Raw genomic sequence first — 57,671 nt, forward strand, 5'->3', positions numbered from 1 at the left:
AAACGGTTGTTGACCCTTTTAAAAAACCGGATGCAGTAAAGCAGCCGCTGAAAGAGACCCGTAAAGAACCGGAGAGTAAAGCAACCGTAAAAACAGATCCGGTTGAAAAGGATGAAAAACCAGCGGTCACAAAAAATAAAAAGCCCGTAAAGCAACCGGTCTCTAAAACCAAAGGAAAGAACAAGCAGGTAAGCAAAAGCAACCGGGAGGATGAAACAGCAACCCTGCCTGTAAAAGAGGAGCCAGTTACCTATCCCAGCCGCCGCATTTACACAGGCAGGGACAATAATATAGTGATAAACCTGCCCAATCCCGATTCAAGGAGGTACGCAGTGAAGTTCTTTGATGAAGAGGACAAATTCATGTTTGAACTGAACCGCATAAAAGAGAATTTCCTCATCATTGAAAAAGTGAACTTCCTGCATGCCGGATGGTTCTACTTTGAGTTGTTCGAGAACGGGAAACTGATCGAGAAGAATAAATTCTTCATACCCCGGGATGGGAAAAGCCAGTAAACAGGCAACGTTTAGTGCAGCACAGAATGAAACACGCTCTCAAAATTCCTTTTTACTTTTTCTTTCGCCTCCTCATAATCAACCGCATGCCCTAACTCTTTTTCTATGGAGGTAACCTGTTTGTTCTGAATGCCACAGGGTATGATATTGCTGAAATACCCAAGATCCGTATTCACATTCAGCGCAAAGCCGTGCATCGTTATCCACCGGCTGCAGCGCACACCGATGGCGCATATCTTTCTTTCCCTGCCGGCAATACCTGCATCTATCCAGACGCCCGTTTCTCCCTTGCTCCGTTCGCCCTTTATGCCATATTCAGCAATGGTTAAAATGACCAGTTCTTCCAGGTCCCGTAAATACCGGCCGATATCGGTAGTATATTTCTCCAGGTCCAGTATGGGATAGCCAACGATCTGTTGCAGGCCGTGAAAAGTAATATCCCCTCCCCGGTTGGTATTGAAGAAAGCAATGTTATTTTCTGCAAGTTCATCATCACTCATGAGTACATTTTCCTTTTTACCGCTTTTTCCAAGGGTATATACCGGTGGATGTTCACAAAGAAGGAAGAAGTTTGTGGTTTGGAGTTTGTGGTTTATGGTCAAAGGCTCACTGCCCGCTGCCAATTGCCCATTGCCTGCTGACACCTGCCCGCTGCGTAACGCCGCCTTGATCCTTACATTCTCCTGCAGCAATTCTTCCTGCAGATCCCAGGCTGTTTTATATTCAATAATGCCCAGGTCTTTAAATATCACTGTCTGCTTATCCACTGCAATGTTTTAATTTGCAAAGATAAATGATAAAACAAGTCAATAGTCATTGGTCATCCCGGGCATCACACTGTTCGATGACTCAATGACTCAATGACTCAATGACTAATGACCAATGACCAATGACTTTATGCAAGAAGAAGAAATAGAAATAAGCGACTCGGAAGAAATGTACGAGAAACTGGCATTGACCATCGACAAGGGCCAGGAACCGCTCCGTATTGATAAATTCCTGATGAGCCGGATCGAAGGCGCCACCCGAAATAAGATCCAGCAGGCCATTGACAATGAGATGGTACTGGTGAATGAGAAGCCGGTTAAAAATAATTACAAGGTAAAGCCGGGGGATAAGATCGCTGTTTTCGCCAGTCAAGCCCCCGAAGGCACAGACATTGTTCCCGAAAATATCCCGTTGAACATTGTGTATGAAGATGATTCGATACTCATCATCAACAAACCGGCTGGCATGGTAGTGCATCCCGGCAGTGGAAACCCAAACGGTACCCTGGTGAATGCGGTTGCCTATCATTTAAAACTCCAGGATCCCGGACTGGATGAGAATTCATTGTCCCGTTTCGGGCTGGTTCACCGCATTGATAAGAACACCAGCGGGTTGCTGGTAATGGCCAAAGACCAGAAGTCAATGACCGACCTGGCAAAACAGTTCTTTAACCATACCGTTCACCGCAGGTACATTGCCCTGGTATGGGGCGATATGGAAAAAGATGAGGGCACCATCATTGCCCATGTAGGACGGCACCAGCGCTTCCGGAAACTCTTTACAGCCTACCCGGATGGTGAACATGGCAAGGAAGCCATCACCCATTATAAGGTACTGGAGCGTTATAATTATGTAACACTGGTTGAATGCAGGCTGGAGACCGGCCGTACGCACCAGATACGGGTTCACATGCAACTGATCGGCCACCCCCTCTTCAATGATGATTTTTACGGTGGCGACCGCATTGTAAAAGGAACGGTGTTCACCAAATACAAACAATTCGTTGATAATTGTTTTGCCCTTTGTCCCCGCCATGCCCTGCATGCAAAGGAACTGGGTTTTATACACCCCGTTTCAAGAAAACCGATGCATTTTGAATCGGATCTGCCGGATGACATGAATGCAGTGATCGGGAAATGGAAGAAGTATACCGGGCATAAGGAGAACGGTTAACAGAACCTGAACGATAACAGGGATCAATATAAAGATGCCGCAATAAAATAATTGCGGCATCTTTCATTCAGTTTGTTTTTCTGTCAATTCACTCCTCCTTTCCGGGTTGGCGACCGTTGTTCAGGCCATTTGCCGGGTTCACCGGTGCGTGGGTTTGCAGGCAATACAATTTTATCACGGGATGTTCTGGCCGGGTCTTCGCAGGCCATGTAAACCAATATAGCAGCAAGGATGGCATTGTTGCGCACATCATCAAAAACGATCTTATCATAGGTATCACGGTTGGTATGCCAGGTATAGCTTCCATACAACCAGCTGTTGGAACTGAGGCTGAATGCGGGCACGCCTGCGGCAACAAAGGAAGCATTATCTGAACCGCCCCCTGCCGGTGATCCCGGGAACCTGGTTTCCAATGCCTGCTTATAATTGGCCGGTACCCTTGCCAGCCAGCGGCCAATGTATTCATACGAATGTAAAAATCCGGCGCCGCCAATGGTCACCACCCTGCCCGTTCCGTTATCCTGGTTAAACAATGCCTGCATGTTCTTAACAACATCCGGATGGTCTTCTACAAATGCACGGGATCCGTTCAGCCCCTGTTCTTCACTTCCCCAATGGCCTACCAGGATGGTACGTTTTGGATTGGGATATAATTTTTTAAGTATCCGCATGGCTTCCATCATCACCAGGGTTCCGGTACCATTATCGGTGGCACCAGTACCTCCATCCCAGGAATCAAAATGTGCCGACATCATCACGTATTCATCCGGCTTTTCTGTTCCCTTCATTTCAGCAATGGTATTGTATGCAGGCATCATGCCCAGTTCCTTCGAATCGGCACGAACGCTTATCTTCGGGTTCTTACCCGATTCCACCAAACGATATAACAAACCATAATCTTCCAAAGCAATATCCACCGTCGGTATCTTTTTGTTTTGGCATCAAATATCTTATTTACACCAAACCCCGATGACCAGTTGGACGCAACAATACCCGAAGCGCCCGCATTTTCCAATGCCAGTGCAAGATTTGTATTGTTCAGCCCGGTCTTGCTGATGCGCTTACGCCATGCTTCCTGCTGGGCAGCCCGGTCCTTCTTCATTTTTTCAAATGATTCCTTTGTACCAAACTCTTCCCAGTTATAATCGGGCCTGCCGGTTGGCTGCTTCATGGATATCATTACAAATTTGCCCTTTACACTGGGCAGCCATTGCTGAAAAGCCATTGAATCTGCCAGATCGGGTAAAATAATGAGCGCTGCCGTAATCGTTTTTCCCCCGGTACCTGGGCACCATGCAAGTTGGGTCCCTTCCAGCGTTTTCACCCAGGGCTGTACCATATCGATGTGGGTGATGCCCCGTTCCCATCCCCGCCATTCTCCCCATTTTTCATTACGGGCACCGATACCCCAGGCCGTATAGTTTGCCAGGGCCCAGTCATGTGCCTGCTGCATTTTGGGCGTTCCCACCAGTCTTGGCCCGATGCCGTTCAATAGTTCATTGGCCAGGTTCTCCAATTGAGAATTTTCCGTGGCCTCTTTTATGATGGTTGCCACCATCAGGGAGTCTTTGCTTTGAGAGAATCCAATATTGGACTGCAACAGGCAAACAACCAGCATCCATTTTATCATACGTTTCATATAACAGTTTTTAGCGTGAATATTTTCTTACTAACAAAGAAGCTGTCTAACAATGTAAAATTCGTTTACCATTTCGCGGTTGGTGTCCCCACCAACCGCGGCAGACCGCCGTGGCCGGTGTCCTCACCGGCCACGTTCGCAATCATAAGAAACCCATGGTTAACTTTAAACAACTTCTAAGGTAAGCAAACCATCCAATATCTGCCTTACTGTTGTTATTCGACTGGTATTTAAGGTTTTACTTTGCAGTCTGCTTTAAAATTTGTTTCTTTAAAGATAGTTCCAACCCCGGTTGATAACTGGTCCCACACCCCATGCAATTCTGCCGGCCTTGCTTCCTTCTTACATCACAGGCTGATCCCGTTAATCAACCTTAACCAAACTACTGTTATGCCCGCATTGACTCCCGTTCAGACCAATGAAAGAGAGATTTTTATGGATGTACTCAGGGGATTTGCCATCCTGGGTATTTTTATTGCTAACCTCAACGGCCTTAGCTGGTATAACCCGGAAGGTAAAATTACCAGCCCTTATTTATTACCCGGTTGGGATCACAAAATGAGTTTTCTGCATCACATGCTCATTGAAGGAAAATTCTATTCCATTTTCAGTTTACTGTTTGGCTGGGGCATTGCGCTGCAGATTAAAAGAGGCATTGCCAATGGCATAGACCCGATGCCGACGGTAAAAAGAAGGCTGCTTTTTATGTTGTTGCTGGGCTTTATGCACCTGCTGATCTGGAACGGGGATATTGTTTTCTTTTATGCACTGCTGAGTTTCATACTCTTACCCCTTCGGAAATTTTCAAATAAAATATTACTCATTACCGGCACCATTCTTATTCTGTCGCCCATATTATTGTATTGGTTAAAAATGACCTGGCCGGTAATTAACAGGCCGGCTGAGCTATTGATCCAGGCTGGAATAAATGCAGAAGGGGTGCTGGTAAATATAAAGAGCGAAGAAGAGTTTATGAACATGATGCATCACGGCAGCTGGTGGGACCAGTTAAAAGGCAATATCGGCGGCATTTTTTTCCGGTACCAGTACCTGGTCTTTGTAAGCCGTGTACCCAAAGTACTGGGTATGTTCTTAATTGGTTATGTACTGGGACGATCTGATTTTTATAAAAATATAGGTCAGCACAAAAAAACAGTTTATTGGATCATCGGCATTGGTCTGGCACTTGGCCTGCCTGCCAATTATTTCCTTGCCGATTATATGAGCAACCATATGGGCGAATACTGGCAATTAAAAACAAAGGGCCTTTATCAAACCATTGCCTATGCGTTGGGCGTAGTACCACTTTCACTGGCCTATGTGGGATTATTTATGCTGAGCTTTCAACGTACTGCAGGCAAAAAAATATTATCGGTACTGGCACCCGTTGGCAAAATGGCGTTCAGCAATTATATCCTGCATTCGCTCATTGGCAATTTTGTATTCCTTGGTGCCGGGCTCGATTATATGGGCCAGGTGGGACCGGTATATTATTCACTTTTTGGAATAGCTGTGTTTATTGTACAGATCATTTTAAGTAAAACCTGGTTAAAATACTTTAATTACGGGCCGGTGGAATGGGTATGGCGAAGCGCTACGTATAAGAAATGGCAGCCGTTCCGGAAAACAAGTCCGGGCAATGAACAGCTATAGAAGAAAATAAATGTCAACTTCAACAAAACACCGCATGAGAAAATTATTTGTATTGATTTGCATTGCCTTTCCTGCAATATTACGTGCACAGGATGGGACTGTTACCGGCAAAGAAATATTCACGATCCATGATACGGTTTGGGCAAAATTGACCGCCCGGGATGCACCGCTTGCCAAAAAGATCAGGGACAGCATCGATTTTTTCCGCATTACATATTTATCAGACGGGCTAAAGGTAACCGGCTATATCGCCGAACCCAAAGCAGCAGGAAAGTACCCCTGCATCATTTCCAACCGGGGCGGTAACCGGGAATTTGGAAAATGGAACCCCGTGAGCATTGTTTTTTTTCTCGGGCAAATGGCCAGTTGGAATTATGTAGTGATAGCAAGTCAATACCGCGGTAATGATGGCGGCGAAGGCAAAGAAGAATTCGGCGGCATTGAATTAAATGATGTATTCAATCTTATTCCTGTATTGGAAAAAGATCCGAAGGCAGATACAGCAAGGATCGGGATGGAAGGCACCAGCCGCGGCGGCATGATGACCTACCTTTCGTTGAAACGGTCATGCAGGTTTAAAGCAGCTGTTATTACAGCCGGCATGGCCAACGCTTTTGTAAATACCAGCGCAAGGCCGGAAATGGATAAAAATGTCTTCGGCGAATTGGTTCCGGATTATGCCCGTAACCGCGACAATGGGCTAAAAGAAAGGTCTGTGGTGTTTTGGGCAGACCAGCTATGCAAGACCACTCCCCTCTTACTGATGCAGGGAAGTGCCGACTGGCGGGTACTGCCCGAAGAATCGCTTGAAGTGGTACAGAAACTGTATGTGGCTAAACAACCGCTGCGGTTCATTTTATTTGAAGGCGCCGACCACGGCATCAATGAATGGAGAAATGAACGCTTAGCTCAAACTAAAAAGCATTTTGATTTTTATCTCCGCGATGGCAATAAATGGCCTTCGATGGAAAAGCACGGCAATTAAAAATGGAAGAAAACAAGAATACAGGACCCGAACAGGATAAAGAGCCGTTCATGGATGATGTACCATCGTTCATGGATAATCCTGCTGATGAGAACAGTACTGCTGCCCAAAAACCCTTAAACGACTTAAACAATTCTAACGATCCAAACGATACCATGGAAGTACACCACCACACCCATCCCGATAGTCATCGGGGCCACGAAAAGAAAAGTTGGAAATCCTATTTCTGGGAATTCTTAATGTTATTCCTTGCTGTGTTCTGCGGATTTTTAGCAGAATATGCACTGGAGCACAAGATTGAAGCCGACAGGGAAGAACAATATATGTACAGCCTCTCCGAAGACCTGCGTAGCGATACTGCAAACATTAACTCAGCTTATGAATTTGGCCAAGACCAAAAAGCGCTGATCGATACGCTTATCGCCCTGGTCTACAATGAACCCCTGACCGGGGGAAATATCTCCAGGTTATACATGCTTACTTATTCCTCGGGCAGGGCCATTGGACTGAACTTTGAAGACCGCACCACCGTACAATTAAGAAATGCCGGGGGTATGCGGTTGTTGCGAAAGAGAAAGGCAGTTGATTCCATTCTTACTTATTGGAACCGGCTTGAAACGATGGAATTCATCAAAGAACGTTTACGTGAATCAGGAGATGATATCGGAGACCTGGCGGTACGTATTTTTCATACCAAATTTATTATTCCCGGCGACATGCCCCTGGCTCCGCCAAAAGCAATAAGGGAGGATGCGGTGCTTGTTGATAATGATCCCAAACTAATGGCTCAATTTGTAAACCGGCAATACACAAAACGGGCCAGGCTCGTCAATTATCTCTACAACTTGCAGCGGATTAAAGAAATTGCAAAACGGTTGCTTGAAACGATCCGGAAAGAATATCACCTGAAATAAAATACTACCATGCAATCAACACTCAACACATCAAAAAGGATCGAATCCATCGACATTGTCCGCGGGCTCGCCATGGTCATCATGGCGCTGGACCATGTACGTGATTACTTTCACATCAGCGCCAATATTGACGACCCGCTGAACCTGGCAACCACCACCCCACTGTTATACTTTACCCGGTGGATCACCCATTTTTGTGCACCCGTCTTTGTTTTTTTATCGGGCACGTCCATTTACCTGCAGAGTTTACGCAAAACAAAAAAAGAGCTGAGTGCCTTTTTAATTAAACGGGGGCTCTGGCTGATCTTTGCCGAGTTCTTCATCATTTCACTGGCATGGACCTTTGATCCCATGTACCATGTTCATCCCATGCAGGTGATCTGGGCCATCGGCATCAGTATGGTTATACTCGGGCTGGTGATCCTGGTTGGCCTTCCGTATAAACTTATCCTGGCACTGGGGCTCATCATTGTATTCGGCCACAACCTGCTCGACATACCCGAATCGGCGCCGGGCTTTAAAGCCGGCTTCTGGTGGGACCTGTTTCACTCCGGATTTTTTAAACTCTATTCCTATGCGCCAAACCATTATGTAATGATGGTGTATCCCTTTGTGGCATGGACGGGCGTAATGATGCTGGGCTATTGTACGGGTATTTTCTTCTCGGCAAAATATACCGAAGCACAGCGCCGGAAGATATTGCAATGGCTGGGCATGGGGCTTATCGCCTTCTTTGTAACAGCCCGGTTCATCAATGTGTATGGCGACCCGGTTAAATGGACTGCCCAGGAAGACGGGTTATATACGTTCCTCTCTTTCATGAAAGTGAATAAATACCCTCCCTCCCTGTTATACCTGTGCATCATGATCGGGCCGACCCTGCTGCTGCTGTCATTTCTGGATAAGATAAAGAACGGTTTTACCAACAGCATGCTCGTTTTTGGCAGAACAGCTTTCTTTTACTACATCATCCACCTTTACCTGATACACCTGCTTGCCGCAGTCAGTTTCTTTGTAAAAGGAAACCACACGGTTCAGGAAGCCATCAACTCCATGCAGAATTTACCCTTCCTCTTCGTATTCCCGGGTGAAGGATATGGCCTTGCCATCGTATACGCCATATGGGCTGCTGTGATCCTGGCCCTTTATCCTTTATGCAAATGGTACGATAGATACAAAACCAGCCATAAGGAAAAATGGTGGTTGAGTTATTTATAACCCTTTAATGGTTCTTTATTATTCATCATAAATCAAAACAAAATGAAAAAAACGATTCTTCTGCCGGTATTCGCCGCATGCGCATTGATGTTTGCTTCCTGCCAGGACGCAGAAAAGAAGGAGGCTCCCGAAGCTGCAACAGTATCACCCGCAGTTGCCGCCGAACCTGCAAAGCCTGATATGGCAAAGATCAAGGCCGATATCCAGGCCATTGAAACAGCCTGGGCCGCTGCACAAAATGCCAAAGACATCAAGACACTGGCAGCCATGTATGCCGATGATGCCATCAGCATGCCTGACGGGGAACCCATGCTCACAGGGAAAGCGGCCATACAGAAAAAGATGGAAGCCGATTTTGCCAAGCCATCCAAGTATGCCAGCGTTGCTTTTGAAACCCTGGATGTGTACGCCCAGGGCGACGTGGTGACCGAAGTGGGAAAGACCATCTATAAAGATGCTGCCGGTAAACAGACAGGCGGGGGTAAGTACTTTGCCATATTCCAAAACAAGGATGGCAAATATCTCTGCATACGGGAGATCTACAACCAGGATTCGAAGTAATCACTTATTAATTAAGAGGCAGCATTCATGCTGCCTCTTTTATCTGTTCAGCACGCTGGCAGCGTTATGAACCAGCCTGGTTGCCCCGCTGCTATTTAAAAACTATTGAAGGTAAAAATTTACAAGTAATTTCAGCCGGGATAAAAAACTTAAAATGATGAAAAAAAACCTTTTATACAATGTGCTGCTTTTATTACTGATCCAGTATACTGCCCAGGCGCAAAAACCCCGTGCCAGGGATATCGGAATTCCTTTTGACGGTACACCCGGTAAGTTCAATGCTATTACCGATGTGGCCGGCGTGGAGGTTGGTTACAGTACCATCATCTCCGGAACAGGAAAAAACATAAGAGGTAAAGGCCCGGTACGCACCGGCGTTACGGCCATCCTGCCGAGAGGAAGAAACAATAATCCCGTCTTTTCCAACTGGTATTCGTTAAATGGCAATGGCGAAATGACCGGCACCACCTGGATCACCGAGTCGGGTTTTTTAGAAGGCCCCATTATGATCACCAATACCAACAGTGTAGGCGTGGTAAGGGATGCCGTGCTGAAATGGTATGTAAAAACAGGTTGGTACAAGGAAGACTTCTGGTACACCTACCCGGTGGTGGCAGAAACATACGACGGTTTCTTAAACGATATATATGGCTTTCATGTAAAAGAAGAAAATGCTTACGAGGCATTAGACAGTGCAAAGAGTGGTTTCATAAAAGAAGGCAATGTAGGCGGCGGCACGGGTATGATGTGCCTGGGCTTTAAAGGAGGAACCGGAACAGCATCCAGGGTTGTAAAGATCAAAGACTCCACCTACACAGTGGGTGTGCTGGTGCAATCAAATTTTGGAGGCAAGAATAATTTTTCCATTGCAGGTGTTCCGGTTGGAAGGGAACTGAGAGACACGATGAATTATGAATTCAAGGCGCCCCCCTCCTACGAGCCCGGTGATGGTTCCATCATTGTGGTGGTTGCCACCGATGCCCCATTATTACCACACCAGTTAAAAAGGATCGCCGCCAGGGTTCCCATCGGTGTGGGTAAAATGGGCGGACGTGGCGAGAATGGCTCCGGCGATATCTTCATTGCCTTTTCCACTGCCAATCCATCTGCTTTTCAACGGGATAAATTTACCACGCTGAATGAACTACCGAATGATTTCATCAATCCCCTGTTCAATGCAACGGTTCAGGCCACCGAAGAAGCCATCACCAATGCCATGGTAGCGGCGGAAACCATGGAAGGCATCAATGGAAATAAAGCGTATGCGCTGCCCCATAAACTGGTGAGGGATGTGCTGAAGAAATATAACCGGGTAAAATAACTTATTCCCTGATGAAAAAAATAATAATCCACATTTGGTTTGCTGCAATCCCGGTTTTGACCGGGAAAACTGTTTTTGCACAAGACCTGTCCCTGTTTAACGTTAAGAAAACAACAGATAGTTTACGGGCGGTTCTCTCAAAAACCAGCAAACCCATTGAACAATTTACCCTTCTCAACAAAATCCGTGAGGCCAATGATGCTACCTTTGGTAATTACCAGGACACCTCCCTGGGTGTACAACTATTCCGTATTGCGCAGCAATTAAAAAATGACTCCCTGCTTGCCATTAGTCTTAATGTAGTTGGCAATTTCTTCAGAAGCAAGGGAGAAAATCCAACAGCTTTGGAATATTTTTTTAAAGCCATTCCGCTTGCCGAAAAGGCAAAAGATAAGCGGAGAATAAGTTCCCTGTATCTTGATATTGCAGAAAGTTATTCAACCCTTAAAAACGAAGAGGAAAGTTTTAAATATGCAAAATTAGCTGAAGCTAATTTGCCGGATAAATCCGCACCCATGTATGATTATATGGCGGGGCAATATTATCGTACCATCAGCAGGTATTATCTAAGAAAAAAACAACCTGATACGGCATTGGTGCAGATACACCAATTGGAACAGGTGAACCGGAGATTTCCGAAAGCCAATTATCTGTTGATCGAATGGATACAAAAAGGAGAAGCTTATACCTTGCTTAAAGACAATGAAATGGCAGAGTTGTATTTTAAAAAAGCCAATAAACTCTCCGATTCCATTGGCACTACTTCGCTGCTGATTAATTTCAGTACCAGCTATTTACCATACCTGATAACTACCAATCAATTTAAAAAAGCACAAGTATATGCCTTGCGGCTGCTGAAAACCGGAAACAGTATTGATAACAATATCATAAAGCTTTCCGCTGCCGGTTTTTTAAACACGGCATACTATAATTTGAACCAGCCGGACAGTGCTTATTTTTATTTAAAAATGCAGTCGGCACTTAAAGATTCTGTTTTTAATCAGGATAATTTTAATAAGATACAGGCATTGGCCTTTAATGAACAAATAAGAAAGATTGATGAAGAAACAAAAGTGGCTGCAGCAAAGGAAGAACGTAAACAAAACATTCAATACGCCTTAATCGCTATCGGAATAATTATTTTGCTTACCCTTTATTTATTACTCAGCCGCAGTTTTATTACCAATACCAAACTGATTGAATTTTTTGGTATAGTTGCTTTACTGATCGTTTTCGAATTTCTCAATTTACTGCTACATCCTTTTTTAGAAAGAATAACCAACCACTCCCCTGTTTTGATGTTGCTGGCATTGGTTTGCATTGCGGCATTATTGGTACCGTTACATCACCGGGTGGAGAAATGGGCAACGGCTAAACTGGTGGAAAAGAATAAAAAGATACGATTGGCAGCGGCGAAGAAAACGATAGAGCAATTGGAAAACACTCAACCCAAATAACCGTTATGAAAAAATATAAACTGCTCCTGTTATCGATCATTTCATCAGCATGTCTCTATGCACAACAAACTTTGATCAGCAATGTGAACTTTGTTGATGTTATGACAGGAAAGGTCATTCCCGGACAATCCGTGCTTATTAGTAATGATAAAATTGAGCAAACAGGCACTGCCGGAAAGTAGGTGAAGCGGTTTTGAAGAACAGGATATCCCCTGCTGTATTGTATGAAGTATTGGACTAAAACTCATTTAAGATAAAAATCCCGTCAATTAATTGACGGGATTTTTTTGTGCATGGGATCCTGATACAAACCGGTGTACATCCTTGCCAACGCTGCGCCCTGGTATGCCGGATGGCGGACTACCTGTTTCGACTTCAACAAAATAAAACAGACCCAAACGAATAGCGTGAGTCTGCTGGTGCCCGGGACTGGAGTACCAAAATTGATCCTTAGAACTGGTCTTACACAAAGCCATAGCCCCGGTATATCGGGGCGGTCATTTGTATTTGCCTGCTTATGAGAATGAATTCTCATCGCCACCAAATACAAATGCCCTTCACTTTTGTGAAAGGCATTTGTGCCCAGGACTGGATTCGAACCAGCACATCCTTGCGAACGCTGCGACCTGAACACAGTGCGTCTACCAATTTCGCCACCTGGGCAGGTGAACCAACGTTGAAGTCGTTGTAAACCGTTTCATTCGTTAAAACCGTTGCGCAGGCCAAAACCCTGAAACGATTTTAAACATTTAAACGACTTAAACGTTTCAAACGGATTGCAAATATAAGGCACTACACCGAAACATTAAAATCTCTCAGTGCATCATTTAAACTTGTCTTAAGATCCGTGGATGGTTTACGTTGACCGATGACCAGCGCACAACCTACCCCGTACTCCCCTGCCGGGAATTTTTTGCTGTAACTGCCGGGTATCACTACACTCCTTGCCGGCACAATACCCCGCATTTCTTTCGGTTCAGTCCCGCTCACATCAATGATCTTGGTGGACTGTGTCAATACCACATTGGCTCCCAGTACCGCTTCTTTTTCCACCCGCACTCCTTCCACTACTATGCAACGGCTGCCGATAAAACATCCGTCCTCTATAATGACCGGGGCCGCCTGCAAGGGTTCCAAAACACCCCCAATGCCCACCCCCCCGCTCAGGTGAACCCCCTTGCCTATCTGGGCACAACTACCCACGGTAGCCCAGGTATCAACCATCGTACCTTCATCCACATAAGCACCGATGTTCACATAGCTCGGCATCAATACCACGTTCCTGGCCAGGTATGCACCATATCTTGCCACGGCATGGGGTACCGCCCGCACACCCAGGGAAGCATAATCCGACTTCAGTTTCATCTTATCATAAAATTCAAAAGGCGGTAACGTATAGGTCTCCATCTGCTGGATGGCGAAGTACATCAGTATGGCCTGTTTCACCCACTCATTCACCTGCCAGGACCCATTGACAGGTTCGGCAGTACGAAGGCGGCCTTTATCTACTTCTTCCAATACGGTCCTCACTGCATCGGCATAGGCCTGGTCTTTTAAAAGATCCCGTTTGGCCCAGGCATCCAGTATCATTTGCTTTAACTCCATTGCGTTGAATTTCTGCAAACTTACACTGTTGACCGAACAAAGAAAAAAGCATTTTATACCGCATAAGTTTCAATTGTAAACCGGGTACCAATCCGTATTAATCAATAACTTTACAGCTTACATGCAAAAGTTTCTCGTCATACAAACAGCCTTTATCGGCGACGTGGTGCTGGGCACTGCTTTGGTGGAAAAACTGACAAAACATTATCCCCATGCCCGGATAGATTTCCTGGTACGAAAGGGAAATGAAAGCCTGCTGGAAAATAATCCGCACCTTTCTGAAGTGCTTACCTGGGATAAAAAAAAGCGGAAACTCAGGAACCTGTTAGTCCTGCTTCTGCATATCAGAAAAACCAGGTACGATAAGGTGATCACCATCCAGCGCTTTTTTTCCACCGGCCTGCTCACGGCATTTTCCGGGGCCAACGAGACCATTGGCTTTGACAAGAACCCCTTAAGTTTCCTGTTCAGCAAAAAAGTAAAACACATCATCAGTAAGGAGAACGGGATAAAGCATGAAGTGGAGCGAAACAATGACCTTATTGAATCTTTTACCGACGGATCAGTTATCCGTCCCAGGTTATATCCATCAGAAAAAGATCATGCTGCAATATCAGCCTGGACACAAAAAAAATATGTGACTATATCGCCCGGAAGTATCTGGTTTACCAAAAGATATCCGTTTGAGAAATGGGCTGACCTAATCAGGAATTTTCCCCCTGAGTATGCTGTTTATTTAGTGGGAGGAAAAGAAAACATTGCCGAATGCGAATACATAAAAAGCATCAGCAACAATCCGGATGTAGATATCCTGGCAGGCAAACTTTCTTTTTTGCAATCGGCGGCCTTAATGGAAACAGCGGCTATGAATTATGTAAATGATTCCGGGCCGCTTCACTTTGCCTCGGCGGTAAATGCGCCGGTTACAGCAGTATACTGCTCAACCGCACCTGCTTATGGCTTCACGCCCCTGTCCGACAAATCATATATCGTTGAAACACCGGAAAAGTTAAACTGTCGCCCCTGTGGAATCCATGGCCATAAAACCTGTCCTGAACAACATTTTAAATGCGCCAAAACCATTCAGACAAATCATCTCCTCGAAGCTTTTCAAAAAGCGATGATGAATGTATAGCTACGAGAACGATATTGAACAATGCCTGCGTGTGCTGAAAGAGGGCGGGTTGATCCTCTATCCCACCGATACGGTCTGGGGTATTGGCTGCGATGCAACCAATGAGGAGGCGGTGGCACAGGTCTATGCGCTTAAAAAAAGGTCCGATGAGAAAAGCATGATCATCCTGCTGGCCGATGAACGGGACATCATCCAATACGTTACCCAGCCCGACCCAAAAGTGTTTGATTATATCAAAGGCATCCACAAACCAACCACCATTATTTACGAAGGCGCGGTGGGACTTGCGCAAAACCTTACCCCGCAAAACAACAGCATTGCTATCCGCATCACAAAAGACAGGTTCTGCAAAGACCTGATCAAACGGTTCCGCAAGCCCATTGTTTCCACTTCGGCAAATGTTTCCGGTTACCCGGCTCCGGAAGTTTTTACAGATATTGATGTGGCAATAAAAAACGGTGTTGACTATATCGTGCAACACCGCCAGGATGATTCAACCCCTGCCGTACCCTCTGCAGTGGTCAGGTGGAACGCCGATGGCTCTCTCCACATCATACGTTCTTGAATAACTTTGCCAACATTTCGAACGTTGGCAAAGTTTATATTATAATGTAAGCCCGATCCCCAACTGGATACTCTGGTTCTTCCACTTCTCGTTATTATCGATGTCATTGATATTGCTTAAGCCGATTGCGTAGCGGCCGTAAATATTAAAGTGACGGATATTTACCTGCACACCCCCCAGCATACTGAAGTCGCCGCTCTTGAATGCTTCCTGGCCGTTTTGCAGAAGCGTATTGCTCTTATTGGTGAGGATCCCGAACTGGGGACCTACCTGCAGGGTGAGCATTTTGGTGGGTTTGATGTTTAATAAGATGGGGAAGCTCAGGTATTTCAATTGCACTTTATTCAGTTGCTTGAACTGGTAAACACTGCTGAACGTGCTGGATGTATCCACGTTGGTCTGGCTGAATAATATTTCGGGCTGGATACCTAATTTTTTGCCCAATCCGATTTCAAAAAAACCACCCAGGTGATAACCGAAAGAGAATTCATCTTTAAAGGATTTACCAGTGAGTTTGTTAATGGAAGCGCCGCCTTTAAAACCGATGTGAAGCCGCTGGGAAAATGCAGAAGTGCTGATGACCGTCAATAATGCCAGTGAAAGGATCTTCGTTTTCATGTTAAATGGTTTGGTTCGCACATAAGGCGCAAGATACATGCCATGCAGAAAAATATTTTTACAAACTTTTGTTAAGAGAACCGGCAGGTTAGAATGAGAATCCTGCAACAACCGAAAATAATGAAGTGAGTCTTTTTCAGTAGTGGATGGCAGGTAATAGTCAAGGTATACCTGGGGTTGAAAATAAAACTTACCATAGTAATACGTTATCTCTGCCAGGAAACCCAGCGACTGTATTTTAAACGAACCGGAACTGCTTCCATCGCCGTATCTCGTTTTAAGATAATTCTGAACAACGGGTCTGCGGTTGGTCAGGCTGCTGGAATGGGAAATGTTCCAGGTTTGCGATCCTGCATTCAGCATGATGGTTGGCTGCAGCTGAACAGCATCCTTCTTACCAAAGACCTTATAAAAGTCCCATTCATGCGTGGCAGATAAGATGGCAGACAATCCATACACCCGCGTGGTTATGGTATCCCGTATATGCACCACCCGGTTGAAGAACCAGAATGCCGTATCAAAATATTCTTCCTGTTTACCGAAAGAAAAACCAACGGCGATTCCCGGCTGTATCCATGTCTTCTTGTACGTAAAGCTTCCATAGAAATCATTTTTAAAAGGGCTTACGTCAAAACTGGTGGTGGAGCCTTCCATAAAACGGGTGTAGGATATGCCGGCATCTATATTTTTATTGTGGTAAACATAGGCAGGGCGGAGGGCATACTGGTACATTTTTAATTTCCCGTCATCCCTGGCAAAAAAGCCGGTCAGGGTAAGCCCCAGCCCGCTTTTATGATAATACCCGGCCGATGGTGTATAAAACAGTTTGTTGGTGATCGCCTGCCCTGCATTTAGTGAATTATTCTTCAGGCTGAATATCCCATTGCCGATACCTACATTAACATCAAAATAGCTTTTCTTCTTTCCGGCTCCCATCATCAGCTGAATGAACGCATCGTTCCTGAACATGGAATCCAATGCCTGCTTTTCCTCCTTCGTAAGCGAATCGGTCTGGACACAGGCCAGCGAAAAAGCCAGGACGGAGATCATTAATAATAAGGATCGTTGCATAAGCGGTTGAGTCAGCCTGTATAGATTTAAAAGAACAAAATTAGTTTAATATGGCGCAAATTTTTATTTCATGCCAGACTTGGGCATAAATAGCCTATCTTTGCGCCCATTATTTAAAAACTGAGAATTACATGACATGCTCAGTTGCTGTTGAAAATAGGTCTATCCCCGGGGCATTTTGACACCCCTGCATCCGATAGCTATCGGATTTATACAACGGCCAAAAGCATGACATCCCGGTACTTCGACACGTTCAGTACATCCGGGAAACAGCATGTGGCTATCGCAAAACAAATTTCATGAATGCATTTGAAGCCTTAGGCTTGAACGAACAATTGGTACAATCTGTTACCGAATTAGGATTTGAAACCCCCACCTCCATACAGGAAAAAGCGATCCCTGTCCTGTTATCAGGCACCACCGATTTCATCGGTCTTGCTCAAACCGGAACCGGCAAAACCGCCGCATTTGGTTTACCCTTATTACAGCTGATCGAACCGGCACAGCGGCATCCCCAGGCGCTGATCGTTTGCCCGACGAGGGAACTCTGCCTGCAGATCACCAGCGACATTGAGACCTTTAAAAAACACAGCCGGAATATTTTTACAGAAGCCGTTTACGGCGGCGCCTCCATCATGATGCAGATACGCAACCTCAAAAAAGGCGTACACATCGTAGTGGCAACACCAGGCCGTTTGATCGACCTGATAGAAAGAAAGGCCATCGACCTGCAGAAAGTAAAATACGTGGTACTGGATGAAGCCGATGAAATGCTGAACATGGGCTTCCGGGATGATATCGATTTTGTACTGAAAAATACCATCAACCGGGAGAGCACCTGGTTATTCAGCGCCACCATGCCACCGGAAGTAAGGGCCATCTCTAAAAATTATATGGAGAACCCGAAAGAAGTTACGGTCGGTAAAAAGAACAGCGGCAATGTGAACATCGACCATCAATACTTTGTGGTGCCTGCACAACACCGTTACGAAGCATTGAAACGCCTGATCGATTTCAACCCCGGCATGTATGCCATCATTTTCACCCGTACCAAGGCCGACGCACAGGATATTTCTGAGCGCCTGGCAAAATCGGGTTACGAGATCGAAGCGCTGCATGGAGACCTGTCCCAGCAGCAGCGCGACAAAGTGATGGGGCGTTTCCGCAGTAAGAACCTTCAATTGCTCATCGCCACCGATGTGGCAGCAAGAGGAATAGACGTGGATGGCATCACCCACGTGATCAATTTTGAATTGCCCGACGACATGGAAGTGTATACCCACCGCAGCGGCCGTACAGGCCGTGCCGGTAAAACGGGTGTTTGCCTTTCCATCTGCCACAGCAGGGAAAGCTATAAGATCAAATCACTTGAGCGGATGATCAATGCAAAATTCCACAAAGTGGATGTGCCGAGCGGTAAAGACGTTTGCCGCAAGCAGTTCTTCCATTTCATGGATAAACTGATGCTGGCCGATGTGAGCCATGGGGATTACGAAACCTATATGCCCGACCTGATGATGAAATTTGCCGAAGTAAGCAAAGAAGAAGTATTGCAGCGGGTAGCTGCGCTGGAGTTCAGCCATTTCCTGAAATATTACGAAAATGCGGAGGACCTTAACCGTGCCGACATACGGGGCGACAGGAGGCAGCCCATGCGGGAAGAAATGGGTGGCAGCCGTAAAGAGCGCACCAGCTTCAACAGGCGGGATAGTGGCTACACCCGGTTATTCGTTAACCTGGGGACAAAAGACGGTTTTTACAAAGCCAGTTTTTTACAATTCATATTGGACGAGAGCGACCTGAAGAAAGAAGTACTTGGCAAGATCGATATGCGGGAAATGAACAGCTGGGTAGAGATCGACAAAGATGCTGCCGGCAGAATGATAAAAGCCATCGACGGCAAACGCTACAACAACCGCACCATCCGCATGAACGAGGCCGACGGCGGTTTCAGAAGGCCAACGGATGAAGGAGGAAGGGACAGAAAAAGAATTTATGCTTCGAAGGAAAGAGGAAGCTTCCGGTAAGATCTGAACCGCGGAATATTCAATAATCAATGTTCAACCTGCCGGCAGGCAGGAAGGTTCTCAATGATAAACGGGATCCGTTTCAGAAACGGAATGCTCATCCATTGAACATTGAGCATTGTGTATTGAACATTTCTATATAGAAGAATGCTTTACATTCGATATTAATTCTGCATTTCAATGGAAGCTGAGGTACACATACTGTTCTCTTCTGACTATTATGAGATCTGCGATTTCAAATGCCTGTGTAATGAATGCACCAAGTCGAAGACAGAATACAATGAGCATCTTTCACTCTGCATTACCAGGTCAGGAAATTTTTATTACCATGCATTCCGCAACTCGCTGGATACCTATACCGGCTCGGTGCTCGTGAGTAAACCCGGTTACGATTACACCGTGACCCACCCCGGTGAAATACCCGATGCGTGTACCATCATCATTTTTAAGAAAGTATTTTACGAAGACCTGGAAGAACAGTTTCAGCTTAAAGCGCATTGGTTCTTTTCCAATAAAGACATCCAGTCATTGCTGCTAAGAACCAACCCGCAGGTAGAACAGCTTCACTATACATTACTCCAGGCAGCCAGGCAGGCATCACCGGGTAAACTTGAAATGGACAGCCTGGTAATGGATATCCTGGAAGAAGTGCTGTCCCGTTTCACCAATTACGAAGTACCGCAGGCACTGCCGGCCCGGCTAAAAAAACACCACCTCGTAACCATCGAGAAAGCGAAACAATACCTCAGCGAAAATCTTACAAAGAATATCTCGCTCGAAGAACTGGCAAGCCACTGCCACATAAGCCCCTTTCATTTCAGCAGGATATACAAGGCTTTTACGGGCTATCCTGTTCACCAATACCTGCAATTGATGCGCCTGAAACATGCCGGGATGTTACTGGCTACTGCCTTGCCCGTTGCGGATATCGCCTTCCAGTCGGGCTTCAACAGCATCGACTATTTCTCAGCTGCTTTTAAAAAACAATACAGGCTCTCCCCTTCCGCCTTCAGGGCCAGCCGGAAAAAAACAGCAGGATTTCACAAGTGATGCCGCTCCATGACCTTTAGCTTTGTGCTCCGCTAAATCAACGCTATGGACGAAGTGAAACAAAACCTGGTGTTTGCCGAACAAAAGGCAAAAGAATTATTCAATACCGCAGAACAACGGGGGCTGATAATTCCCGGGAAGTCTGAAAGTGAATTGGCAGGGGAAATAGCTAACCTGGCCAAAGAATTTTTTGGCATTGGGAACTTCTGGCATAAAAAAATTGTACGGGCTGGCGCCAACACCCTTCACCCATACAATGGAAATCCACCAGACCGGGTCATCCAGGATGACGATATTGTATTTTTAGACCTGGGCCCTGTTTTTAAGGGTTGGGAAGCAGACCTGGGGAGAACCTATGTTATTGGCAATGATCCATTGAAACTGAAATTAAAAAAAGACGTAGAAGATGCCTGGCATGAAGCAAACCGGTGGTATTCCAAACAGAATGATCTGACAGGTGCGGAATGCTTTCATTACGTTACTGAGCTGGCAAAAAGTTATGGGTGGGAATTTGGCGGAGACATAGCCGGTCATATAGTAGGCCCTTTCCCGCATGAACAGCCGGATGATCCTGCCGACCTGGGATTGGATATTCACCCGGATAATCAAAGCAGCATTTTCCTGCGGGATAAACATGGGAACAAAAGACATTGGATACTGGAAATTCAATTTGTGGACAGGGCAAATAATATCGGGGGTTTCTTTGAACAATTATTGACAACAGAATAAAACATCAGATCAATAAACGCATAAAAATGAAAAAGATCATCAACACAGGCATCATGGCACTGGGGCTGTTGCGAGCCGACGCCCAGGGCCCGGATATGGCAATATTAAAAGAACTGAATGCAAAATTCATTCACAATTTTGTGACCAATGACGTGGCGGCTCACAGTCTGATCATTCACCCGGATTTCATACACATCAACACAGAAGGAAAATACACCGACCGGGCAAGGTACCTCGAGAACTGGGCGCATGGTTTCAGGGATATTGTATATTGGGACTACCGGGGCGAAGACATCAAACTATTCGGCAACACGGCCCTTGTACATTCACAGAACAAGTGCATTGCGATCAAAGACGGGAAAGAAGATATCAGCTACTGGATGTATACCGATACCTATATAAAAGAAAACGGGGAATGGAAATGTGTGCAGGCGCAGATAGGGAAAGTGACAAGGGAGAACCTTGCCGGGGAGGAAACGATCGTGAGGAAATATGATTACCGGAAATAAAACATTCACTACACAATGTTCAGAACAACATTCAATATCCAATTTAAACAAGCTCTATCACCGTTATCTCCGGCATGATGCCCACCCTGCCCGGGTAACCGATAAACCCAAAACCGGGATTCACATACAGTTTTTGGTTGCCTTCTTCATACAGTCCTGCCCATTGTTTATACATGTATTGCACCGGGCTCCATTTAAAACCGGGTATCTCCACGCCAAACTGCATGCCGTGGGTATGGCCGCTCAGCATCAGGTCAACATCGGGGTATTTTGTTTTTACTTCCGCATCCCAATGACTGGGATCGTGACTCATTAAGATCTTAAATGGATATTTTTCAGCCCCGGGATGTGCCAGGTCCATGCGCCCGTGTTTGGGGAACCTGGCCTTGCTGCTCCAGTTCTCGATGCCCAGTAAAGCGATCTGTTCGCCTTCTTTTTCCAGTACCACGTGTTCATTCATCAGCAAACGCCATCCCATATCCGCATGCACCTGTTTCAGGTTATCCAGGTTCTGTTCCCGGCTGATGCCATTATACGGCCAACGGACGTAATCGCCATAATCGTGGTTGCCAAAAATGCTGTATACCCCCATGGGGGCTTTCAGCCGGCTGAATAATTCCATGAATTCTTCCATCTCGGTGGCCCGGTCATTCACCAGGTCGCCGGTAAACAGGATGAGGTCGGCATTTTCTTTCAGTATCTTATCAATGCCATGATGTACTGCTTTCTTATCGGTAAAACTGCCGCTGTGGATATCGCTGATGTGGATGATCTTTAATCCCTTGAATGCCGCCGGTAAATTATCAAATGCCAGCGGAACCTTTTTCAGGCTGTAATTGTACTTATTGCCAAAACCGTACAGGAGGCTTCCAAATAAAGTGCCTCCGGCAGCCAGGCCCAGCCAGCTTAAAAATACCGATCGGCTGATGCCATCACCGCTCATGCCTTCCACATCGGTATTGCTGAAGAATAATTTTCCGGCAACCCATTGAATTCCCCTGCGCACATCATCCACCAGGAAAAAGATGACCGCTACCATTTTTGCCAGCGACAAACCGATGATGGTTGCAAACAGATACGTCCTTACCTTCTTGCCCATGAAATGCTGGTCGGTATAAACAAACAGCAAAAAGCTGATGATGGCAATGACGGTAAGCCCCCAGTACAACGAATAGATGATCGCCCGGGCCCTGGGAGAAACAGAATGGCTTACTGCCTTCACGGCCTGGAAAATATAGGTATCCAGCAGCAGCATAATGCCAATGGTAATGAAAACGCCGGTTGGTGTACGCATGGGGGTTTAGAGTTTAGGGTTTGAAGTTTGAGGTTTGAGGTTGGGGACCCAGGTTATTAAAGGTCATATGTTTTTTTGTTGCTATCATCATTATCACAAATATTACAATTAAGAGAGCTCTTTGTTCCCGGTTTTATGCCGAATGGTTAAATTTGCAGGCCCGGAAGTCCTATGCAGCATTTACCCGCAAATTTCAGGGTGTTTATTCAAAACAGACGATTGGGAATGTAAAATATTTTATAATGTGGCATTTGCCTCTTTATGGCTTGCCTGCAGCTTTGGGCGTAGAAAAAATGGTGAAAACAAAAAAGGGAATTGCTGTACATTACAATACCTTTGGGCATCTCAGAAATGCACCGTTGTGCGTTGTCCATTGGCCGGTAAGCAGCTGTATAACGAACGACGGTCAACGAACAACGAATAACGAACAATGATACTATGGGCAGAATAATCGGAGTAGCAAATCAAAAAGGAGGAGTTGGCAAGACAACCACGGCCATTAACCTGGCGGCGAGCCTCGCCGTGCTGGAATTCAGGACCCTGCTGGTGGATGCCGATCCACAGGCAAACAGCACCACCGGAACCGGTTTCGACCTGCACAACATCACCCAGAGCCTTTACGACTGTATGGTGAACGAGGCACAGGCCAAAGACGTGATATTAAAAACAGATATTCCTTTCCTGGACCTGCTCCCCTCTCATATTGACCTGGTAGGTGCCGAGATCGAAATGATAAACTACCCCAACCGGGAAGCGGTGCTTAAAAAGATACTGGAACCCATCAGGGATGAGTATGACTTTATTGTGATCGACTGTTCGCCATCGTTGGGACTGATAACCGTTAATGCCTTAACAGCCGCCGACAGCGTGGTGGTTCCCGTGCAAACCGAATTCTTTGCACTGGAAGGGCTGGGAAAACTGCTCAATACCATCAAGATCGTTCAGAACAGGCTCAACCCATCGCTGAAAATTGAGGGGATCCTGATGACCATGTATGATGGCCGCCTGCGTCTTTGCAACCAGGTGGTGAGTGAAGTGCGCCGCCATTTCGATGACATTGTTTTCAGCAGCATCATTCACCGCAACACCCGCCTGAGTGAAGCGCCCAGTTTTGGCAAGCCCGTTATCCTGTATGATTCCGACAGCAAGGGCGCCGTTAATTATCTTAACCTTGCCAAAGAGATATTGCAAAAGAATAACCTTACCAAAATAAAAGAAGAAGACAGGATATTGGAGTAATAAGTTCGTGGTTTGTAGTTTGTGGTTCGTTGTTATATCAAAGAGTATCTGCCACAACTACAAACCACAAACCACAAACAATAAATAAACATGAGCCTTCCAAATAAAAAAGATGCATTGGGAAAAGGGATACGCAGCCTGCTTCAGAATATTGATGCAGACCTTAAAAGCACTGCCGGAAGTTTAAAGCCGGAGGTGATGGAGCAGGTTTCAACATCCATGCGCATCCCGCTGGAACAGATCGAAGTGAATCCCAAACAACCCCGTCATGACTTTGACGAAACCGCCCTGAACGAACTGGCAGATTCCATAAAAATGCATGACATCATCCAGCCCCTCACCGTGACCAGGCTGGCCAATGGCAGGTACAGGCTTATTGCCGGTGAACGCCGTTTCCGGGCTTCAAAGATTGCAGGGCTCAAAGATGTACCCGTTTATATAAGGCAGGCAGATGATGCCCAGTTACTGGAGCTTTCGCTGCTGGAAAACCTGCAGCGGAAAGACCTGAATGCGATCGAGGTTGCCCTCAGTTATAAACGCCTGATGGATGAACTGGCATATACACAGGAGCAGGTGGCAGAACGGATGGGTAAAGAAAGGAGTACGGTCACCAACTACATACGCCTGCTGAAATTACCCCCCGATATACAGGTGGCTGTCCGCAACGGCGACATCAGCATGGGACATGCAAGGGCGCTGATCAATGTGGATATGATTGATAAGCAACTGTACATCTTCAACGAAATAAAGAAACGCGGGCTTTCTGTACGTCAAACCGAAGAACTGGTAAGAAAACAATATATACCGGCTGTTAAAGTTGCGGTAAAACAGGCCCTGCCACCCGATCTCAAACGAATTGAAGATAATTTAGCATCGCAGTTCAACACCCGGGTTAAATTGAAACACAGCAAAAAAGGCGGAAGCATCCTGTTTGAATATTATTCCACCGAAGAACTGAATGCCCTGCTGGAAAAACTGAATATTAACGTAAGCTGATGTATAAAGCGACCTCCTGTTTTATCCTGATCATCTCCCTTCTTTTTTGTACCCAGGTTGCTGCCCAGGAGGGCGGCGCCAAAAAAAAGAAGAACACGAACATATTCTCCAGACCCGACACGTCTAAATTATACAGCCCACGGATCGCCACCATCCGCTCTGCCATCCTTCCGGGATGGGGCCAGGCCACCAATAAAAAATACTGGAAGATACCGGTTGTGTATGCTGCATTGGGAGCCACCACGTATATCTTTTTCAGGAATGTTAAACAATACAGGGAAGCCAGGGATGCCTATCTCAATGCAATAGATGGTGACTTTACAAACGATTTCCAGATCCCCCAACCCTATTTTTCAGTAAAAGACCAGCCTGAACGGATAAAGAATTTCCGCAACGAGGTAAGGCAGAATGTGGACTACTCTGTACTGTTCTTTATCCTCTTCTGGGGGTTGAACGTGGTGGATGCCACCGTGGATGCCCATTTAAAGACCTTCGATGTAAGTAACGACCTCAGCCTGCAGATAAAGCCCGGTTACAGCCCCCTTGCCCGCACAAATGGGATAAGCCTGGTGCTGAACATTCACCCCAAACCTCTAAAGGGGCTTAAATGATTATATTTGTTTTTCACTAACTTTTAAAGCGCATGAACAACGCAGGTAATACCCCCTTCAGGGGGCCAGGGGGCATGAGGATCGCACTGATCGGTTATGGCAAGATGGGTAAGACCATTGAAGAAGTGGCCGGGAAACGGGGACATACCATTGACCTGAAGATCGACATTGATACCACCGGCTCTTTTACGAAAGAAAATCTTCTACGCTGCGATGTGGCCATTGAATTTACCGGGCCACACAGCGCAAAGGAGAATATACTGAAATGCCTGGATGCCGGCATACCCATTGTTAGCGGCAGTACCGGGTGGCTGGAGTACCGGGATGAAGTGGATGATCTTTGTAAAAAGAAGAACGGAAGTTTTTTATACGCCAGTAATTTCAGTGTAGGCGTGAACATTTTTTTTGAGCTGAACAAAAAACTGGCACAGCTGATGAAACCGCACAACGACTATGATGTTTCGCTGGTGGAGATCCATCACACGCAGAAAAAAGATGCCCCAAGCGGAACAGCCATCACCCTTGCCGAACAGGTACTGCATGAGATCCCAGGTAAAGTAAAATGGGTGAATGAAGCTTCTGCCAACCCGGAAGATCTTGTCATTATCAGCAAGCGGGAAGACCCGGCACCAGGTACCCATTTGGTAAGATACCATTCCGCCGTTGACGATATTGAATTAATCCATACGGCACACAGCCGGCAGGGGTTTGCACTGGGTGCTGTGCTGGCTGCGGAGTTCATCAAAGACAAGAAAGGCATTTTCAACATGCAGCAGGTACTAGGCATCAGCTAACCCAACTGAAACGGATGCAACGGACAAAAATAATCCTCTTTACTTTCATATTATGTATTACCGGCTTTTCCGTCAAGGCACAGCAATACCTCATTGACAGCCTGAATTTTATAATTGAGAACAGCGCCAGCGACCGGGAGAAGATGAAAGCCTGTTTCATGCTGCAGGAAAAACTTCTTGTAAAGGATTTTGATGAGTGCCTGGCGGCTGCACAAAGAGGCGCTTCCCTTGCACAAAAAATAAACGACAGCAGTTCCTTCGGTGGCTTTCAAAGCGCCATTGGCAGGGCCTACTATTTTAAAGGCAACTACGACAGCGCAGCCACGTATTATTATAAAAGCATCGGCATCTTACGAAAGACCGGCGACCAGCCGAAGCTGGCTGCCGCATTGAATGATCTTGGAAAACTATACCGCAAATCCCGTGACCTGGACAGGGCATTACAGATGTACGATGAGGCTTTTGCTATTTACAACCGGTTGAATGACGAGGAGGGGATGGGAACCATACTAAATGAATCGGGGGTGGTATTTGAATACAAAGAAAATTACGATGAAGCGATAAGCCGTTACAAAAGGTCACTGGAAATACGGGAAAGAATGAGCGACACCATTGGTATCGCTTACAGCCTGAATTTTATTGGCGGCGCTTACACGCAGCAAAAGAAATTCAAAGAAGCTGAAGATTATCTTTTTCAGTCACTCGAACTGAGAAAAAAACTGAAAGACAGTTTTACCATTGCCCTGAGCCACAGCGACCTGGGCTATATGTATAAAGAACAAAACAGCCTCGACAAAGCCCTTGAACAATACAACCTGAGCAATGCCATTGCCGTTGATATGAAATTCATCGACCTGCTGCTGGGTAATTACCGGGAACTGGCGGTGATCGCAGAAAAGAAAGGGGATTTTGCCCTGTCGCTGGTTTATTACAAAAAGCAAACAGCACTCAAAGACTCGATCTATTCGGGTGAAAAGATGAAACAGATAGAACAGCTGAATGCAAAATACCAGGCAGAGAAAAAAGAGCAGCAGCTGAAACTGCAGAAAACCGAGCTAAGCCGGAAGAATTATTTGCTGATGGGCATCTCGCTTGCCAGTGCCCTGCTGGTATTATCCGGATTCACTTTTTACCGGAAAAGGCAGTTACAACATAAAATGATGCTGCAGGAGGAAGTGATGAAACAGCAGGACATTGCTACCAAAGCCATCATCAATGCCGAGGAAAATGAACGCAAACGCATTGCTGCCGACCTGCACGACGGCGTGGGCCAGTTGATGAGTGCGGCAAAAATGAACTTATCCGCCTTTGAGAATGAGATAACTTTCAAAGACCAGTCCCAGAAGATCTCTTTTGAAAAGCTGATCAGCCTGGTGGATGAGAGCTGTAAAGAGATACGGAGTGTAAGTCACCAGATGATGCCCAATGCACTGCTCAAAAGCGGGCTTGCCAGTGCCGTTAAGGAATTCATTGATAAGATAGACAACCGCATTCTCAAAATAAACCTGCATGCGGAAGGCCTGAGTGAACGGCTTGATAGTAATACCGAAACGGTGCTTTACCGGGTGATCCAGGAATGTGTGAACAATGTCATCAAACATTCGGGAGCCTCCAACCTCGATATTTCACTGATAAAGGATGAAGATGGCATATCGGTAACTGTGGAAGATAATGGGTGTGGTTTTGATACCACCGATAAACAAAAAACGGAAGGGATCGGATTGAAGAACATCCGCTCCAGGGTTGAATTCCTTAAGGGTACGGTTGATTTTGACAGTTCTCCGGGAAAAGGCACATTGGTTGCCATTCATATCCCGGCATCCCATTAAAAACTTTTCGCTACATTTAGCGAACGGAAAAGAAGCTTGAGCAGAAAATGAAAAACGCTAAGACCAGGTTAGGGATCGTTGACGACCACCAGATAGTAATAGACGGGCTAAAATCTTTACTTCAGGGCCACAACCAGTTTGAAGTGCTGGTTGAATGTACACAGCCGCTCCGGATGATCGAACTCATCGGCAGGAATTTCATTGATATTTTACTCACCGACGTAATGATGCCCGGCATGAACGGGGCAGAACTGGCAAAAGAAGTTCACCTGAAATACCCTGAAATAAAGATACTGGCGCTTTCCATGAGCGGGCAGGGCGACCTGGTAAACCGGATGATCGAAGATGCAGACATTTCCGGTTATGTGCTCAAGAACATTGGCAAACAGGAATTGGTGAAGGCACTGGAAAAGATCTCTGCCGGCGGCATTTATTTCAGCGATGAGGTTTTGGAGGAAATGACCAGGGCCAGCGAACGGAAAAAAGAAAATGAAGAGGTCAATCTTACGGCCAGGGAAATTGAGATCATCCGGCTGATCGAAAAAGAATTAAGCAATAAACAGATCGCTGAAAGACTTTTTTTGAGCGAACGGACCGTGGAGACCCACCGCAAGAATATTTTCCGGAAAACGAATACCGCCAGCGTGATCGGCTTGGTGAAATATGCCTACGAGCACAAGCTCATATGAATAATGAACAAGGAATTTTGAATGACGAAGTATGACATTCCGATCATAATTCATCATTCCTTGTTCCTTGCTCGATATTCATTCCCTGGTTCAGTATTCTCAGACCTTCAGGTTCTCCAGCATATCCTTCGTCATCTGTTGCAGGTTGAATTCTTCCTTCCATCCCCAGTCCCTTCTTGCCACGGCATCATCAATACTCTGCGGCCAGCTGTCTGCAATAGGCTGGCGATAATCGGGTTTAAAGCTGACTGAAAAATCCGGGACATACTTCTTTATCTCCGCAGTGATCTCCTTTGGTGAAAAACTCATGGCCGATAAATTGTAAGACGTACGTACAGAGATCTTATCTGCCGGCGCTTCCATCAATTCGATCGTAGCCCGGATGGCATCGGGCATATACATCATGGGCAGGTATGTATCTTCCCGTAAGAAGCATTCATAATTCTTTCCCTTCTTTGCCTTGTAAAAAATATCCACGGCATAATCCGTTGTTCCGCCGCCGGGTTCACTCTTATAGCTTATCAGTCCGGGGTAACGCAGGCTCCGTACATCCACCCCATAGCGCTGATTAAAATAATGGCACCAGAACTCACCGGCATATTTACTGATACCGTAAACAGTGGTAGGCTCAATAATGGTCTGTTGCGGGCAATCCTGTTTTGGCGAGGTGGGCCCGAAAACCGCAATACTGCTCGGCCAATATACTTTATGCAGGTTTTCCTCCCGGGCTATGTCCAGCACGTTCAGTAAACTCTGCATGTTTAGACTCCAGGCCAGGTTGGGATTTTTTTCGCCGGTGGCAGAAAGAATGGCAGCCAACAGGTATACCTGGGTAATATTCTGCCGGATCACCTGTACGTGCAGCATCTCCTTGTTCATCACATCCAGGCTCACGTAGGGGCCGGTACCCTTTAGCAGGTCATTTTCTTCCCGCAGGTCAGAAGCCACTACGTTGGCATTGCCGTATATTTTACGAAGAGCCAGTGTTAACTCCACTCCTATCTGTCCGGATGCGCCGATCACTAATATTTTCTCTTTAAGCATAGCAAGTCTTTGAAATACAAATGTAAGGGCTAATACAATTCATTCCTCAGGCAAAGCCGTTTGTTCATCAAATCCCGCCGTTCGGAAGTTCGTGATGTTTTTTTAGTTCTTTTATTTATATTTGAATTGCCCTTTAATATAGACCAATATCCTTCGGTCGACGCCAATTACCCTTCTCGATCAGCAAGAAATTTTTCACCCTGGTGACCTTTAAAACTATACTATTATGAGAAAGAAGTACCTCTTGCTGATAACCTTTCTGCCCGTTATTCATTTTGCTGGTGCACAGTCCTTTTCTGTAAATACTGACGGAAGTGTTGCCGACCCGAGCGCCATGCTGGATGTGAAAAGCAGCCAGAAGGGGCTTTTGATACCCCGGATGACAAAGACTGAAAGAAACGCTATCACCACCCCCGCTACCGGTTTGCTGGTATTTCAAAATGCGCCCGACAGTATTGGCTTCTATTATTACGACGGCAGTAAATGGAGTTGGGTTGCATCCATTAACGGAAATGCCGATACCCTTGCCTGGAAAAGAAACGGGAATGCAGGCACCAGCACCGCAATGCATTTCATCGGAACCACCGACAACCGGGCACTGAACTTCCGGGTCAATAATATACGGGCAGGATTGATCGATAATGCCAGTTACAATTTAGCCCTGGGATACTCCGGTTTCCTTAACAATTCATCAGGCACACATAATACAGCCATCGGTTATCAGTCAATGACCGGTAATACAACAGGCAATTACAATACCTCTGTGGGGGCGTTCAGTTTTTTCAGCAATACAGCGGGGATCCGGAATACGGCCATAGGAACCTCTGCACTTTATTTCAATAATGCCAATGATAATACAGCTGTTGGATATGAAGCTCTTAATCAGACTTCATCTGTTGCTGCAAGAAACAATACAGCGGTAGGTTCAAATGCATTGCGGCAGAACAGCTCCGGTACCGCCAATACCGCAATGGGTGATTCAGCAGGATATATTTTAACCGCGGCCAGCTATAATGTCTTTTTCGGAAAAAATGCAGGAAGGGATAACCTGGGTTCCTGGACGACCCTGATCGGTATTGATGCCGGGACAAAAAACACGGCCAACGGAAGCGTTTTCATTGGTTCAGCTGCAGGGATGAAAAACACATCCGGCATTGGAAACACATTTGTAGGCGATAATGCCGGAAGAGAAGTTATCACAAGTTCAAATAATTCCTTTTTCGGAAGCTATGCCGGCCAGGCAACTACAGGTTCAGGAAATAGTTTTTTTGGCAGACTGGCCGGGTATAATAATACATCAGGCATCAATAATCTGGCCACTGGGTTTGAATCGCTGATAAGTAACCAGGGAGGCAACAACAATACTGCTGTTGGCTACAGGAGCCTTTATTCCAATACATCCGGCTACAGCAATATTGCCCTTGGCCCGGAAGCATTACGGACAAATACAACCGGCAGTAATCTGGTTGCGGTGGGTGATTCAGCCCTCTATAATAATTCCGGTGGTACCAGTAATACGGCTGTTGGCTCAAAAGCTTTATATCTTAATTCAAACGGCGTAAATAATACAGCAACAGGATTCCAGGCTTTAAGACAAAACGGACTTGGCAGCAATAATACGGCATTTGGATCCAATGCTTTGATCCTTAATACAAATGGAAGTGCCCATACTGCAATGGGTTCATTTGCATTAAGTAACCTGACAGGCAGTAATTACAATGTTGCCATTGGTGACAGTGCAGCCCGGAATTTAGCAAGCGGCTCCAATAATGTTATTGTAGGTACCTGGGCAATGAAAGATCATACTGTCGGCCAGCAAAATACGGCCATTGGAAACTTTGCCATGGGAGAAAGAGAAAGCGGTAATTATAACACAGCCCTAGGAGCAGGAAGCCTATGGAATACAAACAATGACTATAATACGGGGATCGGGTACCAAGCAGGTGTTGCAAATGTTTCAGGAACCAACAATACCTACCTGGGAGCAAATGTTATCGTTGGAGTTGATAATTTGACCAACTCTACAGCTCTTGGAGCAAACTCGTTTATAAACGTAAGTAATAAGGTCCGGATCGGTTCTTCAACTGTAACAGTGATCGAAGGACAGGTTGGATACACATTCCCATCTGACGGAAGATTTAAAACAGCGGTCACTGAATCTGTTCCGGGGCTTGATTTTATTACCAGGCTGCGCCCGGTTATTTATAATTTCCAGACTTCCCGGTATGATGCTTTTATAAGATCAGGTACTACTGCAGATCCGAAGCTCATCGGCTCTATTGATTATACCGAATCAGAACGCATACGTCATAGTGGCTTTATTGCACAGGAGGTTGAAAAAGCAGCCAGGGAAGCAGGTTATGATTTTGACGGAATTGTCATTCCAAAGAATGATAAGGACACCTACGGCATAGGTTATTCTCAATTTGTGGTCCCATTGGTAAAAGCAGTACAGGAACAACAAAAACAAATAGAATCGCTGAAAAAAGAACTGGATGAAATGAAGAAATTAATAGGGAAATAGCCGGCATATGGAATACAATATTAAAAACTGAATATTGTAACTTTGCGGCATGGAAAAATATTTAACCGAACTTTTCAACAAGCAGCAATACGATAAGAACAATTTCTTCCTGATTGCAGGCCCCTGCGTGGTGGAAGGGGAAGAAATAGTGATGGAAATAGCAGAGAAAGTTTCTGCTGCCTGCAAAAAACTGCAGATACCATATATATTCAAGGCATCTTACCGAAAAGCAAACCGTACTTCCGCCAGTTCATTCACCGGCATCGGCGATGAAAAAGCCCTGGAGCTGATAAAGAAAGTAAGCGAAAAATTCTCCATCCCCACCACCACCGACATCCATACCGCCGAAGAAGCAGCCATGGCAGCTAAGTATGTTGACGTGTTGCAGATCCCTGCATTTCTATGCCGCCAGACCGACCTGCTGATCGCTGCCGCAAAAACAGGGAAGATCGTGAACGTAAAAAAGGGGCAGTTTGTAAGCGGCCCTTCCATGAAATTTGCTGTTGAAAAGATAAACAATGCCGGTAACAACAAGGTCGGACTGATCGAACGGGGCAATACATTCGGCTACCAGGACCTTGTGGTTGACTACCGCAACATCACCTGGATGAGAGAGATAAAAGTACCTGTCATAATGGATTGCACCCATGCGTTGCAGCAACCGAATCAAACTGCCGGCGTAACAGGAGGAAACCCTGAGCTGATCGAAACGATCGCCAAAGCTGCCATAGCCACAGGGGCCGATGGTTTATTCATTGAAACACACCCCAACCCTGCTGTGGCAAAAAGCGACGGTGCCAATATGCTGCGGCTAAACCTGCTGGAACCCCTGCTGGAAAAACTGGTGAGGATAAGGAAAGCTATTGCCCCTATCCCCTAAAGGGAACAATTATGTTTTACTAATAAATTTTTTGTTACAAACCAATCTTCGCATTGATCTTCTCCATTTTCCCCCTTTAGGGGATAGGGGTCACAGATACCGCAGCGGGTTCCTTCTTGCATTCAGGATATACCGTTTCACATTCATCCAGAAAGCAACAAAGAAGTAAATGATCACCGGGGAACCCAGGGTCATAAAAGACATATAGATAAAGTACTTTCGTATGGTGGAGGTGGCAATGCCCATCCGTTCGCCAATGGCGGTACATACTCCAAATACATGCCACTCAATAAAATGTTTGAACCGGTTCATCCTGCTAAATTAAACACATTTTAACCCAAAAACAAAGCCTTTAAAAAATGCCTTTGTTTCAGTAAATTTGCACTCCAATCTGGAATTTATCCAGTTCACAAACCAGTTCATTCTCAAATCACCAAATTATTACTATGGCCTTCGACCTCGACATGATCAAAAAGTTGTATGCCGATTATGGCAACCGTATTGAAGCAGCCCGTAAAGCAGTGGGCAAACCCCTGACCCTTACAGAAAAAATATTGTATGCCCACCTTTGGGAGGGAAACGCCTCCCAGCCTTATGAGCGTGGCAAAAGCTATGTGGATTTTGCACCCGACCGGGTGGCCATGCAGGATGCCACCGCACAAATGGCGCTGCTCCAGTTCATGCAGAGCGGCCGTGACAAGGTAGCAGTTCCTTCCACGGTACACTGCGACCACCTGATCGAAGCCAAAGTGAACAGCAAGACCGACCTGGACAGGGCTGTGCATGAAAGCAGCGAAGTATATGATTTCCTGGCTTCCGTCAGTAATAAATACGGCATCGGTTTCTGGAAACCCGGCGCCGGCATCATTCACCAGGTGGTGCTTGAAAATTACGCCTTTCCCGGTGGTATGATGATCGGAACAGACAGTCATACCGTTAATGCCGGTGGTTTGGGTATGATCGCCATTGGCGTTGGTGGCGCCGATGCATGCGATGTGATGGCCGGCTTGCCCTGGGAACTGAAAATGCCCAAACTGATTGGTGTAAAACTGACCGGTAAATTGAACGGATGGACCGCACCCAAAGATGTAATTCTTAAAGTGGCCGGCATACTTACTGTAAAAGGGGGTACCGGTACCGTAGTGGAATATTTTGGCGAAGGCGCTGTATCCATGAGTTGTACCGGTAAAGGGACCATTTGTAATATGGGCGCCGAGATCGGTGCAACCACATCAACCTTTGGGTATGATGAAAGCATGAGCCGTTACTTAAAAGCCACGGGTCGTGAAGAAATTGCCGTTGGTGCGGATGCCGTTAAAGAACACCTGACCGCCGATGCAGAAGTATATGCCGATCCCGGAAAATATTTCGACCAGGTGATCGAGATCAATCTCTCGGAACTGGAACCGCATTTGAACGGGCCATTCACTCCCGATCTTGCTACACCTATTTCTAAAATGAAAGAAGAAGCCATTAAGAATGGCTGGCCTACAAAAATTGAAGTGGGCCTGATCGGCAGTTGCACCAACTCTTCGTACGAAGACATAAGCCGTGCTGTGAGCCTGGCAAAACAGGTGAGCGAAAAAGGGTTGAAATTAAGATCAGAATTCACCATAACACCCGGCAGTGAGCAGGTTCGCTATACGATCGAAAGGGATGGATTTTTAAATGTATTTGATAAGATCGGGGCTACCGTTTTTGCCAATGCCTGCGGCCCCTGCATCGGAATGTGGGCAAGGGTGGGTGCAGAAAAAGCAGAGAAGAACACCATCGTACATTCATTCAACCGCAACTTTGCCAAGCGTGCCGATGGCAACCCGAATACGTATGCATTTGTAGGCAGTCCCGAAATGGTAACGGCCATGGCCATTGCCGGCGACCTGACCTTTAACCCGCTGACCGATACATTGACCAACGAAAAAGGCGAGCAGGTAAAACTGGATCCGCCCACCGGGTATGAGTTACCGCCTGCCGGTTTTGCTGTGGAAGATGCCGGCTACCAGGCACCCGCCGCTGATGGAAGCAGTGTGCAGGTAAAAGTATCTCCCACAAGCGACCGCTTACAATTATTAGAACCATTTGCTGCATGGGAAGGCACTGACCTGAATGGATTGAAATTGCTCATCAAAGCAAAGGGCAAATGCACCACCGACCATATCAGTATGGCGGGTAAATGGCTGAAATACCGTGGTCACCTGGATAATATCAGTAATAACCTGCTCATCGGCGCCACCAATTTCTTTAATGATAAGACCGATAATGTAAAAAGCCAGCTGAACGGCGAATACGGGCCCGTACCGGCCACACAACGGTTTTACAAAGCGGCGGGCATTGGTACCATTGTAGTGGGAGATGAAAACTATGGCGAGGGGTCAAGCCGTGAACATGCAGCCATGGAACCAAGGCATTTAGGCGTACGTGCCGTACTGGTAAAATCATTTGCACGGATACATGAGACCAACCTGAAAAACAAGGCATGCTGGCCCTGACCTTTGCCAATAAAGAGGATTACAACAAGATCCTCGAGGACGATACCATTGATATTGAAGGGTTACTGGCTTTTGCGCCCAACAAACCATTGCAACTGGTGTTGAACCATGCCGATGGCAGTGCAGAGACCATACAGGTAAACCACACGTACAATCAACAACAGATCGGGTGGTTCAAAGCCGGTGCTGCACTGAATATTATCCGGAGGGAGTTTGAGCGTAAACAATAACACCCGGTAAACTGTTATAAAGACCTGCCCCGACCGGCAGGTTTTTTATTAACAAATCCTTATAAATAAATATTTAATGTTTAAACATTGAAGTTGTACCTTGCATCAAATTTAAAAATCATGGCAACCAAAAACTGGGTCCTGGACCCCACACACAGCGAAGTTCATTTCAAGATCAAACACCTGATGATCACCAATGTTACAGGCAGTTTTGACATTTTTACTGTATCGGCAAAGACCGAAGAAGAAGACTTTACCCGGGGAAAGATCACCTTCACGGCCGATGTGAATTCCATCTCCACCGGCAATGAGCAAAGAGACGGTCACCTGAAGAGTGGCGACTTTTTCGATGTAGAAAAATTCCCCCGGATCAAATTTGAAGCAACCAAGGCAACACCCGTTGACAACGATGGTTCATTCGACCTGTACGGCGACCTGACCATACGCGACGTGACAAAAAATGTAAAGCTGGCCGTAGAATTCGGCGGGGTGGTTAAAGACCCGTACGGAAATACCAAGGCCGGTTTCACCATCAATGGAAAGATCAACCGGAAGGATTTTGGACTTACCTGGAATGCGGCTACCGAAGCAGGTGGCGTAGTGGTAAGTGAGGAAGTGAGGATCGTAGCAGAGATACAATTGGTAGAACAACCGGTTGCTGAAGAGGTAGAACTCGCAGCACAGCAATAATATATTTTTGCCCATGAGAACTGAAACTGAATCCCGGTGGGATTCAGTTTTTTCGTTAATACCGCTTGATCATTTTACATCAAACCATACTTTGTTAGCATCATTCCAGTCTCCGTTATAATTAATGGTAAGTTCCTCCCCTTTTTCAATCACCCGCACGGTTTTGATCATCATGTTCTCATCTTCAAAATCCATGAAATACTCACAATTGCTTTTATAGCTGTGGTTATAAATGGGTATCAGCCCAAGCGCCATGCAGCATCTGCCTGCCTGTCCGGCAGGCAGGTCCTTCTGCTTTCCCCACTCAAAAATATAATCGTGCAAAAGGGTCTTGTCCAAATACTCCCGGTCTGCCTTCTCCATGGCAATGACCGGGGATATTTCAATGACGGTATTGGCCGGGATCCGTTCCCGGGTAAAGACCCCCCTGCCCTTTTCGTTCGTGCTATCAACAAATAAATAAGGCTTCAGCATAACATCGGGTTAAGATAAATGGGCTAAATTGCGGCACATTTCAATGCAATTTAATAACAATGAACGATGTCGCTGGAACTGGAAGAAATATCATTGCAGCAGCGGTTTGAAGAAGTGATCGCTTCGGAGAACAAACTGGAGATACAGGAATTTCTGAATCACCAGAACATCAGCGACGTGGCCAACCTCATTTACGACAACGAGGATTACGAAAGCCAGATCATTTCCCATCTTTCCATTCACCGGGCTGCCAGCGTTTTTAAGATCCTTGAACTGCCGGTTCAGAAAAGGATCATTAAGAATTTACCGGCATTTAAAACCACCGAGCTGCTCAATGAACTGCCGGCGGATGACCGGGTTGCCTTCCTGGAAGAATTGCCCACCAGCATTGTAAGGGACCTCATCAAGACCCTGGAACCCGATGAACGTATAGTAACCCTTGAAGTACTGGGCTATCCCGAAAACAGCATGGGCCGGATAATGACGCCGGACTATGTATACATATACGAGCACAATACCGTGGCAGAGGTTTTTGAAACGATCCGCAAGCATGCCAAAAGCAGTGAGACCATTGATGTGATCTATGTGATCAATGAACAGGGCGAGCTGCTGGATGATATCCGCATCCGGGACTTCATCCTGGCGGACCCTCAAACCAAAGTGACCGAACTGATGGACGGGCGTTCCATTGTGTTGCACGTGAATGATGACCAGGAAATGGCCAGCGAGGTCTTTAAGATGAATAACCGGGTGGCTTTGCCCGTTACCGACAACAATAATATCCTGCTGGGCATTGTTACCATTGATGATATCCTTTGGGTGGCAGAAGAAGAGTTCAGCGAAGACATCCAGAAGATAGGTGGTACCGAAGCATTGGATGAACCCTACCTGGATATGCCTTTCTGGAAACTGATCGGCAAACGGGCGCCCTGGCTCATCATTTTATTCGTGGGCGAATTATTCACTGCCAGCGCCATGAGTTTCTTTGAAGACGAGATCAAAAAAGTGCTGGTGCTGAACATGCTGGTGCCCCTCATCATTTCCAGCGGCGGTAATACCGGGAGCCAGGCATCCACCCTTATCATTCAGGCCATGGCCAAAGCAGAGATCACAATCAATGACTGGCTGAAAATATTCAAACGGGAATTAAAAAGCGGCCTCGTGCTGGGTGGGATATTAGGCATGGTGGGTTTTATCAGAACCTTTGTGTGGAGTTATATAGAACCGCATCTTTACGGCGCCCACACATTCCTGCTGGCAATGGTAACAGGTGTTTCGGTCCTGGGAGTTGTTCTATGGGGCACGCTTGCCGGCTCCATGCTTCCCATGTTCTTAAAGAGATTGAAATTTGACCCTGCTACATCCTCCGCACCATTTGTAGCCACATTGGTGGATGTTACAGGCATTGTCATTTATTTCACGGTGGCCTATTTCTTCCTTTCCGGCATTTTACTGTAATGCTTTCATCGGGGCAGAAGAACCCGGTTTGTCACCATACTTTGTTTGCTTGACCCTTGCTTTCTGATTTTTGTAAGTAACCAAAAAAAGATTATCAAATTCCGCATCCGGCAGATCCCCCCCTGGAAAATCCAGAACACCCAGCTTACGGATTATATGTGGTATGGTATTGCTGTGGGCAATGACCAGGATCGTTTTACCAAAATCCCGGTGCTCCATGATCGCATTCACCAGGTTGTCGCAGATAGTATCGGCCGTATAATGAACGGTGTCAATTCCCAATCGGATGCGCATGCTGTCGGCGGTCATTTGTGTGCGCCTGTATTGGCTTACATAGATCTTCTGTATCCCTTCATTCTGTAAGGCCCTCACCAGGTCACCGGCCCTTTTGTATCCCGTGGCAGTTAAAACCGGGTCCTTGCCCGTTTCTTTTTCAGCATGACGTACAATGAATACCCTTGTAACGGCGTTTTCCTGCTGGGCAAAAATCATGGTTGCCGACAGGCAAAAAACAAGAAGGACAAAAAAGTATCTCATATAAACGATTTATACCCCCAATTTAAGCCAATACGCTGAAAATAAGCAGCTTTATATGCCAATACTGCCAAATGAGAACATTTTTACTAAATTGCGTTGATTATAACCCTGCATACCAGGGGGCCTGTCAAAAACCAGCTCAGGAATTCACAAAGATTTCTTAACCCTGATAAAAACTGAAAACATAAACTTATGTGCGGAATAGTAGGATACACTGGCCCAAAAGAAGCTTACCCCATCGTCATCACCGGTTTAAAAAGACTGGAATACCGTGGCTACGACAGTACCGGCGTGGCCCTGATGGACCAGGGTCTCAAAGTATATAAAAAGAAAGGCCGGGTCTCGGAACTGGAGCAGACCATTTTCGGCAAAAACCTGCATGCACATACCGGTATCGGGCATACCCGCTGGGCCACCCATGGCGAGCCGAGCGACCGGAATGCACACCCCCATATTTCCGCCAGCGGGAAACTGGCCATGATACATAACGGCATCATTGAGAATTATGCCCAGCTAAAACAGGAACTCACCAATAAAGGGTATTCTTTCAACAGCGACACAGACACCGAGGTTTTGCTCAACTTCATTGAAGACATCCGGGAAAATAACCAATGCGACCTGGAAGAAGCCGTTCGGGTTGCGCTGAAAAGGGTTACCGGCGCTTATGTGATCCTGATGCTGGATACGGAACACCCGGATACCATCATTGCAGCAAGAAAAGGAAGCCCATTGGTCATTGGCGTAGGTAAAGGGGAACATTTCCTGGGTTCCGATGCATCGCCCATGCTGGAATACACCAAGGAAGTGGTTTATGTAAATGATTATGAACTGGCCATTGTAACCCCCGATGAACTGATCCTGAAAAACCTGGGCAATGAAAAGATAACTCCTTTTGTGACCAAGCTGGATATGGAATTAGCCGCTATCGAAAAAGGCGGTTACGACCACTTCATGCTGAAAGAGATATTTGAACAACCCAGTACCATCCATGATTGTTTAAGAGGAAGACTGGATGCTGCCGCCGGCACCATCACCATGAGTGGTATACAGAACAACATTGAACATTTTAAAAAGGCCAGCCGCATCATCATCGTTGCCTGCGGTACCAGCTGGCATGCCGCTTTATTGGCTGAATATATCATTGAAGAGCTTTGCCGTATCCCGGTGGAAGTGGAATACGCTTCCGAGTTCAGGTACCGCAACCCCATCATCAATAAAGGCGATATCATCATCGCCATTTCGCAAAGCGGTGAAACGGCCGATACACTGGTGGCCATTGAACGGGCAAAAGAAAACGGCGCCATCATCTTTGGCATCGTGAACGTGGTGGGCTCATCCATTGCACGGATAAGTGACGGTGGTGCCTATACCCACGCCGGCCCCGAGATCGGCGTTGCCTCCACCAAGGCATTTACCGGCCAACTGGCCGTATTGACCATGATGGCTTTAAAGATCGCCAAAGAAAAAGGGACCATCCCTAATGACCGGTACCGCAAATTATTGTTTGAACTGGAATCCGTTCCCGAAAAAGTGGCTACTACTTTAAAAAGTGCCGAAGCAATCAAAAAGATCGCTGAAAAATATAAGGGAGCAGGCGATGCCCTTTTCCTGGGACGTGGCTATAACTTTCCCATTGCACTGGAAGGCGCCCTGAAGCTGAAAGAGATCTCTTATATACATGCCGAAGGTTATCCCGCCGCCGAAATGAAACACGGGCCCATTGCACTGGTGGATGAGAACCTGCCGGTGATATTCATTGCCACCATGGATTCGTACCACGAGAAGATCGTGAGCAACATACAGGAGATAAAAGCCCGTAAAGGCAAGGTCATTGCCATCATTACGGAAGGTGATGAGATCATTCCGGGTATGGCAGACGAAGTATTTTTTGTGCCCCCGGCCGATGAGATCATTGCACCCATGCTGAGCACCATCCCGCTGCAGCGTTTAAGTTACTATGTGGGCATTGCAAAAGGAGTGGATGTTGATAAACCAAGAAATCTTGCCAAATCCGTTACGGTAGAATAAAAATTTGTAGTTTGTGATACGTTCCCCGCTTGTACAGCATACAGATTTGACGTAGTGGATACCCTGTGATCTGAATGAATAACCACAAACCCAAAACTACAAACCTAAAACGGTTATGAACATCATTCAAAAACACCCGGTCAATAATCTTGGATACAATTTTGTAGAAAAAAAATACCTCCCGAAAGGGAAAGACGAATACCACCTCCGCAATATCCAGAACCAGAACGGGATCAAGTACCGGAAACTGACCGCCCAGGAAATAGAGTCACTCATACGTAACAGGAATACATCGGATGACTGGAACAAGATCCTGGTTTCCAAAAATTTCAATCCCGAACTGGTCCGCAACTGCAAATTCCATGGACTGGTACGCATTGGAAAACTGGAGCCCTTTTATATGGAATTCCATAACCTGCGGATGCCGGTTGGCTTATACAACAGCACCATCATCAGTTGCGACCTGGGCAATAATATCTGCATTGACAACGTGAATTATTTAAGCCATTACATCATTGGCAACGATGTGATGATCGTGAATGTGAATGAACTGGCCTGTACCGACCATTCAAAATTCGGTAATGGCATAATAAAGGACGGGGAAGACGAAAAGACCCGGGTGTGGATGGAACTTTGTAATGAAACCGGCGGAAGAAGCATCATACCCTTCAACGGCATGCTCGCAGGGGATGCCTGGCTGTGGAGCAAGTACCGGGATGATGAGGCCCTGTTGCAAAAATTCAAGGAGTTCACCGAAAAACGTTTCGACAAGCAACGGGGGTATTATGGTAAGATCGGCGACCGCACCGTTATAAAAAACTGCAAGATCATCAAAGACGTATGGGTTGGCTCTGATGCCTATTTCAAAGGCGCAAACAAATTAAAGAACCTTACCGTCAAGAGTGATGAGAACCGCAGGTCGCAGATCGGCGAAGGCTGCGAACTGGTGAACGGCATCATTGGCTATGGCTGCCGGATATTTTACGGGGTGAAAGCCGTTCGTTTCGTCATGGCGTCACACTCGCAATTGAAATACGGCGCCCGGCTCATCAACTCGTACTTAGGCAATAACTCCACCATTTCCTGCTGCGAAGTGTTGAACTCACTTATCTTTCCTGCGCATGAACAACACCACAATAATTCATTCCTGTGTGCAGCTGTCGTTATGGGGCAAAGCAATATAGCTGCCGGCGCCACCATTGGAAGCAATCACAACAGCCGGGCTGCGGATGGTGAAATAGTGGCCGGGCGCGGGTTCTGGCCAGGCCTTTGTGTGAGCTTGAAGCACAATTCCAGATTTGCTTCTTTTACCATCATTGCCAAAGGCGATTTTCCTGCTGAGTTGAATATCCCTGTGCCCTTCAGCCTCATCAGTAATGACGTGGCGCATGACAGGCTGGTGGTAATGCCCGGTTACTGGTTCATGTACAATATGTATGCCCTGGCACGCAACGCCTGGAAATATGTTGACCGGGACAAACGGACAGAACGGATACAGCGCATAGAATACGATTTTCTGGCGCCGGATACCATCAACGAGCTCTTTGATTCCTTATCTTTTTTAGAGAAACTTAAACCCGGTAAGGAAGGCAGCGCTGAAGTGACAGGTTGGGAGAACAGCAGCCGTAAAACAGAACTTCATAAGATACCGCAGGCCATAAAAATATTCAAAGAACTGGTACAGTATTATGGTACGATGGAATTACTGGGCCACTTCCGGAAAAACAACTTTGCTGATTTTACTGCCTTCAAAAAAACGTTGTCTGCCAGCGTGCAGCGCAGTGCCTGGCTGAACATTGGCGGCCAGCTGATACAAAGAACGGAAGCGGAGCAGATGAAACGGAATATCAGGTCAGGTAAAATAAAAAGCTGGGATGAACTGCATGGTTTTTACCGCCAGCAGGGCATCGCCTATGATGCCGACCGGTTGAACCATGGTTATACTTCCTTACTGGAAATACTGCATATCACCCCGAAACAATTCACCCCTGCCCTCTTCCGGCAATTGCTGCAGCAGGCCCTGGATACAAAAGAATGGATATGCAAGGGCATTTTTGATTCCCGTGCCAAAGATTATAACAGCCCCTTCCGTAAAATGGTGTATGATACCAATAAGGAAATGGAAAAAGTGATGGGAAGGCTGGAAGACAACAGTTTTATCCAGCAGCAACTGTCAGAGCTTGAGGAAATGAAAAAACAGGTGAAACCCCTCTTAAAAAAGTTAAAGTAATACCGCTTGTGTAATCCCCCCGTTAATTTCATCTCCTCTTAAAAATTAACGTATGAAAAAGATTACACTGCTTTTTGCAGCAACAACCATCGTTTTTGCACTCCATGCCCAACCCGCCACCCAGCCGGGATGCTATCCTTTTCCAAAGACAATTTCGGTAACCGGCAGCGCTACCATGGAAGTGGTCCCGGATGAGATCTATGTGCAGGTTGACCTGAGGGAATACAAAAAGAAAGGAGAAGATAAAGTGGAACTGGATAAGATCAAATCGGATTTCCTGGGATATTGCAGGGCAGCAGGCATTGCAGATAATGATATCTCCGTGGCGTCCTACGACGGGTATAACATGGCGAATATCTGGCGTCGTAAAAAAAGGGACCCCGAACTCCTGGCATCCATATCCTACCAGGTAAAGTTCAGCAATACCAAACTCATCGACGACCTCGTGGACAGGCTTGATGACCAGGCCACCAACAATTTCAGGATCACCCGGGCATCGCACAGTAAAATAACCGAATACCGCAAACAACTTAAGATACAGGCAGTAAAAGCGGCCAGGGAAAAAGCCATTTACCTGGCCGAAGCCATTAATGAACAACCGGGACAGGCCATTGAGATAAATGAACCGGAGGAAAACATAAGCTCGGATGTAGTTTCAGCTGCCTACAGGAACAATTACAAAAGCCTCGGCGTAAATGAGGTCAGGCTAGACCAATCAAAAAATGCATATTACGGCATAACCGATGAAGGGGTTGATTACCGGAAAATAAAGCTCCGGCTGGAAGTGAAAGTACTGTATGCACTGAAATGAACCATATCCGTTACTATTTTGAGAAGGCAGCCCGTTGAAGGCTGTCTTCTTTATTAAAACTTATCTTTGCCCTTCAAATTTTCTGTGTGAAAAAAATCATTTTACTTTTCCTTTTTTCCGGTTTCATTGCTTCTGCGAACGGCCAGTCTGTTGCCCAGATAAAAAAGATCCTGGATACCACCAGCAACCCCATCGGCTTTGTAAAATATGTACTGAAGAAAAAATATTACATAGATACCATTACGGTGGTAAGTACAGCCCAGTTCCTGGGAAAGGCCGACAGCCTTGCTTACCATGGTAAGACCGGGAAGACATACGGGCCTTTCCGGAAAGAAAATATCCTCGTTAAGATCCTGACCAAAGCTCCCAATACTTTTTATCATGTGAACCATATTTTACTGGACAGCTCCGTTTTTGATCCCTCATTTGCTGAAGCACTGGCCGATACGATCATTGCGAAAATCAGGTCCGGGGCCAGCAGCTTTGCCGCACAGGCAGCTGTTTACAGTGCCGACCTGGCTTCTGCTTCAAAGGGAGGCGACCTGGGGTGGTTCATAAAAGGCGTGATGCTCCCCCAGTTGGACAAGGAATTGACAAAACGCAAGAAAGGGGACCTGTTCAAGGTTTGGTCTGTATCCGGGCTGCATATCGTACGCATTGCCGACAATCCGAAACAGGATACCGGTTATGCCCTGCTGTTGCGGGTCATTTTATGAACCATTCAAGCGCCAGTTCATAACCCTTCAATCCCAAACCACTAATAACACCTTTTGCTTTTCCGGAAACATGAGAGAGTTTTCTGAAATCTTCCCGACCAAAAATATTGGAGATATGTACTTCAATAACAGGTGTAGTAATGGCTGCAGCAGCATCGCCAATGGCAACTGAAGTATGGGTATAGCCACCGGGATTTAAAATAACACCATCATAACTGAAACCTACCCGCTGAATTTCATTGATCAGTTCCCCTTCCACATTGCTTTGAAAACAGGAAATTCCGATATGGGCATATTTGTCCTGCAGTTTCTTCAGATAATCATCGAAAGATTCTCCGCCATAAATATCCACTTCCCGTTTACCAAGAAGATTGAGATTGGGCCCGTTGATGATGGCTATTTTCATGGCACTAATTTAGCACACTAATTTAACACACTAATTATTTTCAGTTCAATAGATTTAGCTACTGACTAATTCGTGTAACCCGTATCAATTCGTGTTAATAAGGGAAATGAACTCATCAAACAAATACCGGCTGTCGTGCGGGCCGGGTGTGGCTTCCGGATGATACTGTACGGAGAAAGCCGGTTTGTTCTTCATGCGGATGCCTTCAATACTATCGTCGTTCAGATTAACGTGGGTTATCTCTACGTTTGCATTTGCTTTTACCGCCTTTGGATCAACACCAAAGCCATGGTTCTGTGTAGTGATCTCACTTTTTCCGCTGATGATATTTTTTACCGGGTGGTTCAGTCCGCGGTGGCCGTGATGCATTTTAAAAGTAGGTATGTCATTGGCCAGGGCAAGTAACTGGTGGCCCAGGCAAATACCGAATAAGGGTTTATTGGCAGCCAGGATCTGCTTCACCGTTTTAATGGCATAGCCCATGGGGGCAGGATCGCCGGGCCCGTTGCTTATGAAATAACCATTGGGCCTGAATTTCTCCAGTTCATCGAAACCTGTTTTTGCATTATGCACTTTCACATAGGTACCTCTTTCCACCAGGCAGTTCAGGATATTCTTCTTGATACCAAAATCAAGTACCGCGATCCGTATCTTACTGTTTTCGTCTCCCAAAAAATAAGGCTCCTTGGTACTCACTACGGAAGCCAGTTCAAGCCCATCCATGGAGGGTACCTTTTTCAATTCCTTTTTCAGGAGTTCCACATCGGAGGTTTCGGAAGAAATGATGCAGTTCATGGCCCCCTGGGTACGGATGTAGGCAACCAGTGACCGGGTATCAATACCGTTGATGGCTACGATGCCCTGTTCTTCCAGGTAATCCTGCAGGGAAGCATCGGCCATGAATCGGCTGTATTTCTCTTCCAGGTTACGCCCAATGATCGCTTTTACCTTTACCCCATCACTCTCCACGTCAACAGCTTTTACCCCGTAATTACCAATGTGCACATTATTCATGATAAGCACCTGGCCAAAATAACTCGGGTCAGTAAAACTTCCCTGGTAACCGGTCATGCCGGTATTAAAGCAGATCTCACCGGTTGCAGTACCAATTTTACCAAAAGAAGTTCCTTTGAAAATGGTCCCGTCTTCCAGGATCAAAAGGGCAGGCAGATATTTTGTACCGAGCATGTTTATAAGGGTTTTGCAAAGAAAAGAATATAATGGGGAACCGGGAAATGAAATTTTAAACAATTGAACCACTTCGGACATAGAAAACATAAAAAAATACATAGAGATCTACCCAGGTTTTGACCCTGCAAGTAAAAAAAACTATGTGCCCTATGTTCCTATGTGTTTCAAAATATCAAAAAAAGCCCCGATAAAAATATCAGGGCTAATATAAACAGTTGGTTTGAACTATTGGTGATAGAAGCCGAATAGTGAGCGTAGTCGAACTAAGCTTCGGTTTTATCTTCTGTTGTTTCTTCTTTCGCCTCTTCTGTTTTGGCAGTGGCCTTTTTCTTAGCTCCACCTCCTGCCCGGCGTGTCTTCTTGGCCGGTTCAGCAGCCTTGGCTGTTCCTTTACCGTATATTTCGTTAAAGTCAACCAGCTCGATCATTGCGATCTCTGCATTATCACCGGTTCTTGCTCCCAGCTTAATGATACGGGTGTACCCCCCGGGGCGGCCGGCAATTTTTGGCGCTACCACCGTGAATAATTCTTTCACAGCCTCTTTATCGTTCAGGTAGCTGAACACAATACGGTGATTGTGCATGATGGCTTCCTTGCTGTCGTTGTTCTTGGTTTTGGTGATCAGCGGTTCAATGTAAGTACGAAGCGCTTTTGCCTTGGCCAGTGTGGTTGTGATCCTTTTGTTGGTGATCAGCTGGCAACCCAGGTTCATCAGCAGGGCCTTCCGGTGGGAAGCGGTTCTGCTCAGGTTTTTGTTCTTGTTTCCGTGACGCATGACATGTGTGTTTTAAATTCGTCTGTACCGTGTCAGGAATTACAGACTACTTGTTATTAATTAATTTGAAAATTATACAATTTGAGGATTTGAAAATGGTTGAACCAACTTATTTTAAAATTGATTCATTTTCAAATTTCCAAATTGATTATTCATCATCTAATTTCAGCTTGCTCAGGTCCATTCCAAAGCTCAATCCCCTTTCGTGCAATACCTGCTCGATCTCACTCAGTGATTTCTGTCCAAAGTTCCTGAATTTCATCAGGTCTTCCTGCTCGTACTGCACCAGTTCGCTCAACGAGTTGATCTTGGCTGCTTTCAGGCAGTTGAAGGCACGTACAGAAAGATCCAGGTCTTCCAGGGGCGTCTTCAGTACTTTGCGCAATTGCAGGGTCTGCTCATCAACCAGGTCCTCTTTCTTATCTTCTTTGGTATCAAACGTAATGTTCTCGTCGGTGATGATCATCAGGTGCTGTATCAGGATACGGCTGGCCTGCTTCACTGCATCTTCGGGGTGGATGGTACCATCGGTAACCACTTCCATGATCAGTTTTTCAAAGTCGGTGCGCTGCTCCACACGGGTGTTCTCAATAGAGTATTTCACATTCTTTATGGGCGTATAAATAGCATCTACCGGGATATAACCAAAGTGTGAACTCTTCTCTTTATTTTCTTCAGCCGGAACATAGCCACGGCCCTTACCGATCGTGATCTCAATATCCAGCTTGGCGCTGCTGTCCATGGTACAGATCAGCATTTCGGGATTCATCACTTCAAATGAAGGAGAAGCATCGCCGATCATGCCGGCAGTGAATTCTGTTTTATTCTTAATGGAAAGCGTTACCTTTTCCAGGTTGGCATCATGCTCCACCTTCTTTTTAAGACGAACCTGCTTCAGGTTCAGTATGATCTCCGTGACGTCCTCCGTAATGCCTTTTAAGGTTGCAAACTCATGGTCTGCACCGGCAATGTTGATACCAACGATGGCATATCCCTCCAGGGAGTTCAGTAAAACCCTGCGCAGGGAGTTACCGATGGTTACACCGTAACCTGGCTCAAGCGGACGGAATTCGAATTGAGCTTCAAACTCGGTTGCTTTCTGAAGAACGATCTTATCGGGCTTAACAAAATTTAAAATGGCCATATTAAATTTTTAATTATTAGTTATTTAGTTACCAAATCCTGGTTGAAAGGCATTATTTAGAGTACAATTCAACGATCAGTTGTTCTTTAATGTTCTCAGGAACGCTTTCCCTTTCAGGATACGTGATGAACGTGCCTTTTACCTCACCTTCATTCCATTCCAGCCAGTTGAATTTGGCATTTTTGCCACGCAGGTTTCCACCGATGGAAGCCCTGGCAGCACTTGTATTTTTTAAGCCGATCACATCTCCCGGCTTACAGCTGTACGACGGGATGTTGACCACTTCGCCATTTACGGTAACGTGTTTATGCGAAACCAGCTGGCGTGCAGCCTGGCGGCTTGGAGCGATACCCATACGAAAAACGGTATTATCCAGGCGTGCCTCCAGTAATTTAATGAGGTTCTCACCGGTAACACCTTTTCTGCGGGCTGCTTCATCAAATGTTTTACGGAATTGTTTTTCCAGCAAACCATAGGTGTATTTTGCTTTTTGCTTTTCCCTTAACTGAAGGGCATATTCACCCAATGTTTTGCGCTTGCGGTTTGCACCATGCATTCCCGGAGGATTGCTGTTCTTGGTCAACCATTTTCCATTGCCTGTAATAGGCTCTCCGAAGATCCGGGAGATTTTTGTTTTGGGGCCTGTGTAACGTGCCATATTTTGAATTGGAGGTCTTTTAGTGACGGTGCATCATTATAAAGACCTTTTAAAATGAATAATGCACCCGTTATTGAAAATGATACAGGATACAAGATCCCGGATCCGGGATCCTGTGTCTTGGATCTTGTATTAAACCCTTCTTTTCTTAGGAGGACGGCAACCATTGTGTGGCAACGGTGTAACGTCTTTGATCATCGCAACCTCGATACCGCTTTGAGAAAGTGAACGGATGGCCCCTTCACGTCCTGAACCCGGTCCTTTCACATATACATCCACCCGTTTTAAACCGGCATCCAGGGCAGTTTTTGCTGCATCGGCTGCGGCCATCTGGGCTGCATACGGGGTATTCTTCTTAGAACCCCTGAAACCCATTTTACCGGCACTGCTCCAGCTGATGACCTGGCCCTGCTTGTTGGTTAAACTGATGATGATGTTGTTGAAACTTGCTGTAATGTGTGCGTCGCCGTAGCTGTCAACTTTTACTACTCTTTTTTTCGAGGACGTTTTGGCGCCTCCTTGTGCTTTTGCCATAGTTTGATCTAGATAGGTAATCTTTAAAAATGTTATCCCGCCTAAGGCGAGACTGAACCAACCCTCCTGCCGGCTTATGAAGCGATCTGGCGCTGGTTCAAAAAAATATAAGCCGTATTGATTATTTCTTCGCTACTTTCTTTTTACCCGCAACTGTCTTGCGCTTTCCTTTCCGGGTGCGGCTGTTGGTACGTGTACGCTGTCCACGAACCGGTAAACCTTTACGGTGACGTAATCCGCGGTAGCACGCAATATCCAGTAAACGTTTGATATTCATCTGGGTTTCGCTACGCAGGGCGCCTTCGGTCTTGAATTCATTGCTGATGACATTACGGATGGCAGTTTGCTCATCATCATTCCACTGGTTTACTTTTTTACCGAAGTCGATACCCGACTTGGTTAAAATGTAACGGGCAGTAGAACGTCCGATTCCGTAAATGTAAGTAAGGCCAACTTCGCCTCTTTTATTTTTTGGTAAATCAATACCGGCAATACGAGCCATAATATGAATTAAAAATTAAGAATTAAAAAATGAGAATTACCCCTGCTTTTGTTTGAAGCGCGGGTTCTTTTTGTTGATCACATACAGCCTGCCCTTTCTTCTTACGATCTTGCAATCAGCGCTGCGTTTTTTGATAGAAGCTCTTACCTTCATTTTGCTTGTTTTACTTATTACTTATTACTTATTACTTTATTTATACCTGAAAATTATCCGGCCCCTGCTCAGGTCATATGGACTCATTTCAACACCCACTTTATCACCCGGCAGAATACGGATATAATGCATGCGCATTTTACCGGAAATAGTGGCCAAAATCTCGTGGTCATTCTCCAGTTTCACCTTGAACATAGCATTACTAAGCGCCTCCACGATCGTTCCGTCTTGTTTAATAAGTGCCTGTTTAGCCATAATTTTGGGAGCGCAAAGATAGGTGGATTTATTTAATAATCAGCAAAAAAGGGTTGTATTTACCAACAAATACCCGGTTTTTCCACAAAAATGGACGGTTTTGCCCCTTCAATTAGCTCTACAACCCCGGATTGGGCACCAAAACTACCTGCCGCCCGGCGGGCAGCTATTGGCCGTCTGCCTAAGTTCATCGGAGGGGCAGGATACTTATATACAGCGGCTTCGATAAACTCAGCCTGGTATCCCGCTAGCGTTTTGGCCCCCTATTTTGCCAAAAATAAAAGGCCGGCAACTGATGCCGGCCAATTTCTTCGTAAAATAGTATCATCAATCAAACGATTCATCATTCAGGTGTACTTTCGTCATCTCGTAGAAATGATTCTGCAACTGGTGTACATTGATCGGGTGCATGATGTGGCGATGCTCATCCCTGTACCATATCTCGAATTTTGAGAAGCCGTTCTTCGCAGGAAGCATCATCCGGAATGCTCCCTTCATGTACTTAACCGTACCATCCGGGTTCTCCTCTTTGTGAAATTTCAGTTTCATCAACTGCTCCTCATCCAGCGCAATGGCAGTTAACTGTTCTGTTTCATACCAGAACTCCTGCACCCCGTTATCTATACACACCTGTTTGGCACCAATGTTAAGATTGGTTACTTCGCCCTGCCGCTTATCCCCGTCATTATCTGCTATCAGGTAATCGCCTACTTTAATTTCATGAAAATTTATCATAGTAATTTGTTTTTGGTATGCCAATATAATGATTTTTATGAAATGAGAAACCCGGTGGTTAAATATTTATACCCGTGACCGGATACCGGGTGGAAAGGAAATATTGCCGGGAAGGATGACCGCTGTGCTTTGCATACCCCGGTAATTTCGTGATAAACCACCCCTTTTCCGCAATCTACGCACAGGGTATTTCTTTTTTCAGATTCTTTTCTTATTTTTCATAGATAGCAGTTCTTTAAAACCCGTTCATTTTACAACGATACACCGGCTGCCTCTTTTACCTGCCGTTTCATAACCTGATTTTTCACAATAAATCAAAAAACTATGAAAAAGTTATTCGTTCTGTACAGTGGTATTTTTTTACTGCTCGTTCCGACGCTGGTTGCGCAAAAGCGACCCCTGGATAAGAGCAGCCCTACCCCCGTAACCGCCATTACCAGCGAACAGTTGTCAAGCAAACCATTCGACCGGCGTAACTGGAACTTTGCAATTACCCGGGAAAATATCGGCTATTCGCACCAGAATATCAAGGTCAATGGCGTGGACCAGGGCACACAAAGCAGTTTCGGTTTGAACCTGGGGGCCAATTACTTTGTAATAGATGGCCTGGCGGTTGGACTGGAACTGGATGCAGAACTGAATAAGTGGAAGAACGGCAGCACCCAGACCAATAACAGCTGGATGGGCTATGCGAATGTTACATACGGCGTGGAAGTGCTGAAGAATGTAAATATATATGGCCGGGTGGGTGCAGGACTGGGTGGCGTGGTAAATATATACAAGCCGGCTGTAGGACCTGAGACAAAGGACAAATCAAACTTGTTTGGTTTCAAAGGTGAACTGGGGTTCCCGCTGAGACTGGAACCGAAAGGGGTTGCCTATCTCACCCCTACGATCAATTACGGGTACCGTACCGAAAAATTTGATGACGGTAAGGAAACAACCAACCGCTTCGGGTTCGGGTTGAAACTGGAAACTTACCTCTCCTGTCCGCAGATGTCATGCGATGCCCGTTCGGGATACCGGCTTTCGGAAGGTATCTACGACCGCGGTAACAGTTTCCTGGGCTTTAATACAAAGGGCAGGCTGTCGTTTGGGAATATAAAAACCGACTATGACAATCCCCTCATTCCCTGATCAAAAGAGAACTTCTCGAAACTCCATCTTTCAGCCGAATACATGTATTACATGGCAGATAATTTTTCCCTGGGCCTGAATGCCGGCTACCGGAGCAGCGTTTACAAACAGAGTGCCTTTGATTATAAACAAACCAACCGGAGCTTTGGCATCATGCCGCAGTTTGAACTGAACATGCCGGTTAACAACCGTGGACTTAATAACCTGTTCATCCGGGGAGGCTATGGTTTTAATACGCAAATGACGGAAACGAAGAATAACATCAATACCAATACCACTAAATGGACCGGCGGTGATCTCTGCGTTGGCCTGGGATACAATTTCTTTTTTCGCAAAGGACTTTCTGTAACCCCCCAGTTCGAATACGACTGGGCAACCTGGAAGAACAAGGACACGGACCAGAAGGAAAAAATCAATGGGCCGGTTTTTTCAGTAGGGATCAGGAAGTTCTTTTATTGAGATGCGGAGGCGGGATGCAGGATACAGGATACAGGATACTGGAACGGAATGCCATTGAAAATTGAACATTGAATTTTGAATATTGAGCATTGGTGGTAAAAAGATCAATGCTCAATATTCAACAATATAACGGCTTTATCATTCGGCCCAGCTCATCATTCGGCCCAGCTCATCATTCGGCCCAGCTCATCATTCGGCCCAGCTCATGACATAGTTTCCGTTCTCGATCTCCAGTGCCTGCCGGGTCAGCATCAGCGGCCGGAACGTATCCACCATAACAGCGAGTTCCCTGGTTTCTTTGGCGCCAATACTTTTTTCCACGGCACCGGGGTGCGGTCCGTGAGGTATGCCCGCCGGGTGCAGGGTGATCATGCCACGTGTTACGTTTTTGCGACTCATAAAATCACCGTCCACATAATACAGCACTTCATCGCTGTCGATATTGCTGTGGTTATAAGGTGCCGGTATGGCATCGGGATGATAGTCGTAAAGCCGGGGCACAAAGGAACATACCACAAAGGTATTGGTCTCAAAGGTCTGGTGAACCGGTGGTGGCTGGTGTACCCTTCCGGTAATGGGTTCAAAATCATGAATGGAAAAAATATAGGGATAGCAGCATCCGTCCCAGCCGATCACGTCAAAGGGATGGGTTCCGTAATGCAGGCCATACAGCATACCTTTCTTTTTTGCCTTGATCAGGTAGTCGCCCTTCTGGTCATAGGTCCTGAGGTTTTTGGGCGGGCGGATATCCCGTTCACAGAATGGGGAGTGTTCCATCAGTTGCCCGTACTTACTCATATATCTCTTAGGAAAGCGCAGGGGGGAAAATGATTCAACAATGAATAAGCGGTTCTTATCATCGTTGAACTCAATCTGGTAAATGGTGCCTCTCGGCAGCACGATATAGTCACCATAACTGAAGTCCAGCTCTCCATACTGCGTATGCACGGTACCGGTTCCTTCATGCACAAAGATCATTTCATCGGCGTCGGTGTTCTTATAAAAGTATTCACCTGTACCGGTTTGCGGGGCAGCCAGCACAATATGGCAATCGCTGTTTACCAGCACGGGAACCCGGCTTTGCAGGTATTCACCGCCCGGCTTTAAATGAAATCCTTCAAAGCAACGGTGCTTAAGCATTTTTTCCTCTGCCACCTGCGGACTCACATCCACCTGCGGTTCTGTTTTTATTATTTGTGTAGGCGGATGACAATGATACAGCAGGGAGTAATCATCACTGAAGCCTTCGGTAGAGAATAACTGTTCGCTGTACAGTCCGCCATCGGATTTGCGGAACTGAACGTGTCGTTTATGGGGAATTTTTCCCAATGTATGATAGTGCGGCATATTGATTAAGAATTAAAAATTAAGAATTAAAAATGGCCAATGACTATTGACTAATGATCAATGACCAATGACTGTCTAGCGGACACAGAGTTCAAGAGAAGCCAAGAGGAAAATGTATTTCCAGCTGCGCTTGTCAATATAATAGGTAAAGTTCCGGTGAAAAGGCATCGCGTTGTTTGTTATTGTAAATTTACAGGTAATAATTCAAATAAGCTTGACAAGGATCGGATTAGTTTCGGACACCCATGGTTACCTGGATGATGCCATTCCGGAGCACTTTAAAAACTGCGATGAGGTATGGCATGCCGGGGATTTCGGGGAAGGAATCGTTGAAAGGTTTAATTCGTTTAAGCCGTTTAAGGGTGTGTATGGTAATATTGATGGCCAGGATATACGCAGCCGGTTCCCGGAACAACTGGTGTTTATGTGCGAAGGGGTGAAAGTGATGATGCGGCATATCGGCGGCTATCCTCCCAAATACAATCCGGAAACAAAAAGGGAATTACTGCTGCATAAACCGCAGCTTTTCATCAGCGGCCACTCCCATATCCTTAAAATAATGCACGACGATAAACTGCAGTGCCTGCACATGAACCCCGGGGCTGCCGGTAAGCAGGGATGGCAAAAGGTACGGACCATCATCCGCTTTACCATTGACGGGAAAGATATTAAGGATTGTGATGTAATTGAACTAAAAAACCTATAAGGTCTGCCATGCCTCCCCAGACCTTATAGATTTTCAAGCCCTGGCTGCTGTCTCAACGGCTGGTTGGTTATTGGTTCAGGCCGCTGTAAGCGTCCCGACCCGTTCATAAAGTTTAACTACTTGCCGCTTGTTATTTTCCCTAAGTTTATTCAAAATAAAAAATATGAAAAGAACAGCCTTATTACTTGTACTGTTTTTAACAACAGTCCTTTCACCGGGTACATTTGCCCAGGCAGATAACGAGGAAAAAGCCGTAAGGGCCTGCCTGGAAGAATACATGAGCGGCGATGGCAACCGCATGGAAAAAGCCTTTCACCCTTCTGCCACCATGAAGTACATTGACGCACAAACGGGAGAATTCAAAGATGTGCCCATTGCAGATTTTATTGCAAGGGCAAAAGCCAATACAAACAAACAGGAAAGAAAGATCGGGATCGTCTCGGTTAACATTGAAGGCAATGCCGCCAACGGAAAGATAAAGATCGAAACGGACAAGGTGATCCTGTACGATTACATGAACATGCTTAAAGTGAACGGGGAGTGGAAGATCGTAAGCAAGATATTTTCGAGGAAGAATAAATAATCTTTACCCTGGCTTAAACCCCGGCTGCTGTCTCACCGGTTGGTTTGGTTATTGGTTCAGGCCGCTGTAAGCGTCCCGACCCTATTCCACCCAGTCGGCAATGAAGATATTGGTATCCCTTGTGCCCCCGTTGTTGCGGTTGCTGCAGAAAATGATCTTCTTTCCATCGGGACTGAACATGGGAAAAGCATCAAATGATCTCTCAGCAGAGATCTTCTCCAGGCCGCTGCCGTCCTCATTAATGGTAAAAAGATTGAAAGGGAAACCTCTTTTGCTCTGGTGGTTGCTGGCAAAAATGATGCGCTTGCTGTCTGGCATATAAGCCGGCGCCCAATTGGCATTACCGAAAGATGTTACCTGTTTTACGTTGTTGCCATTCGCATCGGCAATGAACACTTCCATATTGGTAGGTGCCACCAGGTTTTCGGCAAGCAGGTCCTTATATTCTTTGATGGCTGCTTCCGTTGTGGGCCTGCTGGCCCTCCAGATGATCTTCTTTCCATCCGGGCTGAACCATGCACCGCCGTCATAGCCCAGGGTATTTGTGATACGTTTCTCTTTACCGGTCTTCAGGTCCATGATGTAGAGGTCAATATCCCCGTCCTTATCGCTGGTATAGATCATTTTCTTTCCATCAGGCGAAATGGTGGCTTCCGCATCATAACCCTTCCGGGTGGTCAGTTGCTTAACAATTTTTCCATCCAGGTCGGCCATGAAGATATCGTAGCTGTCGTACAAGGGCCAGATGTATTTATTGCCGTACTTTTTTCTATCAGGCACAGGAGGACAGGTGTCGGCTCCCAAATGCGTACTTGCATATATCACGTGCCTGCCGTCTTTTGTAAAAGCCCCGCAGGTGGTTCTTCCTTTACCGGTACTGACCCTTTTGTATTCAAATTTTTCGCCGGGGTTGGGCACTTTACCTATGAACATCTCATCACACAGTATACCTTCCTTCGGATTGGTACGCTGGAAAATGATCCACTTGCCGTCAAAACTGAAATAAGCTTCTGCATTGTCGCCGCCAAAAGTAAGCTGCTGCACATTGGCAAAATGTTTTTCGCCTTCAAACAATATGGTGTCGTTCAGCGGGGCGATGACCGGTGAGCCCGATGCAGCGGTACCTGCTTTAAAAGAGCTTATGGCAACCGTTATTACAACCAACAGAACAACCAATACAGGGATCCTTTTCATGGTAAAAAATTTGAAGTGCCAAAGATAAGTTCTGTCCTTTTTTTAATTGTCAGAGAATTGTCATGCTGATAAGGATCATCCGCTTAAATTTGCAGTCATGACCAACCTCATACGATATCCATTGTTTTTGCTCTTCCTGCTGACGGGCATCATGTCGTGCAATAACAATGAACAAACCGTACCAGTAAATACCGCAGCCCCGTCTAAAGAAAAAGAACTGGGGGATGCCATTGCCCGGTTCCCCGATTCGTTGTTGCTGCGTGAACAACTTGTTCAATACTACCGGGAGAATGCATTCTATGATAAAGCCCTTGCTGCGACCGATGAATGGCTGAAGAAAGACAGTTTGAATGCAAGGTTGTGGGACATGAAAGCGACCCTGCACTTTGAAAATGCTGACACCCTGGATGCCATCCGGGCTTTTGAAAAAGCGGCTGCCATTTTACCGGCTCCGGAATACCTGATGTCGCTGGGTACGTTGTACGCACAGACAAAGAATGCACGGGCGCTGGCTGCTGCCGGTCTGCTGGCAAAGCTTGATAATGGCAAAACGGCAAAAGAAGGTATTTTCATTAAGGGACTGTATTATAGTTATACCGGTGATAAGGAAAAAGCCATTTCATTCTTTGATCAATGCCTGGCCATGGAATATACCTTCATGCCCGGCTACCTCGAAAAAGCCATTGCCCTGTATGACCAGGCAAAATATGCCGAAGCCATTAAGGTACTTGACCGGGCCGTGACCTTACAGAATAATTTTGATGAAGGGTATTACTGGCGTGGCCGCTGTTTTGAAAAACTGAATAAACTGGCCG

At 46.0% G+C, this 57,671-nt stretch carries 55 protein-coding genes, 1 tRNA gene and 2 pseudogenes (2 of these 58 cut by a window edge); 36 read left to right on the forward strand and 22 right to left on the reverse strand.

Annotation, left to right across the window (positions count from 1 at the left end; all coding sequences use genetic code 11):
* Window positions 1-515, forward strand: partial view of a hypothetical protein gene (locus IPJ02_03810; protein MBK7374705.1) — the 3' portion only. It extends 373 nt beyond the left edge of the window; 515 of the gene's 888 nt are visible here — the last part of the coding sequence; its start codon lies off the left edge, out of view; its stop codon occupies window positions 513-515.
* A gap of 11 nt (window positions 516-526) precedes the next feature.
* Here IPJ02_03810 and lipB read toward each other — a convergent pair whose 3' ends face one another.
* Entirely contained in the window at window positions 527-1,282 is a 756-nt protein-coding gene (gene lipB, locus IPJ02_03815) for a lipoyl(octanoyl) transferase LipB (GenBank protein MBK7374706.1), read from the reverse strand.
* 130 nt (window positions 1,283-1,412) lie between these two features.
* Between lipB and IPJ02_03820 the strand changes: the two genes are divergently transcribed.
* Window positions 1,413-2,456 (forward strand): RluA family pseudouridine synthase, encoded by a 1,044-nt coding sequence (locus tag IPJ02_03820; GenBank protein ID MBK7374707.1) that lies wholly within the window; start codon window positions 1,413-1,415, stop codon window positions 2,454-2,456.
* An 83-nt stretch (window positions 2,457-2,539) separates the two neighbouring features.
* Here IPJ02_03820 and IPJ02_03825 read toward each other — a convergent pair.
* Window positions 2,540-4,095, reverse strand: a pseudogene (locus IPJ02_03825) (M20/M25/M40 family metallo-hydrolase).
* Window positions 4,096-4,485: 390 nt separating this feature from the next.
* On the opposite strand from IPJ02_03825, the gene IPJ02_03830 reads away from it, so the two are divergent.
* The 8 genes from IPJ02_03830 to IPJ02_03865 all read left to right on the forward strand — a co-directional run bounded on the left by IPJ02_03830 (window position 4,486) and on the right by IPJ02_03865 (window position 12,386).
* Window positions 4,486-5,748: a DUF418 domain-containing protein gene (locus IPJ02_03830; protein MBK7374708.1), complete on the forward strand. Its 1,263-nt coding sequence runs from the start codon at window positions 4,486-4,488 to the stop codon at window positions 5,746-5,748.
* A gap of 34 nt (window positions 5,749-5,782) precedes the next feature.
* On the forward strand, window positions 5,783-6,733 hold the full coding sequence (locus IPJ02_03835; protein MBK7374709.1) for a prolyl oligopeptidase family serine peptidase: 951 nt from the start codon (window positions 5,783-5,785) through the stop codon (window positions 6,731-6,733).
* 2 nt (window positions 6,734-6,735) lie between these two features.
* Window positions 6,736-7,647 (forward strand): hypothetical protein, encoded by a 912-nt coding sequence (locus IPJ02_03840; protein MBK7374710.1) that lies wholly within the window; start codon window positions 6,736-6,738, stop codon window positions 7,645-7,647.
* A gap of 9 nt (window positions 7,648-7,656) precedes the next feature.
* On the forward strand, window positions 7,657-8,865 hold the full coding sequence (locus IPJ02_03845) for a DUF1624 domain-containing protein (GenBank protein MBK7374711.1): 1,209 nt from the start codon (window positions 7,657-7,659) through the stop codon (window positions 8,863-8,865).
* 42 nt (window positions 8,866-8,907) lie between these two features.
* The gene (locus IPJ02_03850) at window positions 8,908-9,426 is read left to right on the forward strand and encodes a nuclear transport factor 2 family protein (protein MBK7374712.1); all 519 of its coding nucleotides are present in this window, start codon (window positions 8,908-8,910) and stop codon (window positions 9,424-9,426) included.
* Between the two features lie 157 nt (window positions 9,427-9,583).
* Complete coding sequence (locus IPJ02_03855) at window positions 9,584-10,747, forward strand: P1 family peptidase (protein ID MBK7374713.1); 1,164 nt, start codon at window positions 9,584-9,586, stop codon at window positions 10,745-10,747.
* 11 nt (window positions 10,748-10,758) lie between these two features.
* On the forward strand, window positions 10,759-12,204 hold the full coding sequence (locus tag IPJ02_03860; protein MBK7374714.1) for a hypothetical protein: 1,446 nt from the start codon (window positions 10,759-10,761) through the stop codon (window positions 12,202-12,204).
* 5 nt (window positions 12,205-12,209) lie between these two features.
* The gene (locus IPJ02_03865) at window positions 12,210-12,386 is read left to right on the forward strand and encodes a hypothetical protein (GenBank protein MBK7374715.1); all 177 of its coding nucleotides are present in this window, start codon (window positions 12,210-12,212) and stop codon (window positions 12,384-12,386) included.
* Between the two features lie 397 nt (window positions 12,387-12,783).
* Here the strand turns inward: IPJ02_03865 and IPJ02_03870 are convergent.
* Window positions 12,784-12,867: transfer RNA gene (locus IPJ02_03870), tRNA-Leu, on the reverse strand.
* 129 nt (window positions 12,868-12,996) lie between these two features.
* Entirely contained in the window at window positions 12,997-13,809 is an 813-nt protein-coding gene (locus IPJ02_03875) for a 2,3,4,5-tetrahydropyridine-2,6-dicarboxylate N-succinyltransferase (protein ID MBK7374716.1), read from the reverse strand.
* Between the two features lie 121 nt (window positions 13,810-13,930).
* Here IPJ02_03875 and IPJ02_03880 point away from each other — a divergent pair, with 121 nt between their 5' ends.
* A complete protein-coding gene (locus IPJ02_03880) occupies window positions 13,931-14,944 on the forward strand; it encodes a glycosyltransferase family 9 protein (protein MBK7374717.1) in 1,014 nt (337 codons plus the stop codon).
* A complete protein-coding gene (locus tag IPJ02_03885) occupies window positions 14,937-15,509 on the forward strand; it encodes a threonylcarbamoyl-AMP synthase (protein ID MBK7374718.1) in 573 nt (190 codons plus the stop codon). The genes IPJ02_03880 and IPJ02_03885 overlap by 8 nt, the downstream gene beginning before the upstream one ends.
* A gap of 39 nt (window positions 15,510-15,548) precedes the next feature.
* On the opposite strand, the gene IPJ02_03890 is transcribed toward IPJ02_03885, so the two are convergent.
* Complete coding sequence (locus tag IPJ02_03890) at window positions 15,549-17,198, reverse strand: PorT family protein (protein MBK7374719.1); 1,650 nt, start codon at window positions 17,196-17,198, stop codon at window positions 15,549-15,551.
* A gap of 299 nt (window positions 17,199-17,497) precedes the next feature.
* Between IPJ02_03890 and IPJ02_03895 the strand changes: the two genes are divergently transcribed.
* From IPJ02_03895 to IPJ02_03910, 4 genes are all read left to right on the forward strand, one after another.
* On the forward strand, window positions 17,498-19,225 hold the full coding sequence (locus tag IPJ02_03895; protein MBK7374720.1) for a DEAD/DEAH box helicase: 1,728 nt from the start codon (window positions 17,498-17,500) through the stop codon (window positions 19,223-19,225).
* A 180-nt stretch (window positions 19,226-19,405) separates the two neighbouring features.
* On the forward strand, window positions 19,406-20,275 hold the full coding sequence (locus IPJ02_03900) for a helix-turn-helix transcriptional regulator (protein ID MBK7374721.1): 870 nt from the start codon (window positions 19,406-19,408) through the stop codon (window positions 20,273-20,275).
* Window positions 20,276-20,320: 45 nt separating this feature from the next.
* Entirely contained in the window at window positions 20,321-21,004 is a 684-nt protein-coding gene (locus IPJ02_03905) for an aminopeptidase P family protein (GenBank protein ID MBK7374722.1), read from the forward strand.
* A 26-nt stretch (window positions 21,005-21,030) separates the two neighbouring features.
* Window positions 21,031-21,513, forward strand: a complete 483-nt coding sequence (locus tag IPJ02_03910) for a nuclear transport factor 2 family protein (protein MBK7374723.1) — start codon at window positions 21,031-21,033, stop codon at window positions 21,511-21,513.
* 43 nt (window positions 21,514-21,556) lie between these two features.
* Here IPJ02_03910 and IPJ02_03915 read toward each other — a convergent pair whose 3' ends face one another.
* On the reverse strand, window positions 21,557-22,807 hold the full coding sequence (locus IPJ02_03915) for a metallophosphoesterase (protein MBK7374724.1): 1,251 nt from the start codon (window positions 22,805-22,807) through the stop codon (window positions 21,557-21,559).
* A gap of 438 nt (window positions 22,808-23,245) precedes the next feature.
* Here IPJ02_03915 and IPJ02_03920 point away from each other — a divergent pair, with 438 nt between their 5' ends.
* The 6 genes from IPJ02_03920 to IPJ02_03945 all read left to right on the forward strand — a co-directional run bounded on the left by IPJ02_03920 (window position 23,246) and on the right by IPJ02_03945 (window position 28,965).
* A complete protein-coding gene (locus IPJ02_03920; protein MBK7374725.1) occupies window positions 23,246-24,046 on the forward strand; it encodes a ParA family protein in 801 nt (266 codons plus the stop codon).
* A gap of 90 nt (window positions 24,047-24,136) precedes the next feature.
* Complete coding sequence (locus tag IPJ02_03925) at window positions 24,137-25,042, forward strand: ParB/RepB/Spo0J family partition protein (protein ID MBK7374726.1); 906 nt, start codon at window positions 24,137-24,139, stop codon at window positions 25,040-25,042.
* Window positions 25,042-25,653: a hypothetical protein gene (locus tag IPJ02_03930; protein MBK7374727.1), complete on the forward strand. Its 612-nt coding sequence runs from the start codon at window positions 25,042-25,044 to the stop codon at window positions 25,651-25,653. The genes IPJ02_03925 and IPJ02_03930 overlap by 1 nt, the downstream gene beginning before the upstream one ends.
* A gap of 74 nt (window positions 25,654-25,727) precedes the next feature.
* The gene (gene dapB / locus IPJ02_03935; protein ID MBK7374728.1) at window positions 25,728-26,447 is read left to right on the forward strand and encodes a 4-hydroxy-tetrahydrodipicolinate reductase; all 720 of its coding nucleotides are present in this window, start codon (window positions 25,728-25,730) and stop codon (window positions 26,445-26,447) included.
* 14 nt (window positions 26,448-26,461) lie between these two features.
* Window positions 26,462-28,276 (forward strand): sensor histidine kinase, encoded by a 1,815-nt coding sequence (locus IPJ02_03940; protein MBK7374729.1) that lies wholly within the window; start codon window positions 26,462-26,464, stop codon window positions 28,274-28,276.
* A gap of 47 nt (window positions 28,277-28,323) precedes the next feature.
* Window positions 28,324-28,965, forward strand: coding sequence for a response regulator transcription factor (locus IPJ02_03945; protein ID MBK7374730.1), 642 nt, complete (start codon window positions 28,324-28,326; stop codon window positions 28,963-28,965).
* Between the two features lie 99 nt (window positions 28,966-29,064).
* Here the strand turns inward: IPJ02_03945 and IPJ02_03950 are convergent, their stop codons facing one another.
* Window positions 29,065-30,009, reverse strand: a complete 945-nt coding sequence (locus IPJ02_03950) for an NAD-dependent epimerase/dehydratase family protein (protein MBK7374731.1) — start codon at window positions 30,007-30,009, stop codon at window positions 29,065-29,067.
* A 226-nt stretch (window positions 30,010-30,235) separates the two neighbouring features.
* Here IPJ02_03950 and IPJ02_03955 point away from each other — a divergent pair, with 226 nt between their 5' ends.
* Together IPJ02_03955 and kdsA are read left to right on the forward strand one after the other, a co-directional pair.
* Window positions 30,236-32,533, forward strand: coding sequence for a tail fiber domain-containing protein (locus tag IPJ02_03955; protein ID MBK7374732.1), 2,298 nt, complete (start codon window positions 30,236-30,238; stop codon window positions 32,531-32,533).
* A 49-nt stretch (window positions 32,534-32,582) separates the two neighbouring features.
* Window positions 32,583-33,413 (forward strand): 3-deoxy-8-phosphooctulonate synthase, encoded by an 831-nt coding sequence (gene kdsA / locus IPJ02_03960; protein MBK7374733.1) that lies wholly within the window; start codon window positions 32,583-32,585, stop codon window positions 33,411-33,413.
* Between the two features lie 90 nt (window positions 33,414-33,503).
* Here the strand turns inward: kdsA and IPJ02_03965 are convergent, their stop codons facing one another.
* Complete coding sequence (locus IPJ02_03965; protein MBK7374734.1) at window positions 33,504-33,725, reverse strand: PspC family transcriptional regulator; 222 nt, start codon at window positions 33,723-33,725, stop codon at window positions 33,504-33,506.
* A gap of 134 nt (window positions 33,726-33,859) precedes the next feature.
* Here IPJ02_03965 and IPJ02_03970 point away from each other — a divergent pair.
* Together IPJ02_03970 and IPJ02_03975 are read left to right on the forward strand one after the other, a co-directional pair.
* A pseudogene (locus tag IPJ02_03970) lies at window positions 33,860-36,132 on the forward strand (aconitate hydratase).
* Window positions 36,133-36,252: 120 nt separating this feature from the next.
* Complete coding sequence (locus tag IPJ02_03975) at window positions 36,253-36,822, forward strand: YceI family protein (protein ID MBK7374735.1); 570 nt, start codon at window positions 36,253-36,255, stop codon at window positions 36,820-36,822.
* A 69-nt stretch (window positions 36,823-36,891) separates the two neighbouring features.
* Here the strand turns inward: IPJ02_03975 and IPJ02_03980 are convergent, their stop codons facing one another.
* On the reverse strand, window positions 36,892-37,296 hold the full coding sequence (locus IPJ02_03980; protein ID MBK7374736.1) for an SET domain-containing protein-lysine N-methyltransferase: 405 nt from the start codon (window positions 37,294-37,296) through the stop codon (window positions 36,892-36,894).
* 66 nt (window positions 37,297-37,362) lie between these two features.
* Here IPJ02_03980 and mgtE point away from each other — a divergent pair, with 66 nt between their 5' ends.
* Entirely contained in the window at window positions 37,363-38,754 is a 1,392-nt protein-coding gene (gene mgtE / locus IPJ02_03985) for a magnesium transporter (GenBank protein MBK7374737.1), read from the forward strand.
* Here mgtE and IPJ02_03990 read toward each other — a convergent pair.
* Window positions 38,746-39,291 carry a histidine phosphatase family protein gene (locus IPJ02_03990; GenBank protein ID MBK7374738.1) on the reverse strand — a complete coding sequence of 182 codons (546 nt, stop codon included), beginning with the start codon at window positions 39,289-39,291 and terminating at the stop codon, window positions 38,746-38,748. The two genes, mgtE and IPJ02_03990, sit on opposite strands and share 9 nt — an antisense overlap.
* A gap of 192 nt (window positions 39,292-39,483) precedes the next feature.
* Between IPJ02_03990 and glmS the strand changes: the two genes are divergently transcribed.
* The 4 genes from glmS to IPJ02_04010 all read left to right on the forward strand — a co-directional run bounded on the left by glmS (window position 39,484) and on the right by IPJ02_04010 (window position 45,076).
* Entirely contained in the window at window positions 39,484-41,319 is a 1,836-nt protein-coding gene (glmS, locus tag IPJ02_03995) for a glutamine--fructose-6-phosphate transaminase (isomerizing) (GenBank protein ID MBK7374739.1), read from the forward strand.
* A 115-nt stretch (window positions 41,320-41,434) separates the two neighbouring features.
* On the forward strand, window positions 41,435-43,549 hold the full coding sequence (locus IPJ02_04000) for a DUF4954 family protein (GenBank protein ID MBK7374740.1): 2,115 nt from the start codon (window positions 41,435-41,437) through the stop codon (window positions 43,547-43,549).
* Window positions 43,550-43,601: 52 nt separating this feature from the next.
* Entirely contained in the window at window positions 43,602-44,360 is a 759-nt protein-coding gene (locus tag IPJ02_04005; protein MBK7374741.1) for an SIMPL domain-containing protein, read from the forward strand.
* Window positions 44,361-44,446: 86 nt separating this feature from the next.
* Window positions 44,447-45,076 carry a peptidyl-prolyl cis-trans isomerase gene (locus IPJ02_04010; protein MBK7374742.1) on the forward strand — a complete coding sequence of 210 codons (630 nt, stop codon included), beginning with the start codon at window positions 44,447-44,449 and terminating at the stop codon, window positions 45,074-45,076.
* On the opposite strand, the gene aroQ is transcribed toward IPJ02_04010, so the two are convergent.
* From aroQ to IPJ02_04060, 10 genes are all read right to left on the reverse strand, one after another.
* Entirely contained in the window at window positions 45,066-45,482 is a 417-nt protein-coding gene (gene aroQ / locus IPJ02_04015) for a type II 3-dehydroquinate dehydratase (protein MBK7374743.1), read from the reverse strand. The genes IPJ02_04010 and aroQ overlap by 11 nt on opposite strands.
* Before the next feature lie 84 nt (window positions 45,483-45,566).
* Complete coding sequence (carA, locus tag IPJ02_04020) at window positions 45,567-46,670, reverse strand: glutamine-hydrolyzing carbamoyl-phosphate synthase small subunit (protein MBK7374744.1); 1,104 nt, start codon at window positions 46,668-46,670, stop codon at window positions 45,567-45,569.
* Window positions 46,671-46,936: 266 nt separating this feature from the next.
* Complete coding sequence (rplQ, locus tag IPJ02_04025; GenBank protein MBK7374745.1) at window positions 46,937-47,449, reverse strand: 50S ribosomal protein L17; 513 nt, start codon at window positions 47,447-47,449, stop codon at window positions 46,937-46,939.
* A 148-nt stretch (window positions 47,450-47,597) separates the two neighbouring features.
* A complete protein-coding gene (locus IPJ02_04030) occupies window positions 47,598-48,593 on the reverse strand; it encodes a DNA-directed RNA polymerase subunit alpha (protein MBK7374746.1) in 996 nt (331 codons plus the stop codon).
* A gap of 52 nt (window positions 48,594-48,645) precedes the next feature.
* On the reverse strand, window positions 48,646-49,251 hold the full coding sequence (rpsD, locus tag IPJ02_04035; protein MBK7374747.1) for a 30S ribosomal protein S4: 606 nt from the start codon (window positions 49,249-49,251) through the stop codon (window positions 48,646-48,648).
* A gap of 132 nt (window positions 49,252-49,383) precedes the next feature.
* Window positions 49,384-49,785, reverse strand: coding sequence for a 30S ribosomal protein S11 (gene rpsK, locus IPJ02_04040; protein MBK7374748.1), 402 nt, complete (start codon window positions 49,783-49,785; stop codon window positions 49,384-49,386).
* 121 nt (window positions 49,786-49,906) lie between these two features.
* Window positions 49,907-50,287, reverse strand: a complete 381-nt coding sequence (gene rpsM / locus IPJ02_04045) for a 30S ribosomal protein S13 (GenBank protein ID MBK7374749.1) — start codon at window positions 50,285-50,287, stop codon at window positions 49,907-49,909.
* 36 nt (window positions 50,288-50,323) lie between these two features.
* Complete coding sequence (gene rpmJ, locus IPJ02_04050) at window positions 50,324-50,440, reverse strand: 50S ribosomal protein L36 (protein MBK7374750.1); 117 nt, start codon at window positions 50,438-50,440, stop codon at window positions 50,324-50,326.
* 36 nt (window positions 50,441-50,476) lie between these two features.
* A complete protein-coding gene (infA, locus tag IPJ02_04055; GenBank protein MBK7374751.1) occupies window positions 50,477-50,695 on the reverse strand; it encodes a translation initiation factor IF-1 in 219 nt (72 codons plus the stop codon).
* A gap of 327 nt (window positions 50,696-51,022) precedes the next feature.
* Window positions 51,023-51,430 (reverse strand): hypothetical protein, encoded by a 408-nt coding sequence (locus IPJ02_04060; GenBank protein MBK7374752.1) that lies wholly within the window; start codon window positions 51,428-51,430, stop codon window positions 51,023-51,025.
* A 324-nt stretch (window positions 51,431-51,754) separates the two neighbouring features.
* Between IPJ02_04060 and IPJ02_04065 the strand changes: the two genes are divergently transcribed.
* Both IPJ02_04065 and IPJ02_04070 read left to right on the forward strand, forming a co-directional pair.
* A complete protein-coding gene (locus IPJ02_04065; protein MBK7374753.1) occupies window positions 51,755-52,567 on the forward strand; it encodes an outer membrane beta-barrel protein in 813 nt (270 codons plus the stop codon).
* Window positions 52,568-52,618: 51 nt separating this feature from the next.
* Window positions 52,619-53,026 (forward strand): autotransporter domain-containing protein, encoded by a 408-nt coding sequence (locus IPJ02_04070; protein MBK7374754.1) that lies wholly within the window; start codon window positions 52,619-52,621, stop codon window positions 53,024-53,026.
* Window positions 53,027-53,215: 189 nt separating this feature from the next.
* On the opposite strand, the gene IPJ02_04075 is transcribed toward IPJ02_04070, so the two are convergent.
* The gene (locus tag IPJ02_04075) at window positions 53,216-54,373 is read right to left on the reverse strand and encodes a homogentisate 1,2-dioxygenase (GenBank protein ID MBK7374755.1); all 1,158 of its coding nucleotides are present in this window, start codon (window positions 54,371-54,373) and stop codon (window positions 53,216-53,218) included.
* A gap of 214 nt (window positions 54,374-54,587) precedes the next feature.
* Between IPJ02_04075 and IPJ02_04080 the strand changes: the two genes are divergently transcribed.
* Both IPJ02_04080 and IPJ02_04085 read left to right on the forward strand, forming a co-directional pair.
* Window positions 54,588-55,079, forward strand: coding sequence for a metallophosphoesterase family protein (locus IPJ02_04080; protein ID MBK7374756.1), 492 nt, complete (start codon window positions 54,588-54,590; stop codon window positions 55,077-55,079).
* A 163-nt stretch (window positions 55,080-55,242) separates the two neighbouring features.
* On the forward strand, window positions 55,243-55,662 hold the full coding sequence (locus tag IPJ02_04085; protein MBK7374757.1) for a nuclear transport factor 2 family protein: 420 nt from the start codon (window positions 55,243-55,245) through the stop codon (window positions 55,660-55,662).
* Between the two features lie 81 nt (window positions 55,663-55,743).
* Here the strand turns inward: IPJ02_04085 and IPJ02_04090 are convergent, their stop codons facing one another.
* The gene (locus tag IPJ02_04090) at window positions 55,744-56,856 is read right to left on the reverse strand and encodes a PD40 domain-containing protein (protein MBK7374758.1); all 1,113 of its coding nucleotides are present in this window, start codon (window positions 56,854-56,856) and stop codon (window positions 55,744-55,746) included.
* Window positions 56,857-56,953: 97 nt separating this feature from the next.
* Between IPJ02_04090 and IPJ02_04095 the strand changes: the two genes are divergently transcribed.
* Window positions 56,954-57,671: the 5' portion of a tetratricopeptide repeat protein gene (locus IPJ02_04095; protein ID MBK7374759.1), read on the forward strand. Its footprint extends 89 nt past the window's final position; only the first 718 of its 807 coding nucleotides appear in the window; the start codon lies at window positions 56,954-56,956; its stop codon lies beyond the right edge, outside the window.

The organism is Chitinophagaceae bacterium, from assembly GCA_016710165.1.
Taxonomy (GTDB): domain Bacteria; phylum Bacteroidota; class Bacteroidia; order Chitinophagales; family Chitinophagaceae; genus Ferruginibacter.

Coding starts and splice junctions, on each gene's coding strand:
- rplQ (MBK7374745.1), bottom strand. CDS start 47,449: ATGCGTCACGGAAACAAGAACAAAAACCTGAGCAGAACCGCTTCCCAC.
- IPJ02_03915 (MBK7374724.1), bottom strand. CDS start 22,807: ATGCGTACACCAACCGGCGTTTTCATTACCATTGGCATTATGCTGCTG.
- IPJ02_03885 (MBK7374718.1), top strand. CDS start 14,937: ATGTATAGCTACGAGAACGATATTGAACAATGCCTGCGTGTGCTGAAA.
- IPJ02_03980 (MBK7374736.1), bottom strand. CDS start 37,296: ATGCTGAAGCCTTATTTATTTGTTGATAGCACGAACGAAAAGGGCAGG.
- IPJ02_04000 (MBK7374740.1), top strand. CDS start 41,435: ATGAACATCATTCAAAAACACCCGGTCAATAATCTTGGATACAATTTT.
- IPJ02_04065 (MBK7374753.1), top strand. CDS start 51,755: ATGAAAAAGTTATTCGTTCTGTACAGTGGTATTTTTTTACTGCTCGTT.
- infA (MBK7374751.1), bottom strand. CDS start 50,695: ATGGCTAAACAGGCACTTATTAAACAAGACGGAACGATCGTGGAGGCG.
- glmS (MBK7374739.1), top strand. CDS start 39,484: ATGTGCGGAATAGTAGGATACACTGGCCCAAAAGAAGCTTACCCCATC.
- IPJ02_04030 (MBK7374746.1), bottom strand. CDS start 48,593: ATGGCCATTTTAAATTTTGTTAAGCCCGATAAGATCGTTCTTCAGAAA.
- IPJ02_03905 (MBK7374722.1), top strand. CDS start 20,321: ATGGACGAAGTGAAACAAAACCTGGTGTTTGCCGAACAAAAGGCAAAA.
- rpsM (MBK7374749.1), bottom strand. CDS start 50,287: ATGGCTCGTATTGCCGGTATTGATTTACCAAAAAATAAAAGAGGCGAA.
- IPJ02_03845 (MBK7374711.1), top strand. CDS start 7,657: ATGCAATCAACACTCAACACATCAAAAAGGATCGAATCCATCGACATT.
- IPJ02_03840 (MBK7374710.1), top strand. CDS start 6,736: ATGGAAGAAAACAAGAATACAGGACCCGAACAGGATAAAGAGCCGTTC.
- IPJ02_04085 (MBK7374757.1), top strand. CDS start 55,243: ATGAAAAGAACAGCCTTATTACTTGTACTGTTTTTAACAACAGTCCTT.
- IPJ02_03950 (MBK7374731.1), bottom strand. CDS start 30,009: ATGCTTAAAGAGAAAATATTAGTGATCGGCGCATCCGGACAGATAGGA.
- rpmJ (MBK7374750.1), bottom strand. CDS start 50,440: ATGAAGGTAAGAGCTTCTATCAAAAAACGCAGCGCTGATTGCAAGATC.
- IPJ02_03955 (MBK7374732.1), top strand. CDS start 30,236: ATGAGAAAGAAGTACCTCTTGCTGATAACCTTTCTGCCCGTTATTCAT.
- IPJ02_03990 (MBK7374738.1), bottom strand. CDS start 39,291: ATGAGATACTTTTTTGTCCTTCTTGTTTTTTGCCTGTCGGCAACCATG.
- IPJ02_03875 (MBK7374716.1), bottom strand. CDS start 13,809: ATGGAGTTAAAGCAAATGATACTGGATGCCTGGGCCAAACGGGATCTT.
- IPJ02_03880 (MBK7374717.1), top strand. CDS start 13,931: ATGCAAAAGTTTCTCGTCATACAAACAGCCTTTATCGGCGACGTGGTG.
- IPJ02_03835 (MBK7374709.1), top strand. CDS start 5,783: ATGAGAAAATTATTTGTATTGATTTGCATTGCCTTTCCTGCAATATTA.
- IPJ02_03900 (MBK7374721.1), top strand. CDS start 19,406: ATGGAAGCTGAGGTACACATACTGTTCTCTTCTGACTATTATGAGATC.
- IPJ02_03865 (MBK7374715.1), top strand. CDS start 12,210: ATGAAAAAATATAAACTGCTCCTGTTATCGATCATTTCATCAGCATGT.
- IPJ02_03895 (MBK7374720.1), top strand. CDS start 17,498: ATGAATGCATTTGAAGCCTTAGGCTTGAACGAACAATTGGTACAATCT.
- aroQ (MBK7374743.1), bottom strand. CDS start 45,482: ATGAAAATAGCCATCATCAACGGGCCCAATCTCAATCTTCTTGGTAAA.
- IPJ02_03925 (MBK7374726.1), top strand. CDS start 24,137: ATGAGCCTTCCAAATAAAAAAGATGCATTGGGAAAAGGGATACGCAGC.
- kdsA (MBK7374733.1), top strand. CDS start 32,583: ATGGAAAAATATTTAACCGAACTTTTCAACAAGCAGCAATACGATAAG.
- IPJ02_04070 (MBK7374754.1), top strand. CDS start 52,619: ATGGCAGATAATTTTTCCCTGGGCCTGAATGCCGGCTACCGGAGCAGC.
- IPJ02_03820 (MBK7374707.1), top strand. CDS start 1,413: ATGCAAGAAGAAGAAATAGAAATAAGCGACTCGGAAGAAATGTACGAG.
- IPJ02_04075 (MBK7374755.1), bottom strand. CDS start 54,373: ATGCCGCACTATCATACATTGGGAAAAATTCCCCATAAACGACACGTT.
- IPJ02_03830 (MBK7374708.1), top strand. CDS start 4,486: ATGCCCGCATTGACTCCCGTTCAGACCAATGAAAGAGAGATTTTTATG.
- IPJ02_04005 (MBK7374741.1), top strand. CDS start 43,602: ATGAAAAAGATTACACTGCTTTTTGCAGCAACAACCATCGTTTTTGCA.
- IPJ02_04090 (MBK7374758.1), bottom strand. CDS start 56,856: ATGAAAAGGATCCCTGTATTGGTTGTTCTGTTGGTTGTAATAACGGTT.
- mgtE (MBK7374737.1), top strand. CDS start 37,363: ATGTCGCTGGAACTGGAAGAAATATCATTGCAGCAGCGGTTTGAAGAA.
- carA (MBK7374744.1), bottom strand. CDS start 46,670: ATGCTCGGTACAAAATATCTGCCTGCCCTTTTGATCCTGGAAGACGGG.
- IPJ02_03965 (MBK7374734.1), bottom strand. CDS start 33,725: ATGAACCGGTTCAAACATTTTATTGAGTGGCATGTATTTGGAGTATGT.
- IPJ02_03975 (MBK7374735.1), top strand. CDS start 36,253: ATGGCAACCAAAAACTGGGTCCTGGACCCCACACACAGCGAAGTTCAT.
- dapB (MBK7374728.1), top strand. CDS start 25,728: ATGAGGATCGCACTGATCGGTTATGGCAAGATGGGTAAGACCATTGAA.
- IPJ02_03940 (MBK7374729.1), top strand. CDS start 26,462: ATGCAACGGACAAAAATAATCCTCTTTACTTTCATATTATGTATTACC.
- IPJ02_03910 (MBK7374723.1), top strand. CDS start 21,031: ATGAAAAAGATCATCAACACAGGCATCATGGCACTGGGGCTGTTGCGA.
- IPJ02_03945 (MBK7374730.1), top strand. CDS start 28,324: ATGAAAAACGCTAAGACCAGGTTAGGGATCGTTGACGACCACCAGATA.
- rpsK (MBK7374748.1), bottom strand. CDS start 49,785: ATGGCAAAAGCACAAGGAGGCGCCAAAACGTCCTCGAAAAAAAGAGTA.
- IPJ02_03850 (MBK7374712.1), top strand. CDS start 8,908: ATGAAAAAAACGATTCTTCTGCCGGTATTCGCCGCATGCGCATTGATG.
- IPJ02_03930 (MBK7374727.1), top strand. CDS start 25,042: ATGTATAAAGCGACCTCCTGTTTTATCCTGATCATCTCCCTTCTTTTT.
- IPJ02_03920 (MBK7374725.1), top strand. CDS start 23,246: ATGGGCAGAATAATCGGAGTAGCAAATCAAAAAGGAGGAGTTGGCAAG.
- IPJ02_03860 (MBK7374714.1), top strand. CDS start 10,759: ATGAAAAAAATAATAATCCACATTTGGTTTGCTGCAATCCCGGTTTTG.
- IPJ02_04060 (MBK7374752.1), bottom strand. CDS start 51,430: ATGATAAATTTTCATGAAATTAAAGTAGGCGATTACCTGATAGCAGAT.
- IPJ02_03890 (MBK7374719.1), bottom strand. CDS start 17,198: ATGCAACGATCCTTATTATTAATGATCTCCGTCCTGGCTTTTTCGCTG.
- IPJ02_03855 (MBK7374713.1), top strand. CDS start 9,584: ATGAAAAAAAACCTTTTATACAATGTGCTGCTTTTATTACTGATCCAG.
- rpsD (MBK7374747.1), bottom strand. CDS start 49,251: ATGGCACGTTACACAGGCCCCAAAACAAAAATCTCCCGGATCTTCGGA.